This is a genomic window from Pseudomonas sp. MYb60 (genome assembly GCF_002979555.1).
GTDB lineage: Bacteria > Pseudomonadota > Gammaproteobacteria > Pseudomonadales > Pseudomonadaceae > Aquipseudomonas.
Map to the genome: position 1 here is coordinate 339916 of NZ_PCOZ01000002.1, position 55606 is coordinate 395521.

The window sequence follows — 55606 nt, forward strand, 5'->3', positions numbered from 1 at the left end:
CGCCGAAGTGCGCGTGGTCATGACCCGCGGCGGCAGTGAGTTCATCACCCCGCTGACCATGCAGGCCCTGTCCGGCCACCCGGTTCACCTGGACCTGCTGGACCCGGCAGCCGAAGCCGCCATGGGCCATATCGAGCTGGCCAAATGGGCCGACCTGGTGCTGATCGCTCCGGCCACCGCCGACCTGATCGCCCGCCTGGCCCAAGGCCTCGCCGATGACCTGCTGACCACCCTGGTGCTGGCCACCGACGCCACGGTCGCCATCGCACCGGCCATGAACCAGGCCATGTGGCGCGACCCGGCCACTCAGGCCAACACCGAGCTGCTGCAAAGTCGCGGCCTCAAAGTGTTCGGCCCGGCGTCCGGCAGCCAGGCCTGCGGCGACGTCGGCCTGGGCCGCATGCTCGAAGCCACCGACCTGGCACTGTGCGCCGCCGAGTGTTTCCAGCACCTGGCCCTCACCGGCAAGCACGTGCTGATCACCGCCGGCCCGACCCAGGAAAACATCGATCCGGTGCGCTACATCACCAACCATAGCTCAGGAAAAATGGGCTTTGCGCTGGCCGAAGCGGCGGTCGAGGCAGGTGCGCGGGTCACCCTGATCACCGGCCCGGTGCATTTGCCGACGCCGGATCGGGTCACGCGAATCGACGTAGTCAGCGCCCGCGACATGCTTGCAGCCTGTGAAGCGGCCATTCCCTGCGACCTGTTTATCGCCTCGGCAGCGGTTGCGGACTACCGCCCCGAAGTAGTCGCCCCGCAAAAGCTCAAGAAAGACCCTACAAGCGGTGACGGCCTGCTCCTGCAAATGGTGCGCAACCCGGATATTTTGGCCACCATCGCCACCCGGGCGGACCGTCCGTTCAGCGTCGGTTTCGCTGCCGAGACCGAACATTTGCTCGACTACGCCGCACGCAAATTGAAAGACAAAAACCTCGACCTGATCGTTGCCAACGATGTCGCCAACCCGAGCATCGGCTTCAACAGTGAGGAAAATGCCATCAGCGTGATCGACCGCGAGTTGCACGCCACCGTTTTCGCCCAGACCAGCAAGGGCAAGATTGCCCGCCAACTGATCTCTTTTATCGCCCAACGGCTGAACCAGGTTTAATTTACATGCACGCTTTGCAAGCCAAGATTCTCGACCCACGCCTCGGCACCGATTTCCCGCTGCCGGCCTATGCCACCCCGGGCTCCGCCGGCCTGGATCTGCGGGCCATGCTCAAGGAAGACACTGTCCTTGAGCCCGGCCAGACGATCCTGATCCCTACCGGCCTGTCGATCTACGTGGGCGACCCTGGCCTGGCGGCGCTGATCCTGCCGCGCTCGGGCCTGGGCCACAAACACGGCATCGTGCTGGGCAACCTGGTCGGCCTGATCGACTCGGACTACCAGGGCGAGCTGATGGTGTCGTGCTGGAACCGCGGCCAGACCGCGTTCAACATCGCCATCGGCGAGCGTATCGCCCAACTGGTGCTGGTACCAGTGGTGCAGGCGCACTTCGAACTGGTCCAGGAATTTGATGAAACACAACGCGGCGCAGGTGGCTTTGGCCATTCCGGCAGCCACTGACTACGCTGAATCAGGCCGGGCACCCCAAGCCCGGCCAGACGCCACCGCATGGCTTTTCAGGATGAAGAATGCGCGGACTTGATCAGCGAGATTTCCCCAGTGGAATCAACGTATTACGCAGAAGAAAGCAGAAAGCCACTGCGCCGATGGCACTTTTGCACTACGAACTCTACGCCGAAAACGCCGTCATACCCTTCAGTTTGAGCCTGCCGGTCAGCCGCTTTACGGCCAGCCTTGCCCCTTTCAGATGGAGTTTCCCCCGCGATGAGTAACGCAGCCCGCGTAGCCCCGACCTTCCCCGACAGCATCTTTCGCGCCTATGACATTCGTGGCGTGGTGCCCAAGACCCTGACCGCCGAAACCGCCTACTGGATCGGCCGCGCCATCGGCGCCCAGAGCCTGGCCCAGGAAGAACCGAACGTCTCGGTCGGCCGTGACGGTCGCCTGTCCGGTCCCGAGTTGGTCGAGCAGTTGATCCAGGGCCTGGCCGACAGCGGCTGCCATGTCAGCGACGTCGGCCTGGTGCCAACCCCGGCGCTGTACTACGCGGCCAACGTACTGGCCGGCAAGTCCGGGGTAATGCTCACCGGCAGCCACAACCCGTCGGACTACAACGGTTTCAAAATCGTCATCGCTGGCGATACCCTGGCCAACGAACAGATCCAGGCCCTGCACACCCGCCTCAAGACCAATGACCTGACCAGCGGCCAGGGCAGCATCACCAAGGTCGATATCCTGCAGCGCTACGCCGACGAAATCACCCGTGACGTGAAGCTCGCGCGCCGCCTCAAAGTGGTAGTGGATTGCGGCAACGGTGCAGCTGGCGTGATCGCCCCGCAACTGCTCGAAGCGCTGAATTGCGAAGTGGTCCCGCTGTTCTGCGACGTCGACGGCAACTTCCCCAACCACCACCCGGACCCGGGCAAGCCTGAGAACCTGGTGGACCTGATTGCCAAGGTCAAGGAAACCGGCGCCGACGTGGGCCTGGCCTTCGACGGCGATGGCGACCGAGTGGGCGTGGTGACCAACACCGGCAGCAACGTGTTCGCCGACCGCCTGCTGATGCTGTTCGCCCGTGACGTGGTTGCACGCAACCCCAACGCCGAGATCATCTTCGACGTGAAGTGCACCCGCCGCCTCACGCCACTGATCAAGGAATATGGCGGTCGCCCACTAATGTGGAAGACCGGTCACTCGTTGATCAAAAAGAAAATGAAGGAAACCGGTGCGCTGTTGGCCGGCGAAATGAGCGGCCACGTGTTCTTCAAGGAGCGCTGGTTCGGCTTTGATGACGGTATTTACAGCGCCGCTCGCCTGCTGGAGATCCTCAGCAAGGAAAAATCCTCGGCCGAAGAGCTGTTTCAGACCTTCCCGAACGATATTTCTACGCCAGAGATCAATATCCATGTGACCGAGGAGAGCAAATTCAGCATCATTGACGCACTGCACGATGCGCAATGGGGCGAAGGCGCCAACCTGACCACCATCGATGGTGTGCGTGTCGATTACGCCAAAGGCTGGGGCCTGGTGCGCGCGTCCAACACCACACCGGTGCTGGTGCTGCGCTTCGAGGCGGATACCGAGGCTGAGTTGCAGCGCATCAAGGACGTGTTCCACGCCCAGTTGAAACGTGTTGCCCCTGATCTCCAATTACCGTTCTGATTTTTTACCGGAGCCCTGAATGACCCTCGAACGCGAAGCCGCTGCCAATACCGCCAAGGTCCTTTCCGAAGCGTTGCCTTACATTCGACGCTACGTCGGTAAGACGCTGGTGATCAAGTACGGCGGCAATGCCATGGAAAGCGAAGAGCTGAAAACCGGCTTTGCCCGAGACATCGTGTTGATGAAAGCCGTGGGGATCAACCCCGTGGTGGTGCACGGCGGCGGCCCGCAAATCGGCGACCTGCTCAAGCGCTTGTCGATCGAGAGTCACTTCATCGATGGCATGCGCGTCACTGACGCGCAGACCATGGACGTGGTGGAGATGGTCCTCGGCGGCCAGGTCAACAAAGATATCGTCAACCTGATCAACCGCCACGGCGGCAGCGCCATTGGCCTGACCGGCAAGGACGCCGAGCTGATCCGCGCGAAAAAACTGACGGTGACACGTCAGACGCCGGAAATGACCCAGCCGGAAATCATCGATATCGGCCAGGTGGGTGAAGTGATCGGTATCAACACCGATTTGCTCAACCTGCTGGTGAAAGGCGATTTCATCCCGGTGATCGCGCCCATCGGCGTGGGCGCCAACGGTGAGTCCTACAACATCAACGCCGACCTGGTGGCAGGCAAAGTGGCCGAGGCATTGAAGGCTGAAAAGCTGATGCTGCTGACCAACATCGCGGGCCTGATGGACAAGGAAGGCAAGGTGTTGACCGGCTTGACCACTCAACAAGTGGACGACCTGATTGCCGATGGCACCATCTACGGCGGCATGCTGCCGAAGATCCGTTGCGCGCTGGAAGCCGTGCAAGGTGGCGTGGGCAGCTCGCTGATCCTTGACGGCCGGGTGCCAAACGCAATCCTGCTGGAAATCTTCACGGATACCGGTGTAGGTACGCTGATCAGTAACCGCAAGCGTCCTTAAGCAGCACAAAACAAAATGTGGGAGGGGGCTTGCCCCCTCCCACATTTGCTTGCGCCTGCAATACGTCCGATATCAGACGCCGAACTGCTCGCGGTACGCCTGCACCGCCGGCAGGTGTTGCTTGAGCTGCGGGTCGTCTTCCAGGAACTGCAGCACCTGGTTCAGCGACACAATGCTCACCACCGGAATGCCGAAGTCACGCTCGACTTCCTGGATGGCCGACAATTCTCCATTGCCACGCTCCTGACGGTTCAGCGCGATCAGCACGCCGGCGGCCTTGGCGCCGTCCTGGGAAGCGATGATCTGCATCACTTCACGGATCGCAGTACCGGCAGTGATCACGTCGTCGATGATCAGCACATCGCCCTTGAGCGGGGCACCGACCAGGCTGCCACCTTCACCGTGGGCCTTGGCCTCTTTACGGTTGAAACACCACGGCAGATCCTGCCCATGGTGTTCGGCCAACGCCACGGCCGTCGCGGCCGCCAGGGGAATGCCCTTGTAGGCCGGGCCAAACAGCACGTCGAAGGAAATACCGCTCTCAACGATGGCTGCCGCGTAGAAACGACCCAGCTGGGCCAGGGCGGAACCGGTGTTGAACAAGCCAGCATTGAAGAAGTACGGACTGGTGCGTCCGGACTTCAAAGTGAACTCACCGAAGCGCAAAACGCCGCGATCGATGGCAAAACGAATGAAATCGCGTTGATACGCCTGCATGAAAAAAGCCTCAGATACCACGGATTTAGCTAATTAGGTGGACGGCGTGTATCATACACGCACGCGATTTTTGGGGCCATTTATGCGGATCATCAGTGTGAACGTTAATGGTATTCAGGCTGCAGTCGAGCGTGGTTTGCTCAGTTGGCTGCAAGCCCAGAATGCCGACGTCATCTGCCTGCAGGATACCCGTGCCTCCGCCTTTGAACTGGACGACCCAGCCTTCCAACTGGATGGCTACTTCCTTTATGCCTGCGATGCCGAAGTGCCCACCCAAGGTGGCGTGGCTTTGTATTCGCGGTTGCAACCCAAGGCGGTCATCAGCGGCCTCGGCTTCGAGACAGCCGACCGCTACGGGCGCTACCTGCAAGCCGATTTCGATAAGGTCAGCATCGCGACCTTGCTGCTCCCTTCGGGGCAGAACGGCGATGAAGACTTGAACCAGAAGTTCAAGCTAATGGACGACTTCGCCCGTTATTTGGATAAACAGCGACGCAAACGTCGCGAGTACATTTATTGTGGCTCGCTGTATGTGGCGCAACAGAAGCTGGATATCAAGAACTGGCGCGACAGCCAGCAATCCCCGGGCTTCCTGGCGCCGGAACGGGCCTGGATGGACGAGATTGTCGGCAACATGGGCTATGTGGATGCCCTGCGCGAAGTCAGCCGCGAAGGCGACCAGTACAGCTGGTGGCCGGACAACGAACAGGCTGAAATGCTCAACCTGGGCTGGCGTTTCGACTACCAGTTGCTGACCCCGGGTCTGCGCCGGTTCGTTCGCAGCGCACGCTTGCCGCGTCAGCCTCGCTTCTCGCAACACGCGCCGCTGATCGTGGACTACGACTGGACACTGACCATCTAAGGTCTTTTTCCAGGTACAAAAAAACCGACATCGCTGTCGGTTTTTTTTGTGGGCGATCATTATTTGACCAGACGCCAGGTCAACGGGTAGCGGTACGCGATGCCCTTGTTGGCCTTGATGCTGCCAATGATCGTCAGCACCACCGTCGCCACCGCCAGCGCGATCATCAGGAAAAAGCCGATCACCGCGAACGCCAGCACCATGCAGACGATCCAGGCGATGGCCACTGTGATCTGGAAGTTCAAGGCTTCCTTGCCCTGATCATCGATGAAACCATCCTTTTCGCGCTTCAACTGCCACAGGATCAACGGCCCCACGACGCTGCCGAACGGAAAGACAAACCCCAGGAACGCCGCGAGATGACACAACATCGCACTCTGACGCGCCTCGTAGGAAGGCGTTGGCACGGGTACCTGGCTGTCACTCATGGCGTGTCTCCCGGAAGCGGTCTCAGTCAGCCAGTGCGGCGTTCTGCAGTTCGAAGATCTCGGTCATGCCTTTCTGGGCCAGGGCCAGCATGGCGTTCAGCTCGGCTGGCTGGAATGGCGCGCCTTCGGCGGTGCCCTGCACTTCGATGAAACCACCGGTGCTGGTCATGACCACATTCAGGTCGGTCTCGGCAGCCGAGTCTTCCAGGTAGTCCAGGTCCAGCACAGGTTCGCCCTGGTACATGCCGACCGATACGGCAGCGATCATCTGCTTGAGCGGGTCACCGCCCTTCAGGCCGCCACGCTTCTTGATCACTTTGAGTGCGTCGACCAAGGCCACCATGGCGCCGGTGATGGACGCGGTGCGGGTGCCGCCGTCGGCCTGGATCACGTCGCAGTCGACGTACAGGGTCACGTCGCCCAACTTGGACATGTCCAGCGCAGCGCGCAGGGAACGGCCGATGAGGCGCTGGATTTCCAGGGTGCGGCCGCCTTGCTTGCCACGGCTGGCTTCACGCTGGTTACGCTCGCCAGTCGCGCGCGGCAGCATGCCGTACTCGGCGGTCAGCCAACCCTGGCCCTGGCCCTTGAGGAAACGCGGCACGCCGTTTTCGACGCTGACGGTGCAGATCACCTTGGTATCGCCAAACTCGACCAGTACAGAACCCTCGGCGTGTTTGGTGTAGTTGCGGGTGATGCGGATCGAGCGGAGCTGATCGGCAGCGCGACCACTTGGACGTTTCATAGGGGATACCTGTACTGAGGACGAAAAACTGCCGAGCATTATAGAGCCGCGAGCCGATTCGGGGCACTGCTAAAAAATCCGGTTACGAATGCTCGGGTTTGGGCGCGCTCGCCCCACTGCGCTACAATCCTGCGCCTTCTTAATCATCAGCCCGTGTTTGCGGGCTGCAACGCGAGGTACCTCCATGGTGCACAGCATGACCGCCTTCGCCCGCGTCGAAAAAGCCGGCGTCCAGGGCACCCTGAGCTGGGAACTGCGCTCGGTCAACAGCCGCTACCTGGAGCCGCACCTGCGCCTGCCGGAATCATTCCGCGACCTCGAAGGGGCCGTGCGTGAAGCGCTGCGCCAGGGCATTTCCCGCGGCAAGCTGGAATGCACCCTGCGCTTCACCGAAGAAACCACCGGCAAGCCGCTGCAGGTTGATCGCGACCGCGCCGCGCAACTGGTGGCTGCCGCCGAGACCATCGCTGGCCTGATCAAGCAACCCGCGGCCCTCAACCCGCTGGAAGTGCTGGCCTGGCCCGGCGTGCTGGTGGCCGACGCCACCGACCCGCAAGCCCTCAACGCCGAAGCCCTCGCACTGTTCACCCAGGGTTTGAAGGAACTCAAGGCCGGCCGCGAGCGCGAAGGCGCCGAACTGGCGCGCCTGATCAACGACCGCCTGACCGCCATCGAAGAAGACGTGGTGACCCTGCGCGAGCTGGTCCCGCAGATGCTCGCCACCCAGCGCCAGAAGGTCCTCGACCGCTTCGCCGACATGAAGGCCGATCTCGACCCGACCCGCCTTGAGCAGGAAATGGTCCTGCTGGCACAGAAAAGCGACGTCGCCGAAGAATTGGATCGCCTGAGCACCCACATCCTCGAAGTGCGCCGCGTGCTCAAATCCGCCGGTGCCGCCGGTCGGCGCCTGGACTTCCTGATGCAGGAACTCAACCGCGAAGCCAATACACTGGGCTCCAAGGCGTTCGATCCGCGCAGCACCCAGGCTGCGGTCAACCTCAAGGTGTTGATCGAGCAGATGCGCGAACAAGTACAGAATATTGAGTAAGGCAACCTCCATGACCCACAGCACCGGCACCCTCTACATCATTTCCGCCCCTTCGGGCGCGGGCAAAAGCAGCCTGGTCAAGGCCCTGACCGACGCTGACGAGCAGATCCGCATCTCCGTCTCCCACACCACCCGCGCCATGCGCCCGGGCGAGGAGAACGGCGTGCACTATCACTTCGTCGAGCGCACCGAGTTCGTCAAGATGATCGAGCACGGCGACTTCCTGGAGCGCGCCGAAGTGTTCGGCAACCTCTACGGCACCTCGCAAAGCCACCTGCAGCAGACCCTGGACGAAGGCCACGACCTGATCCTGGAAATCGACTGGCAGGGCGCCGAGCAAGTGCGCAAGCTGATGCCGCAGGCCCGCTCGATCTTCATCCTGCCGCCGTCCCTGGAAGCCTTGCACCAGCGCCTGACCAACCGTGGCCAGGACAGCGACGAAATCATCGAAGGCCGCATGCGTGAAGCCGTGAGTGAAATGAGCCACTACGTCGACTACGACTACCTGATCATCAACGACGACTTTTCCCACGCACTGGAGGATTTGAAGGCGATTTTCCGCACCAATCAGCTCCAGCAAAAGCGTCAACAGCAGCGTTTCGGCAAATTGCTCGCCGAACTGCTCGGCTGATTGGCTCTTCCCAAAACGGCTGCAAGGGCTTTACATTGGTGCTTGCAGCGGTTTTACGATGGCTCGCGAAAAATCAGCGCTTCCCTAAACGCTGGTGATTTTTTAAACTGCTCAGTCCGCTCGCCCAACCGGGCAGCGCGCATCTTGCATTCGCTCCGAGGAATACCATGGCCCGCGTAACCGTTGAAGACTGCCTAGAACACGTGGATAACCGCTTTGAGCTGGTCATGCTCTCTACCAAGCGTGCCCGTCAACTGGCCACTGGCGGCAAAGAGCCCCTGGTCCAGTGGGAAAACGACAAGCCTACCGTTGTCGCCCTGCGCGAAATCGCTGAAGGCCTGATGAGCTACGAGTTCATCGCCGAACAGGAAATCGTTCAAGACGAACCGCTGTTTGCAGCGTTCGAGGACGAGTCCAACGAGGCCGTCTAAGCCTATGCCTGGTCGACGTAGCACGGCGCGGGGTCACAGCCATCGGCAGGAGTTAACACTTTGCCGAGCATAGACGCCCTCGCCGATCGCTTATCGGCCTACCTCGGCCCAGACCAGGTCAACCTGGTCCGCCGAGCGTATTTCTACGCCGAACAAGCCCACGACGGCCAACGCCGCCGCAGTGGCGAGGCGTACGTCACCCATCCTCTTGCGGTGGCCAATATTCTTGCCGACATGCACATGGACCATCAGAGCCTGATGGCCGCGATGCTGCATGACGTGATCGAAGACACCGGCATCGCCAAGGAAGCGCTCAGCGCCCAATTTGGCGAAACCGTCGCCGAACTGGTCGACGGGGTCAGCAAACTGACCCAGATGAACTTCGAGACCAAGGCCGAAGCCCAGGCGGAAAACTTCCAGAAGATGGCCATGGCCATGGCCCGGGATATCCGGGTGATCCTGGTCAAGCTGGCCGACCGGCTGCACAACATGCGCACGCTGGAAGTGCTGTCCGGCGAAAAACGCCGGCGCATCGCCAAGGAAACCCTGGAAATCTACGCGCCCATCGCCAACCGGCTGGGCATGCATGCCATTCGTATCGAATTCGAAGACCTCGGTTTCAAGGCCATGCACCCGATGCGTTCGGCGCGCATCTACCAGGCGGTCAAGCGCGCCCGCGGCAACCGCAAGGAAATCGTCAACAAGATCGAAGAGTCCCTGAGCCATTGCCTGGCGATCGACGAGATCGAAGGCGAGGTCAGTGGCCGGCAGAAACACATCTACGGCATCTATAAAAAGATGCGCGGCAAGCGCCGGGCCTTCAACGAGATCATGGACGTCTACGCGTTCCGCATCATCGTGGACAAGGTCGACACCTGCTACCGCGTGCTGGGCGCTGTTCATAATTTGTACAAACCACTGCCAGGCCGGTTCAAGGACTACATCGCGATTCCCAAGGCCAACGGCTACCAGTCGTTGCACACCACGCTGTTTGGTATGCATGGCGTTCCAATCGAGATTCAGATCCGCACCCGCGAAATGGAAGAGATGGCCAACAACGGCATCGCCGCCCACTGGCTGTACAAGTCCAGCGGCGACGAGCAGCCCAAAGGCACTCACGCCCGTGCGCGCCAGTGGGTCAAAGGCGTGCTGGAAATGCAGCAACGCGCCGGCAACTCCCTCGAATTCATTGAAAGCGTGAAAATCGACCTGTTCCCGGACGAGGTCTACGTGTTCACGCCCAAAGGCCGGATCATGGAGCTGCCAAAAGGCTCCACGGCGGTCGACTTTGCCTACGCCGTGCACACCGACGTGGGCAACAGCTGCATCGCCTGTCGGATCAACCGTCGTCTCGCACCGCTGTCCGAACCGCTGCAAAGCGGCTCCACGGTGGAGATCGTCAGCGCGCCCGGCGCCCGTCCGAACCCGGCGTGGCTCAACTTCGTGGTCACTGGCAAGGCGCGCACACACATCCGTCACGCCCTGAAGCTGCAGCGTCGCTCCGAGTCCATCAGCCTGGGCGAGCGCCTGCTGAACAAGGTGCTCAACGGTTTCGACAGCGCCCTCGACAAGATCCCGCAAGAGCGCGTGCAAGCCATGCTTCACGAGTATCGCCAGGAAACCATCGAGGACCTGCTGGAAGACATCGGCCTGGGCAACCGCATGGCCTATGTGGTCGCCCGCCGCCTGCTCGGCGAAGGCGAACAGCTGCCAAGCCCGGAAGGCCCGCTGGCGATTCGCGGCACCGAGGGCCTGGTGCTCAGCTACGCCAAGTGCTGCACGCCGATCCCGGGCGACCCGATTGTCGGCCATTTGTCGGCGGGCAAAGGCATGGTCGTGCACCTGGACAACTGCCGCAACATCACCGAAATCCGCCACAACCCGGAAAAATGCATCCAGCTCTCGTGGGCCAAGGATGTCACCGGCGAATTCAACGTCGAGCTGCGCGTGGAGCTGGAACACCAGCGCGGCCTGATTGCCCTGCTGGCCAGCAGCGTCAACGCGGCCGACGGCAACATCGAGAAGATCAGCATGGACGAACGCGATGGTCGCATCAGCGTGGTCCAACTGGTCGTCAGCGTGCACGACCGTGTGCACCTGGCCCGCGTGATCAAGAAACTGCGCGCCTTGACCGGTGTGATCCGCATCACCCGCATGCGTGCATAGCCGATCCATTACAAGGAGTCATTCATGACCAAGACCGTTATCACCAGCGACAAGGCCCCGGCCGCCATCGGCACCTACTCCCAGGCCATCAAGGCGGGCAATACCGTCTACATGTCCGGCCAGATCCCGCTGGACCCGAAGACCATGGAGCTGGTGGAAGGCTTCGAAGCCCAGACCGTCCAGGTCTTCGAGAACCTCAAGTCGGTGGCCGAAGCGGCTGGCGGTTCCTTCAAGGACATCGTCAAGCTGAACATCTTCCTGACCGACTTGAGCCACTTCGCCAAGGTCAACGAGATCATGGGCAAGTACTTCGAACAGCCGTACCCAGCCCGCGCCGCCATCGGCGTTGCCGCCCTGCCAAAGGGCGCGCAGGTTGAAATGGACGCGATCCTGGTCATCGAGTAAAACACCCGGCGCAGCCTCCCCCAGGCTGCGCCGACTTTGTTTCAGAAGGATTTCGTCATGCGCAAAGCGCTCCTGGCCACATCATTGCTCACCCTGCTGCTCGGCGGCTGCGCCAGCAACCCCGCGGACCTGGATGTGAGCGGCACCTGGATCAACCAGGTCGCCATCGATGCGGCTGCCAAAGGCGGCCCTTTGCGTGAAGCCCTGCAAAGCTTCGGCCCGACCCTCGAATGGGAGGTCAACACCAAAGCTGCGCAGGCGCGCTACTACAACGGCTTTGAAGTCGCAGAAGGCAAGCTGCTCGGCGAAAAATCCGGCGCCTGGAGCGTGGACTTCTACGGCAGCTCCGCCACCGAACTCAAGCGCAAAGGCAAGCAACTACAGCAAGTGGCCAACGACAATGAGCCTGAGCAACTGTTCGCCCGTCCCAAAGAGCCCGCACCGGACGGCGCGCCCTTGGGCGCCAACTTCGAGCGTGCGCTGTATGCCGCCTATATGGGCGGTGACTGGAAAATCCTCGACGGCTTCGGCAGCGGCGCCATCGTCCAATTCCAGGCCAACGGCAAAGTGGCCGGCCTGCCCAATGTTGATCAGTACTCGCTATGCCTGGCGGGCGATTGCGCGTCCATGAGCGGTGGCTATGACAGCATCTGGCTGCAGCTGAATGGCCAGGGCAACCCCTGGATTTTCGTCCGCAAGGACAAGCAACTGGAAATCTTCCAGGCCGTGAACACCGCACAGGCGGACGAGGTACCCCAGTTCACCCCCGGCCCCCGCCAATGGCTGCTGGAAAAACAGTGATACAGAACAAAGGAGCCGAAAGGCTCCTTTTTCTTTAGCCTGCGCGTGGTTGGAAACTGCCTCAGGACAGCCTCATGCTCAAACTGCTCGCCCTCGGATTATCGTTACTGATTAGCCACGCCCAGGCAGCCCCCGATATCAACGGTATCTGGGTCAACCGAGCCTTGATCGATGCCGCGGCTCAAGGCGGCCCATTGAATACCGCAGGCGCGCACCTCGAATGGGAGATCGACACCCGCAACGCCATGGCGCGCGTCAGCAATGGCTTCGAAACCGGCGAAGGCCAGTTGCGGCAGACCAGCCCCGATACCTGGACCGTCGATTACGACGGCCACAGCATCAACACGCTGCGCCTGGAAGGCGAGCAACTGATTCAACTGGCCCAGGCGCATACCCCCCAACAGACATTTCATCGGCCGATCGAAGTGCCCACCGCGGGAGCGAAATGGGGGAGCACCTTCCGAAAAGCCCTGAACACGGCCTATCTGGGCGGCCAGTGGCGCATTACGCAGGGCCCAGGCACAGGTGATGCCCTCGTTTTCACAGCGGATGGGCGCGTTTCAGGGCTGCCTGACACCGTCAGCTATGAACTCTGCCTCGACGGTGACTGCGCCTCCCAAGGGGCAGGCCATGACACGATGTATCTGAGCACTGAAGCCCAAGGTGATACCTGGATTTTCGTCCGCAAGGGCAAGCAGCTGGAAATCTTCCAGGCCGTGAACACCGCACAGGCGGACGAGGTGCCTCAGCTCACCCCCGGCCCCCGCCAATGGCTGCTGGAAAAACAGTAAACCGCCTCACGAAAATGAAGGTGGGACCGAACTCAGCCTTTGAGTATTGCCGCGTAACCTTCACGGTAGGTCGGGTAGGTCGGCGTCCACCCCAGCGCCTTGGCTCGCGCGTTGCTGCACTGCTTACTCCCCGCACGCCGCACGCTGGCGTCATCCGCCCACTCGGTCACACCCAGATACTCCCGCAACCAGCCCACCACCTCGGCCAGCGGCGCCGGCGCATCGTCGACGCCGATGTAAACCTTGTCCAGCGAACCGCCCTTCTCCACATGGTGCAGCAAAAACGCCAGCAACCCGGCGGCATCTTCCGCGTGAATACGGTTGCCATATAAAGGAGGGTCGATGGCCACGCGATAGCCTTGCCGCACCTGGGTCAGCAGCCATTCGCGACCCGGGCCATAAATGCCGGTCAACCGCACCACACTGGCGGGAATGCCGCTGTTGAGCGCGACCTGCTCGGCTTCCAGCATCACCTGCCCGGAATACCCCAGGGCCTGGGTGTCGGATGTTTCGTCGACCCATTCACCATTCTGCTGCCCATACACACTGCTGCTGGAGACAAACAGCAGGTGTTTCGGTGCCTGGCCGTAGTCATCCAGCCACTCCAGCACATGTTTCAAACCTTCAACGTAAGCGGCGCGATACCCGGCCTCATCGTGGTCCGTCGCAGCCGCGCAGTACACCAGGTAATCCACCCCGCCAATCGGCCAGGTGTCCGGGCACTCCTTGTTGAAGAGGTCTCCGGCAATGCCAATCACGCCTTCGGGAAGGCGCGAAACATCACGCCGCAGGCCGTGAACCTCCCATTCCGAGGCAAGCAATTGCCTAGCCAACCGACTACCCACGTCACCGCATCCGGCAATCACAACAGAAGGCGCAGACATCACAAAACTCCGTACTGAAAGGTCTAGGTTAGCCCTCGCAGCAGACCGGCGGCCAGAAAAAGCACAAATAAAGTTACTGTATTACTTCTGTTAACAAGAATTACTTGCAATAATAACCGCCCATTTGTCCTCGACCCCTTTGGGTTTGGAAGGACGATCACTCATTTTTTCTCTCAGGTCCGGCCAGCATGACACGTAATACAACCCCCGCTTCGCCTACCACATCCCGCGCCTGGCGCGCGATTGCAGCGCTGGTGTTCAGCGTATTGCTGGCACCGACCGCTGCATTCGCTGATGCCACCGCCCCTGCCACCCCGGCGGCGGCTGAGCAATCCACTGCGGCTCCAGCGGCCACCGACCCGGCCCTGGCTGCCGACCCGGCGGGCGCCGATGAAACCGGTGTGGTCCTAGAAGAAGACAACACCCTGGGCATGGCACACGACCTGTCCCCATGGGGCATGTATCAGAACGCTGACGTGGTGGTGAAAGCCGTGATGATCGGCCTGGCTATCGCCTCGATCATCACCTGGACCATCTGGATCGCCAAAGGCTTCGAACTGCTGGGCGCCAAGCGTCGCCTGCGCACCGAGATCGTCCACCTCAAAAAGGCCACCACCCTCAAGGAAGCCAGCGAAAGCGCGACCAAGAAGGGCACCCTGGCCAACACACTGGTGCACGACGCGCTGGAAGAAATGCGCCTGTCGGCCAACACCCGCGAAAAAGAAGGCATCAAGGAACGTGTGGCTTTCCGCCTCGAGCGCCTGGTTGCCGCCTGCGGCCGTAACATGAGCAGCGGCACCGGCGTGCTGGCGACCATCGGTTCCACCGCGCCGTTCGTCGGCCTGTTCGGTACCGTGTGGGGCATCATGAACAGCTTCATCGGCATCGCCAAAACCCAGACCACCAACCTCGCCGTCGTTGCCCCTGGTATCGCCGAAGCCCTGCTGGCCACCGCCCTGGGCCTGGTTGCCGCGATTCCTGCGGTAGTGATCTACAACGTCTTCGCCCGTTCGATTGCCGGCTACAAGGCCCAGGTATCGGACGCGTCGGCGGAAGTCCTGCTGCTGGTCAGCCGCGACCTCGATCACCTGCCTACCGAGCGCAGCTCGCAACCGCACATGGTGAAAGTGGGGTAATCGGCCATGGGCCTGCATTTGAATCAAGGCGACGACGAACTCGTCGAGAACCACGAAATCAACGTTACGCCGTTCATCGACGTGATGCTGGTGCTGCTGATCATCTTCATGGTGGCGGCACCCTTGGCCACCGTGGACATCAAGGTTGACCTGCCTGCCTCCAGCGCCAAGCCGGCGCCGCGACCGGAGAAGCCGGTATTCCTCAGCGTCAAGGCAGACCAGCGTCTGTTCCTGGGCGAAGAAGAAGTCAAGGCTGAAACCCTGGGGCCGGTGCTCGACGCCAAGACCCAAGGCAAGAAGGACACGACGATCTTCTTCCAGGCTGACAAAGGCGTGGACTACGGCGACCTGATGAGCGTGATGGATGCCCTGCGGGCAGCCGGTTACCTCAAGGTAGGCCTGGTCGGACTTGAGACGGCAGCCAAAAAATGATCACGACGCGCCACAAACTGACGCGTTATGGCACCAGCCTCGCCGTCGTGCTGGGCGTGCATGCCGTCGCGATTGCCATCGCGCTTCACTGGTCGGCGCCGCATACGGTGCAGTTGCCACCGGCTGCCATGGTCATCGACCTGGCACCGATGCCAGCCCCACCGCCGCCGGCACCGCCCAAGGTGGTAACGCCGCCGCAACCGCCTGCGCCGGTCGAGGAGCTGCCGCTGCCGAAACTGGCCGAGGCGCCCAAGCCGACGATCCAGGTGCCAAAGCCGGTCAAGCCAAAACCCAAGCCGCAACCGCCAAAACCGGTAGAGAAGAAGGTCGAGCCGCCCAAGGAGAAGCCCTCCGAGGACCCGCCGAGCGACGCTCCGCCGACTCAGGCACCGGCTGAAAAATCTGCCCAGCCCGTACCCGGCCCGTCTCCGCAGCAAATCGCAGCGAAGGCCTCCTGGGAAGGCTCCCTGCTGGCGCACTTGCAGAAGTACAAGAAGTACCCGCCCGGCGCCCAGGCCCGTGGCAAGGAAGGCCTGAACCGCCTGAAGTTCGTGGTCGATGCAGACGGCAACGTGCTGTCCTACGAGTTGGTGGGCCGCTCCGGCAACGCCGACCTGGACCGCGCGACCCTGGACATGATTCGTCGTGCCCAGCCGCTGCCGAAACCGCCGGCGGACATGCTCAAGGGTGGCAGTATCGAGATCGTTGCACCGTTCGTGTACAACATCGAGAAACGTCGCCGGTAAAGGCAAGCAGGGACCAATGCGGGAGGGGGCAAGCCTCCCTCCCACATTTGGTTTCACCGGCCCGGAAAAACTTCGCACATTCCTCGCTCAATCCCCAACAAAGTTCTGATAACGTGCGTCTATCGATTGCAGCCGGTATGCTTGGCCCGCAACCTCATGGACGCTCGCTATGACTCTCACAGAATTACGCTACATCGTTACCCTCGCCCAAGAGCAGCACTTTGGCCACGCGGCTGAGCGTTGCCACGTCAGCCAGCCGACGCTGTCGGTGGGTGTGAAAAAGCTTGAAGACGAACTCGGTGTGCTGATTTTCGAGCGCAGCAAGAGCGCCGTGCGCCTAACTCCGGTGGGCGAAGGCATCGTGGCCCAGGCCCAGAAGGTGCTGGAACAGGCCCAAAGCATTCGCGAACTGGCGCAGGCCGGCAAGAACCAGCTGACCGCCCCGCTGAAAGTCGGCGCCATCTATACCGTCGGCCCCTACCTGTTTCCGCATCTGATCCCGCAACTGCACCGCGTTGCGCCACAGATGCCGCTCTACATCGAAGAAAACTTCACCCACGTACTGCGCGACAAACTGCGCAACGGCGAGCTGGACGCGATCATCATCGCCCTGCCGTTCAACGAGGCCGACGTACTCACCCTGCCGCTCTACGATGAGCCGTTCCAGGTGCTGATGCCCGCCGACCACCCGTGGACCAAAAAGGACACCATCGACGCCGCCCTGCTCAACGACAAGAGCCTGCTGCTGCTCGGCGAAGGCCACTGCTTCCGCGATCAAGTGCTTGAAGCCTGCCCGACCCTCACCAAGGGCAACGACGGCGCCAAGCACACCACGGTGGAATCCAGCTCCCTGGAAACCATTCGGCACATGGTCGCGTCCGGCCTGGGCATCTCGATCCTGCCGCTGTCGGCCGTAGACAGCCATCACTACGCCCCCGGCGTGATCGAAGTACGCCCGCTCACCCCGCCGGTGCCCTTCCGTACCGTGGCGATTGCCTGGCGTGCCAGCTTCCCTCGGCCGAAAGCCATTGAGATCCTCGCCGACTCGATCCGTTTGTGCTCGGTGGCCAAGCCGCCTGCTGCGAGCTAAGTACCGGTATGACTGAGCTGTCGCAGGTGTCGGTGACGGCACTCAAGGGTGTCGGTGAAGCCATGGCCGAGAAGTTGGCCAAGGTCGGCCTGGAGAATCTCCAGGACGTATTGTTTCACCTGCCCCTGCGTTATCAGGACCGCACCCGCGTGGTGCCCATCGGCCAATTGCGGCCAGGACAGGACGCGGTGGTCGAAGGCACCGTCAGCGGCGCCGACGTGGTGATGGGCAAGCGCCGCAGCCTGGTGGTGCGCCTGCAGGACGGCACTGGCGGCCTGAGCTTGCGTTTCTACCATTTCAGCAATGCGCAAAAGGACGGCCTCAAGCGTGGCACCCGCGTGCGGTGCTACGGCGAAGCACGCCCCGGTGCCTCCGGCCTGGAGATCTACCACCCGGAATACCGCGCCATCACCGGCGACGAGCCGCCGCCGGTGGACACCACCCTCACGCCGATCTACCCGCTCACCGAAGGCCTGACCCAACAGCGCCTGCGCCAGCTGTGCACCCAGACCCTGACAATGCTCGGCCCGCAAAGCCTGCCCGACTGGCTGCCCCTGGAGCTGGCCCGCGATTACCAACTGGCGCCGCTGGACGATGCGATCCGCTACCTGCATCACCCGCCGGCCGATGCCGATGTGGACGAACTGGCGCTGGGTCATCACTGGGCCCAGCACCGCCTGGCCTTTGAAGAACTGCTGACCCACCAACTGTCCCAGCAGCGCCTGCGCGAAAGCATGCGTTCTCTGCGCGCACCGGCGATGCCCAAGGCCACCCAGCTGCCGGCGCAATACCTGGCCAACCTCGGCTTCGCGCCGACCGGTGCCCAGCAGCGCGTCGGCAACGAAATTGCCTACGACCTCAGTCAGCAAGAGCCGATGTTGCGCCTGATCCAGGGCGACGTGGGCGCGGGCAAGACCGTGGTCGCCGCCCTTGCTGCCCTGCAGGCACTGGAAGCCGGATACCAGGTGGCGCTGATGGCGCCCACCGAGATCCTCGCCGAGCAACACTTCATCACCTTCAAGCGCTGGCTCGAACCCCTGGGCCTTGAAGTGGCGTGGCTGGCAGGCAAGCTCAAGGGCAAGAACCGCATTTCGGCGCTGGAGCAGATTGCCGGCGGCGCACCGATGGTGGTGGGCACCCACGCGCTGTTCCAGGACGAAGTGAAGTTCAAGAATCTCGCGCTGGTGATCATCGACGAACAACATCGCTTCGGCGTGCAACAACGCCTGGCCCTGCGTCAGAAAGGTGTGGGCGGGCGCATGAACCCGCACCAGTTGATCATGACTGCCACACCGATCCCGCGCACCCTGGCGATGAGCGCCTATGCCGACCTCGACACCTCGATCCTCGACGAACTGCCGCCCGGCCGCACCCCGGTCAATACGGTGTTGGTCACCGACACCCGGCGTGTCGAAGTGATCGAGCGGGTACGCGGTGCCTGCGCCGAAGGCCGCCAGGCGTACTGGGTGTGCACGCTGATCGAAGAATCCGAAGAGCTGACCTGCCAGGCCGCCGAAACCACGTATGAAGACCTCACCAGCGCCCTCGGCGAGCTCAAGGTCGGGCTGATCCACGGGCGCATGAAACCGGTGGAAAAAGCTGCGGTGATGGCCGAGTTCAAGGCCGGCAACCTGCAACTGCTGGTGGCTACGACGGTGATCGAAGTCGGCGTGGACGTTCCCAACGCCAGCCTGATGATCATCGAAAACCCCGAGCGCCTGGGCCTGGCCCAATTGCACCAACTGCGCGGCCGCGTAGGACGGGGCAGTGCCGCCAGCCATTGCGTGCTGCTGTACCACCCGCCACTGTCCCAGATCGGTCGCCAGCGCCTGGGCATCATGCGCGAAACCAACGACGGTTTTGTCATCGCCGAAAAGGACCTGGAACTGCGCGGCCCCGGCGAAATGCTCGGCACCCGCCAGACCGGCTTGCTGCAATTCAAGGTCGCCGACCTGATGCGCGACGCCGACCTGCTCCCCGCCGTGCGCGATGCCGCGCAGGCCCTGCTCGAGCGCTGGCCGGACCACGTCAGCCCGCTCCTCGACCGCTGGCTGCGCCACGGCCAGCAATACGGCCAGGTCTGACCCTTGGAGGGTTTGTCGCCAACCACGTCACAAACCACAGTTAGGCGACCAACATAGGTATCAAGCTGGTTATACTTCGTGGACTGTAAGAAATTGGATCCGGCCATGTCAGAAGTAGCCCTCGCCACAGCCCCAATCACCGCGCCGCCGGTGATTCGGGCTCTGCTCGCCAAGCTCGCCATCAACTACAAGGAAGTCGCCGACCAACCTGGCCTGAACCCTGCGCAAAAGGTTCAGGCGGTGTTGCTGGAAGATGCCGTGGGCGCGCTGATGGTGCTGTTCCCGCAGAACCACCTGCTGGATCTCAACCGCCTCGCCGAACTCACTGGCCGGCGTCTCACCGCGGTGTCGCCGGACCGTGTCGAGCGCATGTTGAGCAAACACGACCTGAAGCTGCTGCCAGGCCTGCCGCCACTCACGTCCTCGCCGTGCCTGTACGAAGGCCGCCTGCTCGACGAACCGAGCCTGCTGGTGCATTCGGGCGAAGCCGGGCTGCTGCTGGAAATTTCCAGCGCCGAGTTCAAGGCCCTGCTCAACAAGGCCAGCGCCGCTCAGTTCGGCGAGCCGCTGAGCAATATCCGCCCCAACCTCGACCGCCCGAATGATGACCGCGAGGAAATCACCCAGGCGATGCAGGCGTTCACCGCCCGCCGTATCCAACAGCGCCTGGAAGCGACCATCGAGATCCCGCCGCTGGCCGACACCGCGCAGAAGATCATCAAGCTGCGCGTCGACCCCAACGCCACCATCGATGACATCACCGGCGTAGTGGAAACCGACCCGGCCCTGGCTGCGCAAGTGGTCAGTTGGGCGGCGTCGCCGTATTACGCGTCGCCGGGCAAGATTCGCTCCGTGGAAGACGCCATCGTGCGTGTGCTGGGCTTCGACCTGGTGATCAACCTGGCGTTGGGCCTCGCCCTGGGCAAGACCTTGAGCCTGCCCAAGGACCACCCGCACCAGGCCACGCCGTACTGGCACCAGTCGATCTACACCGCTGCCGTCATCGAAGGCCTGACCCGCGCCATGCCCCGTGCCCAGCGCCCGGAAGCCGGCTTGACCTACCTGGCCGGCCTGCTGCACAACTTCGGCTACCTGCTGCTGGCCCACGTGTTTCCGCCGCACTTCTCGCTGATCTGCCGCCACCTGGAGGTCAACCCGCACCTGTGCCACAGCTATGTGGAACAGCACCTGCTGGGTATCAGCCGCGAGCAGATTGGCGCGTGGCTGATGCGCTATTGGGACATGCCGGACGAACTGTCCACGGCCCTGCGCTTCCAGCACGACCCGACCTACGACGGCCAGTACGCCGAATACCCGAACCTGGTGTGCCTGGCCGTGCGCTTGCTGCGCAGCCGTGGCATCGGCTCCGGGCCGGATGAAGCGATCCCGGATGCGCTGATCGAACGTTTGGGGTTGAGTCGCGACAAGGCCGAGGACGTGGTCAGCAAGGTACTGGATGCCGAGGTGCTGTTGCGCGAACTGGCGTCCCAGTTCAGTCAGAACTGAGTGTGTAGACCTTTGGATGGCTATCGGGGGCAAGCCCCCTCCCACATTTGACTGTGTTCACACATCACACCGTGGGAGGGGGCTTGCCCCCGATGAATCCACCTCGGTCGACCTGAAAACCCTACTTCTTTTTCTTCGGCTTCAAATACTTGGTCAGCCCCTGGAACCAGATCACCAGCGCCGGGTTGCCCTTGATCTGGATCGACTTGTCCTGAATCCCCGTCATGAACGCCAGTTGCTTGTTCTTCGCCTGCATCGTGGCGAAGCCGTAGGCGGCATCCTTGAACGCAATCGCAAACGCCGGGGACGGATGGACACCCGAACGGCTGGTGATGCGCTGGTCTTTGACGATGAAGTGACGAGCAACCTTGCCGTCGAGGGTCTGCAACTGGAAGGCCAGGTCTTTATCGCCTAGCTGTTGCTGAAAGGCAGGATTGGTGCGGCTGGCTTTGCCCATCATCAGGCCCAGCACCCACAGGAGGAGACGAAATTTCATGCACACGGCCTCGTGTAATTATTGAGTGGCCGGCGCAGTGTAACGATTTGCCAAAAGAACGCCATCGATCTTGCGCATTAGCGGAAGATCGGCTGGCGTTTGACACTTATAGCAGCATGTTGCTTGGACTTCGGGCGAGGTCAACCTGGCGCAGCACGCCGCCTTTCAATCGACGACGACGCGTTTGTGCCCACTGCCGGAAAATGCATTGGGTGCGAACATGAGCTTGAGCCTGGCAAAGCGTTTCAACCTGGATGAAACCGCCCAGCGCTGCTGGGTCACGCCGTTTCATGTCGCACAAAAAATGGGCACCCGACCCAGTCGGCGTGCCCATTTTTCCTACCACCCCGCCCCTTCGAGGCGGTACGACCGATTATGCGTTGACGGTGTCTTTGAGCGACTTGCCCGGCTTGAACGCAACGGTGTTGCTCGCCTTGATTTTCACCGGCTCGCCGGTTTGCGGGTTTTTACCGGTGCGGGCGCCGCGATGGCGTTGCAGGAAGGTGCCGAAGCCAACCAGGGTGACGCTGTCCTTGCGGTGCAGCGCGCCGGTGATTTCTTCGAGAACGGCGTTGAGGACGCGGTTGGCCTGTTCTTTGGTGAGATCCGCTTTTTCAGCGATGGCGGCTGCGAGTTCTGGTTTACGCATGAGTGAAGCCTCTTTGACGGTTTTTTGTTGTTATGTCCGTGCTGCTCTCTGACGGAGCAGCGCCCAAAGCGCCGCAGGCTCTACTCTGCGGCAGACGGGAGTGAGGATGGCATGCCCACGCACGCTCCGCCAGTCTCGCGGAGGCCTTTCTGCGGGCAAGAACGTGCTTATTCCGACAGAACGACCGGTATTTACGCCAGCAACGGCGGAAGTTCTTTGTTAAGGGCGAGTTTTTCCATCACCGCAGTCCCGGTCAGTGCGTAACCCAGCAGGCGCCCGCTACTGTCGCGGCACAGGGCCTTGATATCAGCGCCCTGCCCTTCAACGCTCCACACCCCTTCGGTGCCCCTGGGCGGTGGCGATACCACCAGCGGGCAGACCGGGGTCTTCACGGTAACGGGCATCGGCCCGTAACTGACGGCCGTGGCGTTGCCGGCCAGGGTCTGGGCCAGGGCGCGCGCGCAACTCATCAGCGGCATGACGTAGAGCAGGTTCAAGCCATCGACCTCGGCGCAGTCGCCCAGGGCGTAGATGTTGGCGTGAGAGGTCTTGAGGTGGCGGTCTACCATCACGCCACGGTTGGTCTGCAGGCCGGCGGCGGCAGCCAGGTCGACACGCGGGCGCAGGCCGATGGCCGAGACCACCAGGTCGCACGGGATCACTTCACCGTCCGACAGGTGCGCCTCCAGGCCATCAGCCGTGCGCTGCAGGCGATTGAGCACCGGGCCCAGGTGGAACCGCGCGCCCAGGCCCTCAAGCCCGGCCTGCACCGCCGCGGCGGCGGCCGGGTGCAACAGGGTTGGCATGACTTGTTCGCACGGCGCCACCAGGTCGATTTCGTAGCCGCCCAGGATCAGGTCGTTGGCAAATTCACATCCGATCAATCCAGCGCCGAGCAGCAACACCCGGCGCTTGCCGGCCGCAGCGGTGCGAAAGCGCGCGTAGTCTTCCAGGTCGTTGATCGGGAAAATCAGTTCGGCAGCGTCGCCCTCCACCGGCACACGCACGGTTTCTGCGCCCCAGGCCAGGATCAAGTCGCGGTAGGCCACCGCTTCCTCGCCGATCCACAGGCGCTTGTGGCCAGGGTCGATGCCGCTGACGCGGGTGTGGGTGCGCACTTCGGCCTTGAGCTGCTCGGCCATGGCGCCGGGTTCAGCCATGCTCAGGCCATCGGCTTCCTTGTTCTTGCCAAAGCCGGTGGAGAGCATGGGCTTGGAGTAGGAGCGTCCGTCATCCGCAGTGATCAGCAGCAATGGGGTTTCGCTGTCGAGCTTGCGAAACTCTCGGGCCACGTTGTAACCGGCCAGCCCTGTGCCGATGATCACGACAGGTGCGTTCATTCCTTTCTCCTTGTAGTACGTTTCTTAAATGTTCAGATCAGCCGATTTCGATCATTTCGAAATCCATCTTGCCGACGCCGCAGTCCGGGCACAGCCAGTCTTCCGGGACGTCTTCCCAACGGGTGCCGGGCAGAATTCCGTCATCCGGCCAGCCGTCTGCTTCGTTGTAGATAAGGCCACAGACGATACATTGCCACTTCTTCATTACGTGCTTCCTCAGGGTCCAGGCATCTCGGCCGACGGTCGATTGATCCAGCGTTGCCGTCCGGCTCAGGGCGTTTTGTACTGATCGAAGCCGGCAGATGCAAGCATGATCGGTGCAAACGGCCGGTTCGACCCGGCAAAAGCCCGGGCCCCCATGGTAAGCTCGCCGCCTATTTTGCTGCCAAAACTGACGCACCGTGCCGCACTCAATCGCCCCTTCCGATGCTTGCCAGTGGCTGACCCAGAGCCTCCTGGCCCCTGTGCCCGCGCCCCTGACCCTTGACTGGCTGTTCGACGAAGGCTCGCTGACGCGGCGCCTGACGTGGCTGTCGGACGACGGGTTCAGCGTAACGCCGCTGTTCGAAGGCTGGCAGCCGTTGCGCGACGACGAATGCGCCGCCCTTGGGCTGGCCCCGGCCACCGTCGGCTGGGTGCGCGAAGTGTATTTGCGCGGCCAGGGTCAGCCCTGGGTATTCGCCCGCAGCGTCGCGGCCCGCAGTGCCTTGCAGGGCGATGGCTTGCACATGGACGAGCTGGGCAGCCGCTCGCTCGGCGAACTGTTGTTCTGTGACCACGCCTTCGCCCGCCAGGCCATCGAAGTGTGCCATTACCCACCGCAATGGCTGCCCACGGCAGACCAGGTCGACAACCTGTGGGCCCGCCGCTCGCGCTTTGATCGCGGGGCGCTGAGCATATTGGTGGCGGAAGTCTTCCTGCCCAGATTCTGGCACGCACTGCATGCCCACCCGGAGAACTGCTGATGTACCAGCGTCTGCTCAAGTCCTTGAACCGCCTGAATCCCCGGGCCTGGGATTTCATTCAGTTGACCCGCATGGACAAGCCCATCGGCATCTACCTGCTGTTATGGCCGACATTGTGGGCGCTGTGGATTGCCGGCGAGGGCGCGCCGTCCCTGCTCAATATCGTGATTTTCGTGCTGGGCGTGGTGCTGACCCGTGCCGGCGGCTGCGTGATCAATGACTGGGCCGACCGCAAAGTCGACGGCCATGTGAAACGCACCGAGCAGCGCCCGCTGGTGAGCGGCAAGATCACCTCGAAAGAAGCATTGGTGTTCTTTGCGCTGCTGATGGGGGTGAGTTTCCTGCTGGTACTGCTGACCAACGCCACCACCATCCTGCTGTCCCTCGGCGGCCTGGCCCTGGCGGCGAGCTACCCGTTCATGAAGCGCTACACCTATTACCCGCAGGTGGTGCTGGGCGCAGCGTTCTCCTGGGGCATGCCGATGGCGTTCACGGCCGAGACCGGCAACCTGCCGGCGGCGGCGTGGCTGCTGTACATCGCCAACCTGCTGTGGACGGTGGGTTACGACACCTATTACGCGATGACCGACCGTGACGACGACTTGAAGATCGGCGTGAAATCCACCGCCATCCTGTTTGGCGAGGCTGATCGGGTGATCATCCTGACCCTGCAAGGGCTGGCGCTGGGCTGCCTGTTGCTGGCGGGTTCGCGGTTTGAGCTGGGGGGCTGGTTCCACCTCGGGTTGCTGGCGGCGGCGGGGTGTTTTGCGTGGGAGTTCTGGTACACGCGGGACAGAGACCGGTTGAAGTGCTTCAAGGCGTTTTTGCACAACCACTGGGCAGGGCTGGCGATTTTCGCGGGGATTGTGGCGGATTACGCGTTGCACTGAGGATTTGATGGTGGCTGTACCGGCGCCATCGAGGGCAAGCGCCCTCCCACAGCGGTGCGCATTCCAACTGTGGGAGGGCGCTTGCCCCCGATGCTTTCAGCGGCGCCGCAGGTTCAGGGCTTGATGACGTGCCACGCGCCACCCTTGCCATCACCGGTTTTGTCACCGGCCTTGTGGTCATCCTTGTAGGTGTACACCGGCTTGCCTTTGTAGGCCCACTGGCTGGTCTGGTCATCGCGAGTGATCACGGTCCAGTCGCCCGTCGGTTTGTCGGTGGACTCGGCCTTCAGCGGCGGCCAGTTGGTCGCGCACTGGTCCTTGCACACGGATTTGCCGCCAGCGTCCTTGTCGAAGGTGTAGAGGGTCAGGCCCTTGTGATCCACCAGCAAGCCATCATGGGTCATCGCCGGTTCCGCCGCGAACGCCAGGGTCGGTAGCGTCAACGCTGCCGTTACCAGCAGGGCTTTCCAGGAAACAGTGCTGTAAGTCATCGGAACCTTCCTATTTTGGTTGTCAGGATTCGGACCCACAGCGTAGTCCAGAGTGCCGCGAATTGCCCAAGCGACTAAATTACTGTCACACGACTGCAATAATTCCGTTATCTAATGCGGCGCAAGACAGTTAAATGACAAGAGGATTTTTGAGCATGGTAGGCAGGAGCATTCTGATCGTTGACGACGAAGCGCCCATCCGCGAGATGATCGCCGTCGCGTTGGAAATGGCCGGCTATGACTGCCTGGAGGCGGAAAACTCCCAGCAGGCCCATGCCATTATCGTCGACCGCAAGCCCGACCTGATCCTGTTGGACTGGATGCTGCCCGGCACCTCTGGCATCGAGTTGGCTCGCCGCCTCAAGCGTGACGAGCTGACCGGGGATATCCCGATCATCATGCTCACCGCCAAGGGCGAAGAGGACAACAAGATCCAGGGCCTGGAAGTCGGCGCCGATGACTACATCACCAAGCCCTTTTCCCCACGGGAGCTGGTCGCGCGTCTGAAGGCCGTATTGCGCCGCGCCGGCCCGACCGATGGCGAAGCGCCAATTGAAGTGGGCGGCCTGATCCTCGACCCGATCAGCCACCGCGTGACCATCGACGGCACACCCGCCGAGATGGGCCCCACCGAATACCGCCTGCTGCAATTCTTCATGACCCACCAGGAACGCGCCTACACCCGCGGCCAGTTGCTCGACCAGGTCTGGGGCGGCAATGTGTATGTGGAAGAGCGCACCGTGGACGTGCATATCCGTCGCCTGCGCAAAGCCTTGGGCGATGCCTACGAGAATCTGGTACAAACCGTGCGTGGCACGGGTTACCGGTTTTCCACCAAGGGCTGAACCCGCCGCCTCTTGACTTAAACAGCTGACAAGGACGCATGTTCAAGTGAACCAAAACTGGCATGGCACGCTGATCCGCCACATGCTTTTGCTGATCACCGGCTGCCTGTTGGTGGGGTTGGTCAGTGGCTATTACGGCTGGAGCCTGGCCATCGGCATTGGCCTGTACCTGGGGTGGACCCTCAAGCAACTGCTACGCCTTCATGAATGGCTGCGCCAGCACAAACCCGATGAAGCCCCTCCCGACGGCTACGGCCTGTGGGGCGAGGTGTTCGACAGCATCTACCACCTGCAACGCCGCGACCAGCGGGTGCGCGGGCGCCTGCAAGCGGTGATCGACCGGGTGCAGGAGTCCACCGCCGCGCTGAAAGACGCGGTGATCATGCTCGACAGCGACGGCAACCTGGAATGGTGGAACCGCGCTGCCGAGACCCTGCTAGGCCTCAAGACGCCCCAAGACAGCGGCCAACCGGTGACCAACCTGGTGCGGCATCCGCGCTTCAAGGAATACTTCGAGCAGGACAACTACGAAGAAGCCCTGGAAATCCCCTCGCCCACCAACGACCGCATCCGCATCCAGTTGTACCTCACGCGCTATGGCAACAATGAGCACCTGATGCTGGTGCGCGACGTCACCCGAATCCACCAGTTGGAACAGATGCGCAAAGACTTCGTTGCCAACGTCTCCCACGAACTGCGCACGCCGTTGACGGTGATTTGCGGTTACCTGGAGACGCTGCTGGACAACGTCGACGAGATCAACCCGCGCTGGAGCCGTGCCCTGCAACAGATGCAGCAGCAAGGCTCGCGCATGCAGACCTTGCTCAACGACCTGCTGCTGCTGGCCAAGCTGGAAGCCACGGACTACCCGTCGGACAATCACCCGGTGGCTGTCCAGAGCCTGCTGCAGACCATCAAGAACGACGCCCAGGCCCTCTCCGGCCAGCGCGGCCAGCAGATCACCCTGGAGGCCGACCCGAGCGTGTTGCTCAAGGGCAGCGAGGGCGAGTTGCGCAGCGCGTTTTCCAACCTGGTGTTCAACGCCGTGAAGTACACCCAGGACAAGGGCACCATCCGTATTCGCTGGTGGGCCGACGAGCAAGGCGCACACCTGAGCGTGCAGGACTCCGGCATCGGCATCGATGCCAAGCACCTGCCGCGCCTGACCGAGCGTTTCTACCGCGTCGACTCCAGCCGCAACTCCAACACCGGCGGCACAGGCCTGGGCCTGGCGATCGTCAAGCATGTGCTGCTGCGCCATCGGGCCCGCCTGGAAATCAGCAGTGTGCTGGGCCATGGCAGTACGTTTACCTGCCATTTCCCGCCGGCCCAAGTGGCCCGCGCACAGGCGCTCGGCACCGACGAATGACCCGAAAACACCACAGCTGTTAACTGTGGGAGGGGGCTTGCCCCCGATGGCGGTGAGTCAGGTATGAATGTGTTGACTGACACGCTGCCATCGGGGGCAAGCCCCCTCCCACATTGAATTGCGTGGTTGTAGAGCGAGTATTCCACGCCCCACCCGGCAGCGGGCACTAGGCAAGCGCCCCATCAGCCGCTACATTGGCCGACTTGCGCCTGCGATTGCGGCCTGTCTGCCACCCCTTATCGAACACACGGAACCTGCAAAACCCCATCATGGACCCTTCCCCTGGCATCACCCTCGCGACACTCTTCGCCGACTTCGGCATGATTCTTTTTGCACTGGTCCTGGTACTGCTCAACGGTTTCTTCGTTGCGGCGGAATTCGCCATGGTCAAACTGCGCTCCACCCGGGTCGAGGCCATTGCCGACACCAACGGCTGGCGCGGGCAGATCCTGCGCACCGTGCACAGCCAGCTCGACGCCTACCTGTCGGCCTGCCAGCTGGGTATCACCCTCGCCTCCCTGGGCCTGGGCTGGGTCGGCGAACCGGCCTTCGCGCACATCCTCGAGCCGCTGCTGGGCGCCGCGGGCGTCGAGTCGCCGGAAGTGATCAAGGGCGTGTCGTTCTTCGCCGCGTTCTTCGTGATTTCCTACCTGCACATCGTGGTCGGCGAGCTGGCGCCCAAGTCCTGGGCGATCCGCAAACCCGAGCTGCTGTCGCTGTGGACGGCGGTGCCGCTGTACCTGTTCTACTGGGCGATGTACCCGGCGATCTACCTGCTCAACGCCAGCGCCAACGCGATCCTGCGCATCGCCGGCCAAGGCGAGCCCGGCCCGCACCACGAGCACCATTACAGCCGCGAAGAACTCAAGCTGATCCTGCACTCCAGCCGTGGCCAGGACCCAAGCGACCAAGGCATGCGCGTCCTGGCTTCCGCCGTGGAAATGGGCGAGCTGGAAGTGGTGGACTGGGCCAACTCCCGTGAAGACCTGGTGACCCTGGACTTCAACGCCCCGCTCAAGGAAATCCTCGCGCTGTTCCGCCGCCACAAATTCAGCCGTTACCCGGTGTACGACGCGGTGCGCAACGAGTTCGTCGGCCTGCTGCACATCAAGGATCTGCTGCTGGAACTGGCGGCCCTGGACCACATCCCCGAGTCGTTCAACCTGGCCGAGCTGACCCGCCCACTGGAGCGCGTGTCGCGGCACATGCCGCTGTCGCAGTTGCTGGAGCAGTTCCGCAAGGGCGGCGCGCACTTTGCCCTGGTGGAAGAGGCCGACGGCAAGATCATCGGCTACCTCACCATGGAAGACGTGCTGGAAGTACTGGTGGGCGACATCCAGGACGAACACCGCAAGGCCGAGCGCGGCATCCTGGCCTACCAGCCGGGCAAGCTGCTGGTGCGCGGCGACACGCCGTTGTTCAAGGTTGAACGCCTGCTGGGCATCGACCTGGACCACATCGAAGCCGAAACCCTCGCCGGCCTGATCTACGAGACCCTCAAGCGAGTGCCGGAAGAGGAAGAAGTGCTGGAAGTGGAAGGCTTGCGCATCATCATCAAGAAGATGAAAGGGCCGAAGATCGTGCTGGCCAAGGTTCTACTACTCGACTAACAGCAAGGCATCTTTTGTGGCGAGGGAGCTTGCTCCCTCGCCACAGAGTCTGTGCCTACGCACCCGGCACAAAATGCTTCTGCGCGGTGCCGCGGGCGATCAGGCGGGAGATGTAGTCCATTTTCTGCGCGTCCTGGTCGATAAACCGGAAGGTCAGTTGCAACCAGTCGCTGTCCGGGCGGGGCTCGTGGGCGACGATGGCGTGCAGGTAGCCGTTGAGGCGTGCCACTTCGGCGTTGTCGCCTTGCTCGAGGTCGAGAACGGCGCTTTCCAGTACCTGAGGCAGCACTTCACCCCGACGCACGACCAGCAGCGCTTCCTTGATGCTCAGCGCCTTGATCACGCATTGCTGGTTGCCGCTGGACAGGCGCAACTGGCCTTGGCCACGACCGCCCGCCGGCGCCGCTGCTGGTGCCTTGACCGGCGGGCTGTTGAGCAGCCCTTTGCTCGGCGCGGGTGCTGCCGCCGCTGCCGGGGCCGCACGCACGGCTTCGGGTTTGCCGCCGGTGAGGGCGCTGAGAGAATCGTTGCCAAAGGCCGAGTTCATCTTGGTGGGCGCGCTGGCCACCAGCGCGTCGAGGCGGCCTACCTTGTGCAGGGCCTGCTTGACCTTGTTCAGCAGCTGTTCGTTGGTGAACGGCTTGCTGACATAGCCGGAAACCCCGGCCTGGATCGCCTGGACCACGTTTTCCTTGTCGCCCCGGCTGGTCACCATCACGAACGGCATGGCCTTGAGGTGAGGTTGCTCGCGGCACCAGGTCAGCAGTTCAAGCCCGGACATCTCCGGCATTTCCCAGTCACACAGCACCAGGTCGAACGTCTCGCGCATCAGGATGGCCTGGGCCTTTTTGCCGTTCACCGCGTCTTCCAGCTTGATCCCGGGGAAGTAGTTGCGCAGGCACTTCTTCACCAGATCGCGGATAAACGAGGCGTCATCCACCACCAATACACTGACTTTACTCATCGACCCTTCATCCTATAAAAACGCTGGCACGCAAGACGCCCGACTGATGGCATTTTGCCAAAACCCTGCAGTCACGTTGAGACTTTATTTCGCCCCACGCGCTATAAATTCGGTTGCCGCAAACGAAAACGCCCGACCAGAGGCCGGGCGTTAATTTCTCGGGCAACCTTACTTATCGTCAGTTTCGCCCGGAACATTAGGGGTTTGATCGGCGGAACCTTCAACTTCGGCCTTCATGCGCTTGAGGCCCATGTGCCGCACATCGGTGCCGCGTACCAGGTAGATCACCAGCTCCGAGATGTTTCGCGCGTGGTCGCCGATACGCTCCAGCGAACGCAGCACCCAGATGATGCTCAAGACCCGCGAGATCGAGCGCGGGTCTTCCATCATGTAGGTGGCCAGCTCGCGCAGGGCGGTCTTGTATTCGCGGTCGATGACCTTGTCGTATTGGGCCACCGACAGGGCCAGGTCGGCGTCGAAACGGGCGAACGCGTCCAACGCATCGCGCACCATGTTGCGCACCTGGTCGCCAATGTGGCGCACTTCCACGTAGCCGCGCGGCGCTTCGCCTTCTTCACACAGCTGGATGGCGCGACGGGCGATCTTGGTGGCCTCGTCGCCGATACGCTCGAGGTCGATCACCGACTTGGAGATGCTGATGATCAAACGCAGGTCGGAGGCCGCCGGCTGGCGACGGGCCAGGATGCGCAGGCATTCTTCGTCGATGTTGCGTTCCATCTGGTTGATCTGGTCGTCGATCTCACGCACTTGCTGGGCCAGGCCCGAGTCGGCCTCGATCAGCGCAGTGACGGCGTCGTTGACTTGTTTCTCCACCAGCCCGCCCATCGCCAGGAGGTGGCTGCGCACTTCCTCGAGCTCGGCGTTGAACTGCGCGGAGATGTGATGGGTAAGGCCTTCTTTGCTGATCATGTTGGCGTCCTTGGAGCGTCCGGTAAGGTGCGGAGAACCGCAGCGTCAGTGCGAGGAAAACCCCGGCATCCTAGCCGTAGCGACCGGTGATGTAGTCTTCGGTCTGCTTCTTCGCCGGATTGGTGAACAGGGTGTCGGTGTCGCCGAACTCCACCAGTTTGCCCATGTACATGAACGCGGTGTAGTCGGAAACCCGGGCCGCCTGTTGCATGTTGTGGGTCACGATGACGATGGTGAACTTGGACTTGAGCTCGTAGATCAGTTCTTCGACTTTCAGCGTGGAGATTGGGTCGAGTGCCGAGCAGGGTTCGTCGAGCAGCAGTACTTCCGGCTCAACGGCGATGGTGCGGGCAATGACCAAACGCTGTTGCTGACCGCCGGACAGGCCGAGGGCCGACTCGTGCAGACGGTCCTTCACTTCGTCCCACAGCGCCGCGCCTTTCAACGCCCATTCAACCGCTTCGTCGAGCACACGCTTCTTGTTGATGCCCTGGATGCGCAGGCCGTAGACCACGTTTTCATAGATGGTCTTGGGGAACGGGTTGGGCTTCTGGAACACCATGCCCACGCGACGACGCAGTTCGGCCACGTCTTCGCCCTTGCGGTAGATGTTGGTGCCGTAGAGGTTGATGGCACCGTCAACACGGCAACCGTCCACCAGGTCGTTCATGCGGTTGAAGGTGCGCAGCAGCGTGGACTTGCCGCAGCCGGACGGGCCGATGAAGGCCGTAACGCGCTGCTTGGGGATGTTCATGCTGACGTCGAACAGTGCCTGCTTTTCACCGTAGTACAGGCTCAGGCCCGGGACTTCGATGGCCACGGTTTCCTGGGCCAGGCTCAGGCTCTGCTTGTCGCGACCCAGGGCAGACATGTTGATGCCGTGGGTGTGGGTGTCTTGTTGCATGGGATGCTCCCTGTGCTACCAATTCATTGCGTGGGAGGGGGCTTGCCCCTCCCACATTGAGTCCAAGTTCAGATCAGCTATCCAACGCTTTGTATTTTTCGCGCAGGTGGTTACGAATCCACACCGCCGACAGGTTGAGCGTGGCAATCACCACCACCAGCAGCAACGCGGTGGCGTACACCAGCGGTCGTGCGGCTTCGACGTTGGGGCTCTGGAAGCCGACGTCATAAATATGGAAGCCCAGGTGCATGATCTTCTGGTCCAGGTGCAAGTACGGGTAGTTGCCGTCCAGCGGCAGCGACGGCGCCAGTTTCACCACGCCCACCAGCATCAGCGGCGCCACTTCACCCGCGGCCCGGGCCACGGCGAGGATCATGCCGGTCATCATCGCCGGGCTGGCCATCGGCAGCACGATTTTCCACAGCGTTTCCGCCTTGGTTGCGCCGAGGGCCAGGGAGCCTTCACGCACGGTGCGGGGAATCCGCGCCAGGCCTTCCTCAGTGGCCACGATCACCACCGGCACCGCCAGCAGCGCCAGGGTCAGCGAGGCCCACAGCAGGCCCGGCGTACCGAAGGTCGGCGCCGGCAGGGCTTCGGCGAAGAACAGGCGGTCAACCGACCCCCCCAGCACATAAACGAAGAAGCCCAGGCCGAATACGCCGTAGACGATGGCCGGTACGCCGGCCAGGTTATTCACGGCGATACGGATGATGCGCGTCAGGGTGTTCTGCTTGGCGTATTCACGCAGGTACACCGCCGCCAGCACGCCGAACGGGGTCACGATCATCGCCATGATCAGGGTCATCATCACGGTGCCGAAAATGGCCGGGAAAATCCCGCCTTCGGTGTTGGCTTCCCGTGGGTCGTCGCTGAGGAATTCCCAGACTTTGCTGAAATAGAAACCGATCTTGGTGAGCGTGCCCATGCCATTCGGCTGGTAGGCATGCACCACTTTGCCGATGCCGATTTCGACTTCCTTGCCGTTACCATCACGGGCCGTCAGCGCGTCGCGGTTGAACTGGGTGTGCAGATCGGCCAGGCGCGCCTCGATGTCCTGGTAGCGGGCGTTCAGCTCGGCGCGGTCGGCGTCCATGTCGGCCTGGGCAGCAGCGTCAAGCTTGCCTTCCAGCTCCAGTTTGCGACCGTGCAGGCGGATGCGCTCCAGCCCGGCATTGATCGCGCCGATATCGGATTTTTCCAGGCTCTTGAGCTGGGCGGCGAGTTTGTTGACGCGCTCGACACGGGCTTGCAGCTCCGGCCACGCGGCCTCGCCCTCGGCAATCACCTTGCCATCCTGCTTGACGTTGACCAAGGTGCCGTAGAAGTTGCCCCACTCACGGCGTTCGATGGCCATGAGGTTGACGGGCTTGGTCTGGTCCTTGAGCCACTCGCCGACGATCCAGGTGAAGTCGTTGCCGTTGAGGTCGCGGTTACCGACCTTGATCAGCTCGCGGGTCATGAATTCCGGACCCTGGTCCGGCACCGGCAAGCCCGCGCTTTTGAGGCGCTCGCGCGGCACTTCTTCCTTCTGCACCACTTCGCCGATGACGACATGGTTTGCCTGGCCGGGCACGCTGTAGTTGGCCTGGATCAGGTCGGCTGGCCAGAAGTGGCCCAAGCCGCGCACCGCAATCACAGCCAGCAGTCCAATGGTCATGATGACCGCGATGGCGACCGCGCCACCGCTGATCCAGACGCCCGGTGCGCCGCTCTTGAACCATCCATTCAGGGAGTTCTGTTTCACAGACTTCTACCTTTCTTAAAGCGACGAGTATTTCTTGCGCAGACGCTGACGGATCAGCTCGGCGAGGGTGTTCATGATGAACGTGAACAGCAGCAGCACCAGCGCCGAGAGGAACAGCACGCGGTAGTGACTGCCGCCCACTTCCGACTCGGGCATCTCCACCGCGACGTTGGCCGCCAGGGTGCGCAGGCCTTCGAACAGGTTCATCTCCATCACCGGGGTGTTGCCGGTGGCCATCAGCACGATCATGGTCTCGCCGACGGCGCGGCCCATGCCGATCATCAACGCCGAGAAAATCCCCGGGCTGGCGGTGAGCAGCACGACGCGCGTCATGGTCTGCCACGGCGTCGCGCCCAGGGCCAGGGAGCCCAGGGTCAGGCCACGCGGCACGCTGAACACGGCGTCTTCGGCGATGGAGTAGATGTTCGGGATCACCGCGAAACCCATGGCCAGGCCGACCACCAGGGCGTTGCGCTGGTCGTAGGTGATGCCCAGGTCGTGGGAGATCCACATGCGCATGTCGCCGCCGAAGAACCAGGTTTCCAGGTACGGGCTCATGTACAGCGAGAGCCAGCCCACGAACAGGATCACCGGGATCAGGATCGCGCTTTCCCAGCCATCCGGTACGCGCAGGCGCAGGGATTCAGGCAAGCGACTGAAGGCAAAGCCAGCCACCAGGATGCCAATCGGCAACAGCATCAGCAGGCTGAAGATGCCCGGCAGGTGCCCTTCCACATACGGCGCCAGGAACAGGCCGGCGAAGAAGCCGAGGATCACCGTCGGCATCGCTTCCATCAGTTCGATCACCGGCTTGACCTTGCGGCGCAGGCTCGGGGCCATGAAGTAAGCGGTGTAGATGGCAGCGGCAACGGCCAGCGGCGCGGCCAGCAACATGGCGTAGAACGCGGCCTTCAGGGTGCCGAAGGTCAGCGGCGCCAGGCTCATTTTCGGTTCGAAGTCGGTGTTGGCCGCGGTGGATTGCCAGACGTACTTGGGTTCGTCGTAGTTTTCGTACCAGACCTTGCTCCACAGCGCGCCCCACGAGACTTCCGGGTGCGGATTGTCCAGCAGCAGCGGTTGCAGCTTGCCGCCAGCTTCGACAATCACGTGGTTGGCCCGCGGCGACAGGCCGAACACGCCCTGGCCATCCACCACCGGGTCCACCAGCAGCGTGCGGTGGGCGGTGCTGTGGAACACGCCGAACTGGCCGGCGGCGTCGAGGGCAGTGAAGCCCTTGCGACGCTGCTCGGCGGTGATTTCAACGATAGGCGCGGTGCCCATCTGGAACGTGCGAATCTGCTTGAGGTGCTGCTCGCCATCCGGGTCGCGGGCCATGAACCATTGGGCCAGGCCGCCCTTGGAGTTACCGACGATCAGCGAAATGCCGCCCACCAATTGGGTGCTGGCGGTGATTTCGGCGTTGCCGTCTTCGAGCAGTTTGTAGCGCCCGTTGAGGCTGTTGTCGCGCAGGTTGAACACATCGGCCAGGGCACGGCCGTTGATCACATACAGCCACTGCTGGCGAGGGTCGACGAAGATCGCCTTCACCGGTTCGGTCATTTGCGGCAGCTCGATGCGCTTCTGCTCGCTGGTGACTTCGCCGGTCATCATGTTTTCTTCGCGGCTCAGGGACAGCACGTTCAGGTGCGAACCGGCGGAACCGGCGACGATCAAGGTCGAGTCGGTGGCGTTGAGAGAAACGTGCTCCAGCGGACGACCGGCTTCATCGAGCACGATCGGCGTTTCGCCGTAGGGGTATTCAATGGCTGGCGAAATGGTCTTCTTGCCGTCCGGGTACGACACTTTATAGGTGTGGCGGAACACCAGGGACTGGCCGTTCGACAAGCCGAGGATCACCAACGGGGTGCCCGGCTGGTCCTGACCAATGGACACCACGGTTGCGCCGGCCGGCAGCGGCAGGTCGACGCGCTTGAGTTCGGCACCGGTATCGACGGCGAAGAACAGCGCCTGGCCCTTGTCGGAAACCCGCATCGCGACCTGGTTTTGCTCTTCGAGCGAGATCATCAGCGGCTTGCCGGCGTCCTGGATCCAGGCCGGCGTCAACGCGTCAGCCTTGGTCAGCGAAGCACCCTGGAACAGGGGCGCGACGACATAGGCGAGGAAGAAGAAGATCAGGGTGATCGCGCCGAGGACAGCGAGGCCGCCAACGAGGACGTACCAGCGGGTCAGGCGGTCCTTGAGCGCGCGTATGCGGCGCTTGCGTTGCAGCTCAGGCGTATTGAAATCAATGCGCTTGGGGGGGGAAGTCGTCGTCATGGTGGAATTGGCCAGATCATTCATGCGCACACCCTAGCGATCCTGTATGACAGAAAGATGACAGTGCAGTGACGCAACAAAGCCGCCGCGAAGCAGAGCTGGCAGCGGAGCGAAAAACTTGAGAGGCGAGGCCGATTTACCGGCCCCGCGCAGGCAGCTTAGTTGCCTTCTTTCAGACCCAGGTCAGCCAGGGCCTTGGCGGACACCTTGGCTGGCAGCGGGATGTAACCGTCTTTGACGACAACTTCCTGGCCCTGCTTGGACAGCACCAGCTTCACGAACTCGGCTTCCAGCGGCGCCAGAGGCTTGTTCGGGGCTTTGTTGACGTACACGTAGAGGAAACGCGACAGCGGGTATTTGCCGTTCAGGGCGTTTTCTTCGCTGTCTTCGATGAAGTCAGTGCTGCCTTTCTTGGCCAGGGCCACGGTCTTCACGCTGGCGGTCTTGTAGCCGATGCCCGAGTAACCGATGCCGTTCAGCGAGGAGCTGATCGACTGCACGACCGAAGCCGAGCCAGGCTGTTCGTTCACGTTGGGCTTGTAGTCGCCTTTGCACAGGGCTTCTTCCTTGAAGTAGCCGTAGGTGCCAGACACCGAGTTACGACCGAACAGTTGCACCGGCTTGTTGGCCAGGTCGCCGGTCACGCCCAGGTCGCCCCAGGTTTTCACGTCAGCTTTGCCACCGCACAGGCGAGTCGAGGAGAACACCGCGTCGACTTGCTCCATGGTCAGGTGCTGGATCGGGTTGTCCTTGTGCACAAACACGGCCAGGGCATCCACGGCAACCGGAATAGCGGTTGGCTTGTAGCCGTACTTCTGCTCGAAGGCCGCCAGTTCGGTGTCCTTCATCTTGCGGCTCATCGGGCCCAGGTTGGAGGTGCCTTCGGTCAGCGCAGGAGGTGCAGTGGCAGAGCCGGCAGCCTGGATCTGGATGTTGACGTTCGGGTATTCCTTTTTATAGGCCTCGGCCCACAGGGTCATCAGGTTGGCCAGGGTGTCGGAACCAACGCTGGACAAGTTGCCCGAGACACCGGTGGTCTTGGTGTAGCTCGGGATAGCCGGGTCAACAGCGGCCACTGCGTTAGCAGTCGCAACGCCAGCGGCGACAAAAGTCATGGCCGCCATCAAACGCTTCAGTTTCATGCCTTGCTCCTAGCAGATAGGGATAATTGGATCGGGGCCAAGTATCGGGAGGCCGTGTGAACACTCTATGTCTGCAATGTGACAGTTAGATGAAAGGCCACTATCGGCGAAAGGCGGGGGAATGCGAGGCGTTGCCATCACTCCCGCGCAGGGCACGGGAGTGGTCCTCGTTGAAACTTAGCGGGAACGCTTCCACAGGTACCCACCCACCACCATCCCCATCACACACAGCACGGCGACGTAGTAAGCAGGGCCCATCGGGCTTTCCTTGAGCAGCAGCGACACCGCCAGCGGCGTCAGGCCGCCGAAGATGGCGTAGGCGACGTTGTAGGAGAACGACAATCCGCTGAAACGCACCACCGGTGGGAAAGCCTTCACCATTACATACGGCACTACGCCAATGGTGCCTACAAACAAACCGGTCAGGGCGTACAGCGGGAATAGCCAGTCCGGGTGGGTGATCAGGCTGTGGTAGAGCGTCCAGGAGGTCGCCAGCAGCAGCGCGCAACCGGCCACCAGCACGCGGCCAGCGCCAAAGCGGTCGGCCAATGCGCCGGACGCGATGCAACCCAGACTCAGGGTAACGATGGCCAGGCTGTTGGCCTGCAGAGCGATGGTCGCGCTGAAGTGGTAGACGGTCTGCAGCACGGTCGGGGTCATCAGGATGACCACGACGATGCCGGCCGACAGCAACCAGGTCAGCAGCATCGACAGCACGATGGCGCCACGGTGGTCGCGCAATACGGCGCGCAGCGGCAGCTCGGCGGCCAGGGTCTTGCGTTGCTGCATCTCGGCGAAGATCGGCGTTTCATGCAGCCAGCGACGCAGGTACACCGACAGCAGGCCGAACACCCCGCCCAGCAGGAACGGGATACGCCAGGCGTAGTCCGAAACTTCAACCGGTGTGTATAGCGTGTTGATGGCCGTCGCCACCAGCGAACCCAGCAGGATGCCGGCGGTAAGGCCGCTGGTCAGGGTGCCGCAGGCGTAGCCGACGTGGCGCGGTGGCACGTGTTCAGAGACGAACACCCAGGCGCCCGGTACTTCGCCGCCAATCGCCGCGCCCTGGATAATGCGCATCAGCAGCAACAACACCGGCGCCCACAGGCCGATCTGCGCGTAGGTCGGCAGCAGGCCCATTATCAGCGTCGGCACGGCCATCATGAAGATGCTCAGGGTGAACATCTTCTTGCGGCCCAGCAGGTCGCCGAAGTGCGCCATGATGATGCCGCCCAGCGGGCGAGCGAGGTAACCGGCGGCAAAGATGCCGAAGGTTTGCATCATGCGCAGCCATTCCGGCATGTCGACGGGGAAGAAGAGTTTTCCGACCACGGTGGCGAAAAACACGAAAATGATGAAATCATAAAATTCCAGCGCCCCGCCCAAGGCAGACAGCGACAGGGTTTTATAGTCGTTGCGGGTCAGCGGGCGCGACGGTTGCGCACTGCTTGCGGGCACGGATGACATGGCAAGGCTTCTCTTATTAGTCAGAACGGCAGATCAAGGGTGCTGGCTGCGCCAGGACGGGTTGGGCAAGATAGCAAATCGCTTGCAAAAGCACATCACAAGCACAGTTGCGGCAAAAAGCCGCGATACAGCGGCCAATTGCCGACCAAATCAGCCACAGACGGTCGTCGCGGCGCGAGGGTGTCGATATACTCGGCCCACGCACGCGCAAGAACCCGCAGTCTTGAGAGGCATCTCCGGCATGATCGAACTCGAACAAGAAGACCCTATCCCGCAAGGCGATCTCGCCCTGCAAATCACCGCGCTTCCGCGTGAAACCAACGGCTTTGGCGATATTTTCGGCGGCTGGCTGGTCGCGCAGATGGACTTGGCCGGCACCGCCATGGCCAGCAAGGTCGCAGGCGGGCGTGTTGCCACGGTAGCCATCGATCGCATGGCGTTCCTGGTGCCTGTGGCCGTGGGCGCACAGTTGTCCTTCTATACCCAGGCCCTGGAAATCGGCCGTAGCTCGATCCAGATGATGGTCGAAGTGTGGAGCGACGACCCGTTGTCCAGCGAATGGCGCAAGGTCACCGAGGCGGTATTCGTGTTCGTCGCCATCGACGGCAGCGGCCGTACGCGCTCGGTTCCATCGCGCGCACGTTAAACCTCGCCGGGTTTTGACGGTCAATTGCCCCATTGCCTGCCATGAGAGAGTGTCGTTATGCCTACGCCCCACGTTGAAACCGTGAAACTGGACGAGCTGGACTGCTGGCGCATTCGCCACGACGGCGCCGAGCTGGTGGTGGCCCGGCAGGGCGCGCATATCGTCAGTTACGGCCGCGAGGGCGAACACCCGCTGATCTGGCCGAACCCTGCGGCAGTGTTCAAGCAGGGTAAAGGTATCCGCACCGGCGTGCCGGTTTGCTGGCCGTGGTTTGGCGTGTTTGACCGCAACCCGCAGAGCGTCAAGGCCATGCGCCAAAGCGAGCAACCTGCCGGGGCCCACGGGTTTGTGCGTACCGCGCTGTGGGAATTGGCCTCAACCGAGCTTGAAGGCAACACATTGCGCGTTGATCTGGTGCTGCCTGTTCCTACCGGCGGGTTCCCCGGCTGGCCTCATCAAGTCGACCTGACCCTGAGCCTGCTGCTGGATGACCAGTTGCACATCCGCCTGACCAGCCACAACCGTGGCACCGACACGGTGACACTCAGCCAGGCGCTGCACACCTACTTCGCCGTGAGCGACGTGCGTAATGTGCAGGTCGACGGGCTGGACGGTGGGGCGTATATCGATACGGCCGATGGCTGGACCGAGAAGACACAATCGGGCCTGCTGCACTTCACCGCCGAGACCGATCGCATCTACCTCGACACGCCGTCGCACCTGAACATCGTCGACAAAGACTGGCAGCGCCGTATTCAGCTCATTGCCGAAGGGTCGAAGTCGACTGTGATCTGGAACCCATGGACCGAACGCGCCAAGGCGTTCGATGACATGGCGGATGATGGCTGGACGGGCATGCTGTGCATCGAGACGGCGAATGTGCTCGACGACGTAGTGAGCCTGACACCGGGCCAAAGCCATACCCTCGGCGTGAGCATCACCAATATCGCCCTGTAAACCCGGTCTAACTGTGTGAGGGGGCAAGCCCCCTCCCACACTGGTTTTGTACTGGGCTTTAGAGATCTGATTCCTTTACGACCCGCACTTTGCCCGCATCCAACGCATAGGCCGCATCGGCCAGGTCATTATTGACCTTCTCCACCTTCAACGTGCCCGTGACCCACAGCGGCGTGTAGATATCGTCCAACTTCAGCCCCTTGGGATACCGCACCAGCACCAACTGGTTAGGCGGCGGTGGCGGCACGTGGATGCAGGCGCCTGGGTACGGCACCAGGAAGAACAAGGTGCTGCGGCCCTTGGCGTCGGTTTCGAGTGGCACTGGATAGCCGCCAATGCGGATGGCCTTGCCGTTCATGGCCGCCACGGTCTTGGTCGAGTACATCACCGCTGGCAAGCCTTTGCTCTGCTTCAAGCCACCTTTGTCGGTGAACGTGCCTTGGGCTTCGGGGGAGTTGTGGTCGATCTCGGGCATGGCTTCGAGGGCTTTTTGATCCGACAGCGGCATCAGGTCGAGCCAGTCGGTCTCCGGCAGTTCACCGGCGTGCGCCAGGCCAGCGCCCAGAAAAAGGAAAGTCAACAGAAGACGGCGCATGAAGAAGCTCGGCAAGTACAAGTGCCGAGCATTCTAGCCCCCTGCGCCTGCGCAGCGCAGAGGACTTTGTCGGCTGATTACTTCTTTTTGATCAGGCCGTAGATCACCAGCAGCACGATGGCGCCTACCAGGGCACCGAGGAAGCCTGCGCCTTGACCCGCCTGGTAGATGCCCAGCGCCTGGCCACCGTAGGTCGCGGCGAGGGAGCCGGCGATACCCAGCAGGATGGTCATGATCCAGCCCATGCTGTCGTCGCCTGGCTTGAGGAAACGCGCGAGCAGACCGACGATCAGGCCGATGAAGATGGTTCCGATGATACCCATGGCATTTTCCTCTGATTGAATGTGAGTCATGACAAAGCCTAGACAGGCTTTGTCATCCTGCAATCAGAGAGACGGCGGCGACCAATGGTTCCCGCCGATCCCAGGGTTATTGCTCGGCGATCAGCGCTTGGACCTTGGCGATTTGCGTTTGCAGCGTCGCGCGGTCCTTGCAACGCAGGTTGGCATGGCCGACCTTGCGCCCGGCCTTGAAGGCCTTGCCGTAGTGATGCAGGTGGCAGTCGTCGATGGCGATGACTTTTTCCACTGCTGGCACCACACCGATGAAGTTGAGCATGGCGCTCTCACCGACCTTGGCCGTAGAACCCAGCGGCAAGCCCGCCACCGCCCGCAGGTGGTTTTCGAACTGGCTGCACTCGGCACCTTCGGTGGTCCAGTGCCCGGAGTTGTGCACGCGCGGGGCGATTTCGTTGGCCTTGAGGCCGCCGTCAACTTCAAAGAACTCGAACGCCATCACGCCGACGTAATCCAGCTGCTTGAGCACACGGCTGGAATAGTCTTCCGCCAGGGCCTGCAACGGGTGGTCGGTGCTGGCCACGGACAGCTTGAGGATGCCGCTGTCGTGGGTGTTGTGCACCAACGGGTAGAAGCGGGTTTCACCATCACGGGCACGCACGGCGATCAGCGAGACTTCGCCGGTGAACGGCACAAAGCCTTCCAGCAGGCAGGCGACGCTGCCCAGCTCGGCGAAAGTGCCGACCACATCGTCGGCAGTGCGCAGGACTTTCTGGCCCTTGCCGTCGTAACCCAGGGTGCGGGTTTTCAGCACGGCTGGCAGGCCGATGCTCGCGACGGCGGCATCCAGGTCCGCCTGGGACTGGATGTCGGCGAAGGCCGGGGTCGGAATGCCCAGGTCCTTGAACATGCTTTTCTCGAACCAGCGGTCGCGAGCGATGCGCAGGGCTTCGGCACTCGGGTACACCGGCACGAATTGCGACAGGAAGGCCACGGTCTCGGCCGGGACGCTTTCGAATTCGAAGGTCACCAGGTCGACTTCATCTGCCAGTTGGCGCAGGTGGTCCGGGTCGCTGTAGTCAGCGCGCAGGTGTTCACCCAGGGCGGCGGCGCAAGCGTCCGGCGCCGGGTCCAGGAAAGCGAAGTTCATCCCCAGCGGGGTTCCCGCCAAGGCCAGCATGCGACCCAGCTGGCCGCCACCGATTACACCGATCTTCATCGTCAACAACCTCAGGCGATGCGTGGGTCTGGATTGTCCAGCACGCTGTCTGTCTGCTCGGCACGGAATTTTTTCAGCACCGCGTGGAACTGCGGGTGCTTGGCGCCCAGGATACTGGCGGACAGCAGAGCGGCGTTGATCGCGCCGGCCTTGCCGATTGCCAGGGTCGCCACCGGGATGCCGGCCGGCATCTGCACGATGGACAACAGCGAATCCACGCCCGAGAGCATCGCCGACTGCACCGGCACGCCAAGCACCGGCAGGTGGGTCTTGGCTGCACACATGCCTGGCAGGTGCGCTGCACCGCCGGCACCGGCGATGATCACCTCGATGCCACGGGATTCTGCTTCATCGGCATACTGGAACAGCAAATCCGGGGTGCGGTGGGCAGAGACCACCTTCACTTCATACGGAATGCCGAGTTTTTCCAGCATATCGGCGGTGTGGCTAAGGGTGGACCAATCGGACTTGGAGCCCATGATCACGCCAACCAATGCACTCATCGTCGTGCCTCTTCTCTCTGGGCGCCCGCAGGCGCGTCAAAAAACAACAAGCCACGCGGGAAATCCGGCGTGGCTTGTTGTACGAATTAAGGCCGGTTGGACCGGCCGAAGGCCGCGCAGTATACCGTAATAATCAAGATAAACAGCCCCTTGGATGACCATCTGTCTAGCGGCGCAAAGTGGCGGTTTTATTGACTTGAGAGTCAGCCAAATCACCACAAAACCCTGTAGGAGGGGGCAAGCCCCCTCCCACCTTTTCCTGGTGTCAGGTTCAAGTATTCTGCGCCGCCCCACCCTCCAGCTTGCGCCACAACAAGCGCACGTTCGCCTTGCGCACCAACGCGCAGCGATACAGCCGAATCTCCAACGGCACGTGCCACTGCGGACCGCCGCACACCACCAATTCACCACGCGCCAATTCCGCGCGCACGCTCAGTTGCGGCACCCAGGCGATCCCCAGGCCTTCCAGCGCCATGCTTTTGAGGCTGTCTGCCATGGCGGTTTCGTAGACAGTGGTGAAGCGCAACGCGCGCTGGCGCAGCAGCAGGTGCACCGAACGACCAAGGAATGCGCCGGCGCTGTAGGCCAGGAGTGGCACGCTGCCCTCGCCTTCCAGGTCGAACAGCGGCTTGCCGTCGGCATCGGCGGCGCACACCGGGAGCATTTCGGTATTGCCCAGATGCAGCGACGGGAAGATCTCGGCGTCCATCTGCATCGCGGCGTCCGGGTCGTAGAACGCCAGCATCAGATCGCAACCGCCCTCACGCAACGCATGCACCGCATCACCGACGTTAGTGGCGACCAGCCGTGTGGCAATGTTCAACCCCTCATTGCGCAGTTGTGCGATCCAGCGCGGGAAGAACCCCAGAGCCAGGGAGTGAGCCGCTGCCACTTGCATGACTTCACCCTGCCCGCCTTCAAGGTGGTGCAAATGGCGCAGCACTTCACCGAGCTGTTCGACCACCGTGCGTGCAGTCACCAGGAACAACTGCCCCGCTGCCGTCAATTCCACTGGGGTGCGCGAACGGTTGACCAGCGTCAGGCCCAACGCCGCTTCCAGGCTGCGGATCCGTCGGCTGAACGCCGGCTGGGTCACAAAGCGCCGCTCCGCCGCCTGGGAAAAGCTGCGGGTGGCCGCCAGGGCGCTGAAGTCTTCCAGCCATTTGCTCTCAAGGTTCATCACTTCCTCCCACGAGTCCGCACCATTTTGGTACACACGCCCGCCATGATAGCCGGGTCACACCTGCATTATGCCGTTTATGCATAGGCCAGTGCTGAACAGCATTGGCCCAAAAACACACACAAGCCTAGCATTCGCAGCGTTCCGGCCAATTCCGGGTCCTAATCGAGATGATCTCCGTCATGTCCTCCGCTGCATCTTTCCGTACCGAAAAAGACCTGCTTGGCGTACTTGAAGTACCGGCTCAAGCGTACTACGGCATCCAGACCCTGCGAGCGGTGAACAACTTCCGCCTCTCGGGCGTTCCGATTTCGCATTACCCGAAATTGGTGGTCGGTCTGGCAATGGTCAAGCAAGCGGCGGCCGACGCCAACCGCGAGCTGGGTCAGCTCAGTGAAGCCAAGCACGCTGCCATCAGCGAAGCCTGTGCCCGTCTGATCCGCGGCGATTTCCACGAAGAATTCGTGGTGGACATGATTCAAGGCGGCGCCGGCACTTCAACCAACATGAATGCCAACGAAGTCATCGCCAACATCGCGCTGGAGGCCATGGGTCACCAGAAGGGCGAATACCAGTACCTGCACCCCAACAACGACGTGAACATGGCGCAGTCGACCAACGACGCCTACCCGACTGCGATCCGCCTGGGTCTGCTGCTGGGCCATGACGCGCTGCTGGCCAGCCTCGACAGCCTGATCCAGGCCTTCGCCGCCAAGGGCATCGAGTTCAGCCATGTGCTGAAAATGGGCCGCACCCAATTGCAAGACGCCGTGCCGATGACCCTCGGCCAGGAATTCCGCGCCTTCGCCACCACCCTCGGTGAAGACCTGGCCCGCCTGAAAACCCTGGCGCCGGAGCTGTTGACCGAAGTGAACCTGGGCGGCACCGCCATCGGCACCGGCATCAACGCCGACCCACGCTACCAGGCCCTGGCCGTAGAACGCCTGGCGGTGATCAGCGGCCAACCGGTCGTACCGGCTGCCGACCTGATCGAAGCCACTTCCGACATGGGCGCCTTCGTGCTGTTCTCCGGCATGCTCAAGCGTACCGCCGTGAAGCTGTCGAAAATCTGCAACGACCTGCGCCTGCTGTCCAGCGGCCCACGCACCGGCATCAACGAGATCAATCTGCCAGCGCGCCAGCCAGGCAGCTCGATCATGCCCGGCAAGGTCAACCCGGTGATCCCGGAAGCCGTCAACCAGGTCGCCTTCCAAGTGATCGGCAATGACTTGGCGCTGACCATGGCAGCCGAAGGCGGCCAACTGCAGTTGAACGTGATGGAGCCATTGATCGCCTTCAAGATCTTCGACTCGATCCGCCTGCTGCAACGCGCCATGGACATGCTCCGCGAACACTGCATCGTCGGCATCACCGCCAACGAAGCGCGCTGCCGCGAACTGGTGGAGCATTCCATCGGCCTGGTCACCGCGCTGAACCCCTACATCGGCTATGAAAACGCCACCCGCATCGCCCGTATCGCCCTCGAAAGCGGCCGTGGCGTGCTGGAACTGGTGCGTGAAGAAGGCTTGCTCGACGACGCCATGCTCGACGACATCCTGCGCCCCGAAAACATGATTGCCCCACGTTTGGTCCCGCTGAAGGCCTAAGCGTTTGTTGCACCGCTCACCAGGTTGAGGGACTAGACACCTCTCACCTTTTGAGGGCCTGAAGGCTCGATCTTCAGGCCCTTTTTTTTGCTTGTAGGCGCGAGCTTGCTCGCGAAAAACGGCAAGACACCACGTCCATCCAGGAGGTACGCATTATCGTTCACGACCTTCGCGAGCAAGCTCGCTCCTACAAACCTTTAATCACCCCGGGCAGACGGATCACGTTCGCCTAGGTATAGTGCCGCCCCTCTTCGCGTCTGCGGCCGTCGGTAACGAGGCCCGGATACAGCGCGAAACCGCATGAATAACAACCCGCAAAAGGATTGGGGTCGAACTGCCGCGCACTGCCTGGTGCCATGCGGCGTGATCGGACCGTCCTGCGTTTGCCATTAGAAAAATCAGCGAGGAACACTCCATGCTCGAAGTCATCAACGACTTCCTCTCAGGGAAAGTACTGATCGTGCTCATTGTCGGGCTCGGCGGTTATTTCACGATTCGCTCGCGTTTCGTACAGTTGCGCCATTTTTTCCACATGTTCTCGGTGTTCAAAGACAGCCTCAAGAGCAGCTCCGGCCAACTCAGCTCGTTCCAGGCGCTGATGCTCAGCCTGGCCGGCCGCGTGGGTGCCGGTAACATCGCAGGCGTCGGCATCGCCGTGACCTTGGGTGGCCCGGGTGCCGTGTTCTGGATGTGGGTCACCGCACTGGTGGGCATGTCGTCGAGCTTCATCGAGTGCTCCCTCGGCCAGTTGTACAAGCGCACCGACGTGGAAGGCACCTACCGTGGCGGCCCGGCCTATTACATCCAGCACGGCTTGCAGAAGCGCTGGCTGGGCATGCTCATGGCGTTCCTGCTGCTGGTGACCTTCGGCTTCGCCTTCAACGGCCTGCAAGCCCACGCCGTGACCCACTCGCTGAACAACGCCTTCGGCCTCGACACCACCTACACCGGCCTCGCGCTGGCGGTGCTGCTGGGCCTGGTGTTCATCGGCGGGATCAAGCGCATCGCCTCGATCGCCGACCTGCTGGTACCGGTCAAGACCCTGGTCTACATCGCCGTGACCCTGTACGTGATCGTGCTGCAATTCGACCACGTACCGGCCATGCTCGCGACCATCGTCAAGAGCGCTTTCGGCCTCGACCAGGCCTTCGGTGGCCTGGTGGGCAGCGCGATCATCATGGGTGTGAAACGCGGCGTGTTCGCCAACGAAGCCGGCCTGGGCAGTGCGCCCAACGTAGCAGCCGTGGCTTCCGTAGAGCACCCGATCGCCCAGGGCGTGGTCCAGGCGTTCAGCGTGTTCCTCGACACCTTCGTGATCTGCACCTGCACCGCGCTGCTGATCCTGCTCTCCGGCTTCTACACCCCAGGCTTCGAAGGCGACGGCATTGCCCTGACCCAGAACTCGCTGGCCGCTGTAGTCGGTGATTGGGGCCGCATGTTCATCTCCGTGGCCCTGGCGTTGTTCGTGTTCACCTCGATCATGTACAACTACTACCTCGGCGAGAGCAACCTGCGCTTCCTGGTGGGCAACAACCGCAAGGTGCTGATGGGCTACCGTGCCCTGGTGCTGGTGCTGATCTTCTGGGGTTCCATCGAGAACCTCGGCACCGTGTTCGCCTTTGCCGACATCACCATGACGATGCTGGCCTTCGTCAACCTGTTCGCCCTGGCGTTCCTGTTCAAGATTGCCATGCGCATCCTGAACGACTACGACAACCAGCGCGCCGCCGGCATCAAGACCCCGGTGTTCGATTCCAGCCAGTTCCCCGACCTGGACCTGGACCGCAGCGCCTGGCCGGCCAACCCGGTAAAATCCGAGGCCGCTCCATCGGCTGAACTGCACGCTCAAGCCCAGCGCTAAGCGTCGACAGATGACACGCCGCACGACCTTGGGCATGCTCGGGGCCGTGCGGCGTTTTTCGTTCAGGAGAATTTTCGATGCCCCTCTCTCGCTCTCAAGCAGCTAACAACGTCATGGTGCTCTACACCGGTGGCACCATTGGCATGCAGGCCAGCGCCAACGGGCTGGCCCCGGCGTCCGGCTTCGAAGCGCGCATGCGCGAACAGCTCGACGGTAGCGCATTGCCCACGTGGCGCTTCCAGGAAATGGCCCCGCTGATCGACAGCGCCAACATGAACCCGGCCTACTGGCAGCGTCTGCGTGCCGCTGTAATTGAAGCAGTGGATGGCGGTTGTGACGGCGTGCTGATCCTGCACGGCACCGACACCCTGGCCTACAGCGCGGCCGCGATGAGCTTCCAATTGCTGGGCCTGCCGGCGCCCGTGGTGTTCACCGGCTCGATGTTGCCGGCCGGCGTGCCGGACAGCGATGCCTGGGAAAACGTCAGCGGCGCGCTGCAAGCCTTGGGCGCTGGCCTGCCAGCGGGTGTGCACCTGCACTTCCACGGCGCATTGATGGCGCCCACCGCCTGCGCGAAGATTCGCAGCTTCGGCCGCAACCCGTTCGCCGCCTTGAATCGCCAGGGTGGCGTGGCCCGTGCCGAGTCCATCCCCGCAGCGTTGGACTATCGCCAGCCCAAAGCCCAGGCCAACGTCGGCGTGCTGCCGCTGGTACCGGGTATCGACGCTGCGCTGTTGGACGCCATGATCGACAGCGGCCTACAGGCGCTGATCCTCGAATGCTTCGGCAGCGGCACCGGCCCCAGCGACAACCCCGCGTTCCTCGCCAGCCTTGAGCGTGCTCAGGCCCAAGGCGTGGTCGTGGTGGCAATCACCCAATGCCATGAAGGCGGCGTGGAGCTGGATGTCTATGAAGCCGGCAGCCGCCTGCGTGGCGTGGGCGTATTGTCGGGCGGCGGCATGACCCGTGAAGCGGCGTTCGGCAAGCTCAATGCCCTGCTCGGTGCAGGGCTGGGCAATGCCGAGGTGCGTCGCCTGGTAGAAACCAATCTGTGCGGTGAACTGGGCTAAGCCTGTTACCCGCTCCTTCGCCAGGAGCGGGTCACCTATCTATTTACCGTCTGCAACGCGCTTTGCCTGACTACTTTGCGGTTTACCAGCCTGTCGCAGTTCGACCGGGCTGACCCATGCAAAGGAACTGAAAGTGCCCAGCGATGCCACCGATCCAACCCTCCTCAACAATCACTCTTCCACCGCCTACGGGTTGCTGACGCAGTTGACCACCGGACCGTCCAGCCGAGAGGTTGCCGCGGTCATGTTGCGCGCAGCACTGCTTGAACAGTTCCCGACGCTTAACCTCAACCCGGACCTGGCGATGGTCGTCACCCCGCACTGGCAAGTGAGCAAGGACGCCATTGAACCCGATGAACCGCGGGTCGAATCCCTCACCAGTATCCTGGCGCGACAGGCCCTGGCACCCGGGCTCTTGATCTTCGTGGAGGGCGAGCACTACCTCACGCTCCAGCCGAACGCCAACCCTGCGCTGCATTTGCCGGTCAAAATCGATGTCATAGCGCGGTTGATCAACGAACTGTCATCCCTGCTGTACACCGCATTCCAGGAACAACAACTGGACTACTGGAACGCCTCCTACAACAGCACTGGCCTGCGCTGGAAAGCATTCGCCAGCGCACTGCGCAAGGCCTGGGACGTCACCACGGTTGACGGCTGGGACCAAGATGACTGCGCGCTGGCTCGCACGCTTTACCACAACCCGGTGCTGTCCGAGCGTGCAGCCAAGGACCCCTACAAGAGTCATGCTTACCTGATTGATGTCGACATCGTGCTTGCGGATCGCCAAGAACATATGGGGCTGATGGACATTGCCGTGTTGGTCGGCACCCACAAGGCCCGGCAAATCATCTTGGCCTACTCGTTGATTGGCGGTTATGAACGCTTCGATTCCATGGAGCAACTGGGCGCGGCACTGCCCGGCAAGCTCAATCACCTGAGCCCGGACACCGAGATGCATTGGCGGCTTTACGAGCGCGCCAACAACTATTTCGACAGCCTGGCCTGCACACTAGTCGGCCTGCAGATCGAGGCCATCGGCGCCTTGGGTGATGAAGTCACCGAAAACCCGCGAGCGCTGACATTGCGGCGCTCGAACGCTGCCAGGATCCTGCCCAGCATTGAAGACCTGAGCGCTCATCGCCTGTCGACCATCCGCGAAGTCCATCTGCACCTGCCGCCTTGGCTGACGGCCGCCTCGGACCTTGAAATCGCAGCCTACAGCCGGTGCATGATCGACCTCGCCCAACTGCACACGCATTACCACGGTCGCACCTTTGACGAAGGTATCCCCGCCATCCGCGACTACGCACGCACGCAACTGGCCAGCCAGATCAAGGCTCACCCCAAAGGGGCGAACCTGAACCTGGACAAAGTCGAAGTGGTCATCCAGACCCCGGTTATCTGGGGCACCTTTGTGGTTCCGGGCGCCGTGGACATTACCCGCCGCAACCTCATCGACCTGGCCCTGGAAAACCTCACCGGGTTGCCAAGCGGCGTTGCAAGCGTGACCGCCAACGGTGACGACGCGCCTGAGTGGCTGACGTATGACTACCTCAAAAGCGTGATCGAACGCCTGGATATCGGCGCGCACTACCCCGTCCTGATCAAGCAAACACTGCTGGATGACCCGCTGGAGTCTGTACGCCGCCGCACGCTGTACACCTCGCACCTGCGCGTGCAATTGCCCTTGCTGGCGCTGCAATTGAAGATGCAGCAACGCCATGGGCTGGATGAACGCGGCTTTCTCTACGTGGCGGCCGCGATGCAGATCGAAGCGCATGAGCGTCACGTGGACGGCCAACCCGCAGTGATCCGGCCCCTGGCATTCATGCCCACCCTGCGCCCAGGCCATAGCCGGGACGTGGTCACCAATATGTTCGTGATCGGCCCCCTGGATCACACCGCCGGCCCCTGCGTGTTGTACTGCCCGATGATGCGGCCGATGCTGCTGCAGTTTCCTTCACGACAAAACCTGCTGTACGCCATCAAGCAGGACCCCGCACTGCGCGAGGCGGTGTTGGCCTGGTTGCCCGAAGACGTGCGCTTCAACTATGGCCAATACGTTTTCCCGGATACCTTGCCCTCGCCATGGACCGCGGTACGGGTGCTGATCGAACCCGCTACCGTGCTGTACATGAGCGGTCCGGTCGAGCTGAGCGATGAACCCCTGGTCGGTGAGGTCCTGGATGCGCTGTTCAAGGCCAATGCCGATGCCCTGATCGAACTCGCTACGCGGCAGTCGGTGTCGAATGCGCAAAAGCGCTGGGACACATTGCGCCGCACCGGTTGGCAGATATTCAACGCGGTGTTGCCGTTCCTGGGGCGTACCGTCGGCATCGCCGCCTGGATCTGGCAAATCATGGACGACTTGCAGGAAGCCGAAAACGTTGTAGACCAACCCCAGGCCCTGGCCCCCTGGACGGCCCTCGTAGATATGTTCCTCAACCTGGGAATGGCCCTGGCCCTGCACGTCGCACTGCGCCATCCGCCCGAAGAAGTGCGGGTCGAAGCCCTCATGCCTATGAGCGAAGACGCCCTTGATGTGCTGGAGCAATTGCCGAAAAAGCCCGCAGCCGAGCCCAGCCCCATCACGGTAAGAAAATTGCCGGACATCACCGACACCCAGTTGCCGCCCCTGCATCAGGGCCCGTTGCACGTCAGCGGCGCCTTGAACCGGTCACCGGCCGGCCTGGGCACCGTGCTGGACAGCTTCGCCGTGACCAAGCCGGCGAAGCTGGGCGAGCAGAGCAAAGAAACCGGCGTGCACCTGCACCTCTATCCGCTGGGCAAAAAATGGTACGCCCCGGTCGCCAAGCGTTGGTTCGAAGTCACGCTGGATCTCAACGACAGTGTGATGATCGTCGACCCCGATACTGCGTCCCGGACCGGCCCACTGCTGATAAACAACCTGGCAGGACAGTGGTTCATCGACACACGCCTGCGCCTTAGAGGCGGCGGATTTCGCAACCGTCGTCGTTTGGCCAATGCGCTCAAGCCTTCACGGATCCAGACCCTGCGTGACGAACTCAACGCCTTTGACGCCGCCGAGAGCGACGCTCAGGCACAACTGTCTTCGGCATCGGCAGAAATTGGCTCGCAGCCGGGCCCTTCCACCGTCTTGCGCCGCGAAGCCTTCATCACCCAAGTGGATGAGCGTCTTGAAGCCTATGACGTGCCCATTCGCCAGCTCCGGGCCTTGAGCATCATCGCCAACGTTCCCAACTATCAAAGCGTGATGATCGGATACTTGAGCAAACAATTGCTGCTGACCCGGACGGCCGTCGAAGAACGTATCGGCCCTTTCCGCGACTTGCTGTTGACCACAGTGGACGCACTGGAATCCGAGGTACCTGTCGAACCCCAGGCCCAGGCCGACTATGCGCAGAGAATGTCGACCATGAACGTGGAGATGATCAAGCGCATGGAATACGTCGAGTCACGCTTTCGCGAGCTCGACGGGCTGGGCGAAGCGGGCGCGCTCGTCATCCAGAGCACCATGAAGGCCTTGCCGCACATTCGGGTGACCGACCTCAAGGCGCTGCAAATCACCATTGCTCGGTACCTGTGCAGCGCCACCAGCGAAGGCGAGGCGCAAAACGATGCTCGCACGAGGCTGAACGTTATCCTCGACGCCGTAGACCTCAGTGTGCAGAGTTTTATCGAGGTGATGGACAAGGTCGACGAGAGCCCTCTGGAGGAGCGCATCGAACTGTTGAACAGCCAGGTCGAACAACTCACCCTTGGCGATCAGCGTCTTCTGGACTTGCATGCAGATTACCCCGAACACCTGCTGCGCGAGCCGCTGGAAAAGCTGCGCCGGCATATCGAAGAATTCAATCAGCGCGCCACGCAAAACCTGGTGCAGTTGCTACGCGAACGAAAGGCTCTGGAGCCCAAGCCAGGTCCTTCCGCCCCCCCATCGACGCTCCAGCGCAAAGTCATCAAGACGCGCTCTCAAGGGATGGTGGTGGGAGAAACCCGAACCTCCGACAGCAGCCTGGTAGACGTCAAGGCACCCATGACGGGCAAGATCATTGCCACGTTCCACGAAAAAACACCCGGGGTCTGGGTCGAGCGCGTCAAGCCGAGCCTACCCGCGCCCACCGTCAAGAAAATCGACCTGGATATCAGCGTAAACGCCGGCCAGGCCCTGTTGGATGAAGAGCCAGCCTTGACCCGTCGCGTGCTTGCCCACTCACGCAAGGCCGGGCGCATCCCGACGGAAATCCAGGAGATGCTCCAACAGCAGGCAGCGCGGCTGGAGCACGCCGCGAACAACGTCGACGCCGCACTGACCCAGCGCAATCTCACCGCAGTCGATCGTCCGAGGGCTGCGGCCCTCAACAAAAAACTCACGGACGCCGCCACGCGACTCACCGAGCTCGGCAATAGCACGCGTATCAGCATGACCAAGCAACAACCGCCCACCGCCGCACGGCTGGAGTGGCTACGCAATGAGGGACACGTGACGATAAAGAAAGTCGGCGCCCGCCGGCGACTCAAAGGTCCCGGCAAGGACTACCTGGATGAATACGAAATTCGCGACACCGAGAACAAAGCGGTGCTGTGGTACGCGCATTTTCACTACCCTTCACTCTTGGCCGCGGTTGAAGAGTTCAGCGCCGCGCACCTGAAGACCCGCGACCAGCAGAAATTGGGCGGGGCGTTTGAACGTAAAAGTACCAATGACCGAGAGCAGATAGCGATCTATCGCAGCGAAATCAGCTCAACACTGGCCAAATCATTGTTTTTCGACAGTGGAGCCCCGCCAGGCGACGCGTAAGCGCTTGAGTGCCACGGCGATATCGGCCTCGGGCACGGCGGCGAAACCCAGCACCAGGCCGGCGCGCTGATCCACCGGCGTGCTGGAGTTCGTCAGCCAGTAGCTGCTCAACCCATTGACCTCCACGCCCACGGTACGGGCCTGTTCGAGCAATTGCTGCTCCCGGGCCAGGCTGTGCACCCGCACGGTGAGGTGCAGGCCTGCCGCGACATTGGGCAGTTCGGCCACGCCTTGCAGGCCATGCGGCCAATCGGCAAGCAAGGCATTGCGCCGACTCAACGCTGCCCGCCGCATGCGCCGGATATGCCGCTGGAAATGCCCGGCTGCCATGAATTCGGCCATCACCGCCTGGGTGCTGATCTCTGAGTGACGCACGTCCACGGCGCGCCGGCGAGAAAAGGCATCCACCAGGCCCGGCGGCAACACCAGGTAGCCGAGGCGCAAGGCGGGAAACGCGACTTTGCCGAACGTGCCGACGTAGAGCACGCGCCCGCCCCGGTCCAGAGCCGCCAAGGGCGACAACGGTGCGCCGCTGTAGCGGTATTCACCGTCGTAGTCGTCTTCGATGATCCAGCCTCCGCTGCGCTCAGCCCAGGCCAGCAGCTCCAGACGCCGCGCCAGGCTCATCACCACACCCAACGGGTATTGATGCGACGGGGTGACGTACGCCACACGGCAGTCATTCAACGCAGCGAGCACCTGGCAATCGATGCCTTCGCTGTCCACCGGCACGCCGTGCAATTTCCCGCCCGCCAGCGCAAACGCATGCCCGGCTGCGCGATAGCCCGGGTTTTCCACGGCCACCCCGTCTCCGGGCTCCACCAGCAGCTGTGCACAAAGGCTGATCGCCTGCTGCGCCCCACTGGTGATCACAATTTGTTCAGCGCTGCATTGCAGGCCTCGAGAGCTGCGCAGGTAGGCCGCGATCAAACTCCGCAGGCGCGCATCGCCCGCCGGGTCGCCATAGCAGAGTTGCTCGAGGTCCGGTTTACGCCAGAAAGCCCCGTTCAGCTTGGCCCACACCTCGAAGGGGAATAGATCGAATGCCGGGACACCCACGCGAAACGCCTTGGGTGGTCCTGCCGGAGGTTGAGGCAAATAGTTGTTTTCCACGCGCTCCAACGCAGCGCTGTGGATAACTTCGCCGGAGGAATTGACCGGTAAATCCAGCCAGTTTGTGGATAAGGTTGGGGATAAGCCTGTTGGTAACCCTGTGGATACATTTGTGGATAGTTTTTTCGGCGTCGGGAGTGATGCTACATAAGTGCCGTCACCGACCCGGCCCTCGATAAACCCCTCGGCGTACAACTGATCGTAGGCCCTCACCACGCTGTTGCGCGAAATCGACAACGCACCCGCCAGGTCGCGGCTTGCGGGCAAGCGTGTGCCGCCGGCGAGCCGCCCGTCCAAGACGCGCTGACGCAGGGCTTCGTAGAGCTGGCGAGTGAGGCCCTGGCGGCGGTCCAACTCGATACCTGCGGGGTTGAACGACAGCGGCGGCGTGATCGACGGCATATTGGACCTATGAAATTGGCCATAGATGGCCCTTACAACGAACCATTAGCCTGCCTAGGATGCAGGTATTCGCCAAGGAAAATTTGCATGTACACACCCCGAGCTTTTGCCCTCGATGACGTGCCCGAACTTCATCACCTGATCCAGCACACCCGCCTGGCACAGTTGGTGACCGTTGGCGAGCAAGGCCTGCTGGCCAGCCACCTGCCGTTGCTGCTCAACCCCG

The 55606-nt window shown here is 62.2% G+C and carries 52 protein-coding genes and 1 pseudogene (2 of these 53 running past the window's edge); 31 read left to right on the top strand and 22 right to left on the bottom strand.

Annotated features, from left to right (window positions below):
* The 5 genes and pseudogenes from coaBC to argB form a co-directional block, all read left to right on the top strand.
* A protein-coding gene (gene coaBC, locus CQ041_RS04370; RefSeq protein WP_105521263.1) for a bifunctional phosphopantothenoylcysteine decarboxylase/phosphopantothenate--cysteine ligase CoaBC crosses the window boundary here: on the top strand, positions 1-1111 show its 3' portion. The gene continues 98 nt to the left of window position 1, outside the view; only the last 1111 of its 1209 coding nucleotides appear in the window; the start codon falls outside the window, past its left edge; it ends in the stop codon at positions 1109-1111.
* 5 nt (positions 1112-1116) lie between these two features.
* Positions 1117-1572, top strand: coding sequence for a dUTP diphosphatase (gene dut, locus CQ041_RS04375; RefSeq protein ID WP_105521264.1), 456 nt, complete (start codon positions 1117-1119; stop codon positions 1570-1572).
* Positions 1573-1640: 68 nt separating this feature from the next.
* Positions 1641-1844, top strand: a complete 204-nt coding sequence (locus CQ041_RS04380; protein WP_105521265.1) for a hypothetical protein — start codon at positions 1641-1643, stop codon at positions 1842-1844.
* Positions 1828-3234: pseudogene (locus tag CQ041_RS04385) on the top strand (phosphomannomutase/phosphoglucomutase); the annotation flags it as partial. The gene CQ041_RS04380 and the pseudogene CQ041_RS04385, both read left to right, overlap by 17 nt.
* Before the next feature lie 19 nt (positions 3235-3253).
* The gene (argB, locus tag CQ041_RS04390) at positions 3254-4159 is read left to right on the top strand and encodes an acetylglutamate kinase (RefSeq protein ID WP_105521267.1); all 906 of its coding nucleotides are present in this window, start codon (positions 3254-3256) and stop codon (positions 4157-4159) included.
* Between the two features lie 72 nt (positions 4160-4231).
* Here the strand turns inward: argB and pyrE are convergent, their stop codons facing one another.
* Positions 4232-4876, bottom strand: coding sequence for an orotate phosphoribosyltransferase (gene pyrE / locus CQ041_RS04395; RefSeq protein ID WP_105521268.1), 645 nt, complete (start codon positions 4874-4876; stop codon positions 4232-4234).
* Between the two features lie 82 nt (positions 4877-4958).
* Here pyrE and CQ041_RS04400 point away from each other — a divergent pair, with 82 nt between their 5' ends.
* Complete coding sequence (locus tag CQ041_RS04400; RefSeq protein ID WP_003195493.1) at positions 4959-5738, top strand: exodeoxyribonuclease III; 780 nt, start codon at positions 4959-4961, stop codon at positions 5736-5738.
* Between the two features lie 59 nt (positions 5739-5797).
* Here the strand turns inward: CQ041_RS04400 and CQ041_RS04405 are convergent, their stop codons facing one another.
* Complete coding sequence (locus CQ041_RS04405) at positions 5798-6166, bottom strand: DUF4870 domain-containing protein (protein ID WP_105521269.1); 369 nt, start codon at positions 6164-6166, stop codon at positions 5798-5800.
* 22 nt (positions 6167-6188) lie between these two features.
* Positions 6189-6911, bottom strand: a complete 723-nt coding sequence (gene rph, locus CQ041_RS04410; RefSeq protein ID WP_016975928.1) for a ribonuclease PH — start codon at positions 6909-6911, stop codon at positions 6189-6191.
* Between the two features lie 184 nt (positions 6912-7095).
* On the opposite strand from rph, the gene CQ041_RS04415 reads away from it, so the two are divergent.
* The 7 genes from CQ041_RS04415 (at position 7096) to CQ041_RS04445 (ending at position 13184) form a co-directional block, all read left to right on the top strand.
* Positions 7096-7959, top strand: coding sequence for a YicC/YloC family endoribonuclease (locus CQ041_RS04415; protein ID WP_105521270.1), 864 nt, complete (start codon positions 7096-7098; stop codon positions 7957-7959).
* Positions 7960-7969: 10 nt separating this feature from the next.
* A complete protein-coding gene (gene gmk, locus CQ041_RS04420) occupies positions 7970-8590 on the top strand; it encodes a guanylate kinase (RefSeq protein WP_105521271.1) in 621 nt (206 codons plus the stop codon).
* Between the two features lie 167 nt (positions 8591-8757).
* Entirely contained in the window at positions 8758-9021 is a 264-nt protein-coding gene (gene rpoZ, locus CQ041_RS04425; protein WP_060753671.1) for a DNA-directed RNA polymerase subunit omega, read from the top strand.
* A 60-nt stretch (positions 9022-9081) separates the two neighbouring features.
* Positions 9082-11187: a bifunctional GTP diphosphokinase/guanosine-3',5'-bis pyrophosphate 3'-pyrophosphohydrolase gene (spoT, locus tag CQ041_RS04430; protein WP_058424246.1), complete on the top strand. Its 2106-nt coding sequence runs from the start codon at positions 9082-9084 to the stop codon at positions 11185-11187.
* Positions 11188-11211: 24 nt separating this feature from the next.
* A complete protein-coding gene (locus CQ041_RS04435) occupies positions 11212-11592 on the top strand; it encodes a RidA family protein (RefSeq protein ID WP_003176922.1) in 381 nt (126 codons plus the stop codon).
* Positions 11593-11649: 57 nt separating this feature from the next.
* Positions 11650-12393 carry a hypothetical protein gene (locus CQ041_RS04440; protein ID WP_105521272.1) on the top strand — a complete coding sequence of 248 codons (744 nt, stop codon included), beginning with the start codon at positions 11650-11652 and terminating at the stop codon, positions 12391-12393.
* Between the two features lie 74 nt (positions 12394-12467).
* Positions 12468-13184, top strand: coding sequence for a hypothetical protein (locus tag CQ041_RS04445; RefSeq protein ID WP_105521273.1), 717 nt, complete (start codon positions 12468-12470; stop codon positions 13182-13184).
* A 32-nt stretch (positions 13185-13216) separates the two neighbouring features.
* Here the strand turns inward: CQ041_RS04445 and CQ041_RS04450 are convergent, their stop codons facing one another.
* On the bottom strand, positions 13217-14068 hold the full coding sequence (locus CQ041_RS04450) for an SDR family oxidoreductase (RefSeq protein ID WP_105521274.1): 852 nt from the start codon (positions 14066-14068) through the stop codon (positions 13217-13219).
* A gap of 188 nt (positions 14069-14256) precedes the next feature.
* On the opposite strand from CQ041_RS04450, the gene exbB reads away from it, so the two are divergent.
* From exbB to CQ041_RS04480, 6 genes are all read left to right on the top strand, one after another.
* The gene (gene exbB, locus CQ041_RS04455) at positions 14257-15204 is read left to right on the top strand and encodes a tonB-system energizer ExbB (protein ID WP_105521275.1); all 948 of its coding nucleotides are present in this window, start codon (positions 14257-14259) and stop codon (positions 15202-15204) included.
* A gap of 6 nt (positions 15205-15210) precedes the next feature.
* Positions 15211-15636: a TonB system transport protein ExbD gene (exbD, locus tag CQ041_RS04460; protein WP_105521276.1), complete on the top strand. Its 426-nt coding sequence runs from the start codon at positions 15211-15213 to the stop codon at positions 15634-15636.
* Positions 15633-16382, top strand: coding sequence for an energy transducer TonB (locus CQ041_RS04465; RefSeq protein ID WP_105521277.1), 750 nt, complete (start codon positions 15633-15635; stop codon positions 16380-16382). The genes exbD and CQ041_RS04465 overlap by 4 nt, the downstream gene beginning before the upstream one ends.
* A gap of 169 nt (positions 16383-16551) precedes the next feature.
* A complete protein-coding gene (locus CQ041_RS04470) occupies positions 16552-17472 on the top strand; it encodes a hydrogen peroxide-inducible genes activator (RefSeq protein ID WP_105521278.1) in 921 nt (306 codons plus the stop codon).
* Positions 17473-17480: 8 nt separating this feature from the next.
* Positions 17481-19556, top strand: coding sequence for an ATP-dependent DNA helicase RecG (gene recG, locus CQ041_RS04475; RefSeq protein ID WP_105521279.1), 2076 nt, complete (start codon positions 17481-17483; stop codon positions 19554-19556).
* A gap of 105 nt (positions 19557-19661) precedes the next feature.
* Positions 19662-21062, top strand: a complete 1401-nt coding sequence (locus CQ041_RS04480; RefSeq protein WP_105521280.1) for an aminoacyl-tRNA deacylase and HDOD domain-containing protein — start codon at positions 19662-19664, stop codon at positions 21060-21062.
* Positions 21063-21183: 121 nt separating this feature from the next.
* On the opposite strand, the gene CQ041_RS04485 is transcribed toward CQ041_RS04480, so the two are convergent.
* The 4 genes from CQ041_RS04485 to CQ041_RS04500 form a co-directional block, all read right to left on the bottom strand.
* Positions 21184-21558, bottom strand: a complete 375-nt coding sequence (locus tag CQ041_RS04485; protein WP_010207528.1) for a hypothetical protein — start codon at positions 21556-21558, stop codon at positions 21184-21186.
* 373 nt (positions 21559-21931) lie between these two features.
* Entirely contained in the window at positions 21932-22207 is a 276-nt protein-coding gene (locus CQ041_RS04490) for an HU family DNA-binding protein (RefSeq protein ID WP_003176958.1), read from the bottom strand.
* Positions 22208-22398: 191 nt separating this feature from the next.
* Positions 22399-23547 carry an NAD(P)/FAD-dependent oxidoreductase gene (locus CQ041_RS04495; RefSeq protein WP_105521281.1) on the bottom strand — a complete coding sequence of 383 codons (1149 nt, stop codon included), beginning with the start codon at positions 23545-23547 and terminating at the stop codon, positions 22399-22401.
* 37 nt (positions 23548-23584) lie between these two features.
* Positions 23585-23752, bottom strand: coding sequence for a rubredoxin (locus CQ041_RS04500; RefSeq protein ID WP_105521282.1), 168 nt, complete (start codon positions 23750-23752; stop codon positions 23585-23587).
* Positions 23753-23948: 196 nt separating this feature from the next.
* On the opposite strand from CQ041_RS04500, the gene CQ041_RS04505 reads away from it, so the two are divergent.
* Entirely contained in the window at positions 23949-24512 is a 564-nt protein-coding gene (locus CQ041_RS04505; protein ID WP_105521283.1) for a chorismate lyase, read from the top strand.
* Positions 24512-25402, top strand: coding sequence for a 4-hydroxybenzoate octaprenyltransferase (gene ubiA / locus CQ041_RS04510; protein ID WP_105521284.1), 891 nt, complete (start codon positions 24512-24514; stop codon positions 25400-25402). The genes CQ041_RS04505 and ubiA overlap by 1 nt, the downstream gene beginning before the upstream one ends.
* A gap of 113 nt (positions 25403-25515) precedes the next feature.
* On the opposite strand, the gene CQ041_RS04515 is transcribed toward ubiA, so the two are convergent.
* Positions 25516-25893 carry a hypothetical protein gene (locus CQ041_RS04515; RefSeq protein ID WP_105521285.1) on the bottom strand — a complete coding sequence of 126 codons (378 nt, stop codon included), beginning with the start codon at positions 25891-25893 and terminating at the stop codon, positions 25516-25518.
* A 155-nt stretch (positions 25894-26048) separates the two neighbouring features.
* On the opposite strand from CQ041_RS04515, the gene phoB reads away from it, so the two are divergent.
* The 3 genes from phoB (at position 26049) to CQ041_RS04530 (ending at position 29717) form a co-directional block, all read left to right on the top strand.
* On the top strand, positions 26049-26738 hold the full coding sequence (phoB, locus tag CQ041_RS04520; protein WP_003231714.1) for a phosphate regulon transcriptional regulator PhoB: 690 nt from the start codon (positions 26049-26051) through the stop codon (positions 26736-26738).
* 82 nt (positions 26739-26820) lie between these two features.
* Positions 26821-28107 carry a phosphate regulon sensor histidine kinase PhoR gene (phoR, locus tag CQ041_RS04525; RefSeq protein ID WP_231501149.1) on the top strand — a complete coding sequence of 429 codons (1287 nt, stop codon included), beginning with the start codon at positions 26821-26823 and terminating at the stop codon, positions 28105-28107.
* A gap of 269 nt (positions 28108-28376) precedes the next feature.
* Positions 28377-29717 (top strand): hemolysin family protein, encoded by a 1341-nt coding sequence (locus CQ041_RS04530; protein WP_105521287.1) that lies wholly within the window; start codon positions 28377-28379, stop codon positions 29715-29717.
* Between the two features lie 55 nt (positions 29718-29772).
* On the opposite strand, the gene CQ041_RS04535 is transcribed toward CQ041_RS04530, so the two are convergent.
* The 7 genes from CQ041_RS04535 to CQ041_RS04565 all read right to left on the bottom strand — a co-directional run bounded on the left by CQ041_RS04535 (position 29773) and on the right by CQ041_RS04565 (position 39145).
* Positions 29773-30681: a response regulator gene (locus CQ041_RS04535; RefSeq protein WP_105521288.1), complete on the bottom strand. Its 909-nt coding sequence runs from the start codon at positions 30679-30681 to the stop codon at positions 29773-29775.
* Between the two features lie 168 nt (positions 30682-30849).
* On the bottom strand, positions 30850-31611 hold the full coding sequence (gene phoU / locus CQ041_RS04540; RefSeq protein ID WP_105521289.1) for a phosphate signaling complex protein PhoU: 762 nt from the start codon (positions 31609-31611) through the stop codon (positions 30850-30852).
* Between the two features lie 70 nt (positions 31612-31681).
* A complete protein-coding gene (gene pstB, locus CQ041_RS04545; RefSeq protein WP_105521290.1) occupies positions 31682-32515 on the bottom strand; it encodes a phosphate ABC transporter ATP-binding protein PstB in 834 nt (277 codons plus the stop codon).
* 73 nt (positions 32516-32588) lie between these two features.
* Positions 32589-34259 (bottom strand): phosphate ABC transporter permease PstA, encoded by a 1671-nt coding sequence (pstA, locus tag CQ041_RS04550; RefSeq protein ID WP_105521291.1) that lies wholly within the window; start codon positions 34257-34259, stop codon positions 32589-32591.
* A 15-nt stretch (positions 34260-34274) separates the two neighbouring features.
* Positions 34275-36308, bottom strand: a complete 2034-nt coding sequence (locus tag CQ041_RS04555) for an ABC transporter permease subunit (protein WP_177429355.1) — start codon at positions 36306-36308, stop codon at positions 34275-34277.
* A gap of 386 nt (positions 36309-36694) precedes the next feature.
* On the bottom strand, positions 36695-37678 hold the full coding sequence (locus CQ041_RS04560; RefSeq protein ID WP_105521293.1) for a phosphate ABC transporter substrate-binding protein PstS: 984 nt from the start codon (positions 37676-37678) through the stop codon (positions 36695-36697).
* Between the two features lie 177 nt (positions 37679-37855).
* Entirely contained in the window at positions 37856-39145 is a 1290-nt protein-coding gene (locus CQ041_RS04565; protein WP_105521294.1) for an MFS transporter, read from the bottom strand.
* 241 nt (positions 39146-39386) lie between these two features.
* On the opposite strand from CQ041_RS04565, the gene CQ041_RS04570 reads away from it, so the two are divergent.
* Both CQ041_RS04570 and CQ041_RS04575 read left to right on the top strand, forming a co-directional pair.
* The gene (locus CQ041_RS04570) at positions 39387-39791 is read left to right on the top strand and encodes an acyl-CoA thioesterase (protein WP_003176975.1); all 405 of its coding nucleotides are present in this window, start codon (positions 39387-39389) and stop codon (positions 39789-39791) included.
* Positions 39792-39848: 57 nt separating this feature from the next.
* Positions 39849-40748: a D-hexose-6-phosphate mutarotase gene (locus CQ041_RS04575; RefSeq protein WP_105521295.1), complete on the top strand. Its 900-nt coding sequence runs from the start codon at positions 39849-39851 to the stop codon at positions 40746-40748.
* Positions 40749-40806: 58 nt separating this feature from the next.
* Here CQ041_RS04575 and CQ041_RS04580 read toward each other — a convergent pair whose 3' ends face one another.
* From CQ041_RS04580 to CQ041_RS04600, 5 genes are all read right to left on the bottom strand, one after another.
* Positions 40807-41343, bottom strand: coding sequence for a DUF3299 domain-containing protein (locus tag CQ041_RS04580; protein WP_105521472.1), 537 nt, complete (start codon positions 41341-41343; stop codon positions 40807-40809).
* Between the two features lie 77 nt (positions 41344-41420).
* Positions 41421-41666, bottom strand: coding sequence for a GlsB/YeaQ/YmgE family stress response membrane protein (locus CQ041_RS04585; protein WP_105521296.1), 246 nt, complete (start codon positions 41664-41666; stop codon positions 41421-41423).
* Positions 41667-41772: 106 nt separating this feature from the next.
* Positions 41773-42858 (bottom strand): 5-(carboxyamino)imidazole ribonucleotide synthase, encoded by a 1086-nt coding sequence (locus tag CQ041_RS04590; protein ID WP_105521297.1) that lies wholly within the window; start codon positions 42856-42858, stop codon positions 41773-41775.
* Between the two features lie 11 nt (positions 42859-42869).
* Positions 42870-43361 (bottom strand): 5-(carboxyamino)imidazole ribonucleotide mutase, encoded by a 492-nt coding sequence (gene purE / locus CQ041_RS04595; RefSeq protein WP_003176980.1) that lies wholly within the window; start codon positions 43359-43361, stop codon positions 42870-42872.
* Positions 43362-43632: 271 nt separating this feature from the next.
* Positions 43633-44541 carry a LysR substrate-binding domain-containing protein gene (locus tag CQ041_RS04600; protein ID WP_010566930.1) on the bottom strand — a complete coding sequence of 303 codons (909 nt, stop codon included), beginning with the start codon at positions 44539-44541 and terminating at the stop codon, positions 43633-43635.
* Between the two features lie 182 nt (positions 44542-44723).
* Between CQ041_RS04600 and aspA the strand changes: the two genes are divergently transcribed.
* The 4 genes from aspA to CQ041_RS04620 all read left to right on the top strand — a co-directional run bounded on the left by aspA (position 44724) and on the right by CQ041_RS04620 (position 53865).
* Positions 44724-46148, top strand: a complete 1425-nt coding sequence (gene aspA / locus CQ041_RS04605; protein ID WP_105521298.1) for an aspartate ammonia-lyase — start codon at positions 44724-44726, stop codon at positions 46146-46148.
* Between the two features lie 415 nt (positions 46149-46563).
* On the top strand, positions 46564-48009 hold the full coding sequence (locus CQ041_RS04610) for a sodium:alanine symporter family protein (RefSeq protein ID WP_105521299.1): 1446 nt from the start codon (positions 46564-46566) through the stop codon (positions 48007-48009).
* A gap of 113 nt (positions 48010-48122) precedes the next feature.
* Positions 48123-49079, top strand: a complete 957-nt coding sequence (locus CQ041_RS04615; RefSeq protein ID WP_105521300.1) for an asparaginase — start codon at positions 48123-48125, stop codon at positions 49077-49079.
* Positions 49080-49212: 133 nt separating this feature from the next.
* The gene (locus tag CQ041_RS04620; protein WP_105521301.1) at positions 49213-53865 is read left to right on the top strand and encodes a dermonecrotic toxin domain-containing protein; all 4653 of its coding nucleotides are present in this window, start codon (positions 49213-49215) and stop codon (positions 53863-53865) included.
* On the opposite strand, the gene CQ041_RS04625 is transcribed toward CQ041_RS04620, so the two are convergent.
* Entirely contained in the window at positions 53824-55380 is a 1557-nt protein-coding gene (locus CQ041_RS04625; protein WP_105521302.1) for a PLP-dependent aminotransferase family protein, read from the bottom strand. The two genes, CQ041_RS04620 and CQ041_RS04625, sit on opposite strands and share 42 nt — an antisense overlap.
* Positions 55381-55467: 87 nt before the next feature.
* Between CQ041_RS04625 and CQ041_RS04630 the strand changes: the two genes are divergently transcribed.
* Positions 55468-55606, top strand: partial view of an FMN-binding negative transcriptional regulator gene (locus CQ041_RS04630; protein ID WP_105521303.1) — the start only. Its footprint extends 500 nt past the window's final position; only the first 139 of its 639 coding nucleotides appear in the window; its start codon is at positions 55468-55470; the stop codon falls past the right edge of the window.

What these genes read in the sequence shown, in the direction of transcription:
- dut (WP_105521264.1), top strand. Translation starts at nt 1,117, where the DNA reads ATGCACGCTTTGCAAGCCAAGATTCTCGACCCACGCCTCGGCACCGAT.
- CQ041_RS04380 (WP_105521265.1), top strand. Translation starts at nt 1,641, where the DNA reads ATGCGCGGACTTGATCAGCGAGATTTCCCCAGTGGAATCAACGTATTA.
- argB (WP_105521267.1), top strand. Translation starts at nt 3,254, where the DNA reads ATGACCCTCGAACGCGAAGCCGCTGCCAATACCGCCAAGGTCCTTTCC.
- pyrE (WP_105521268.1), bottom strand. Translation starts at nt 4,876, where the DNA reads ATGCAGGCGTATCAACGCGATTTCATTCGTTTTGCCATCGATCGCGGC.
- CQ041_RS04400 (WP_003195493.1), top strand. Translation starts at nt 4,959, where the DNA reads ATGCGGATCATCAGTGTGAACGTTAATGGTATTCAGGCTGCAGTCGAG.
- CQ041_RS04405 (WP_105521269.1), bottom strand. Translation starts at nt 6,166, where the DNA reads ATGAGTGACAGCCAGGTACCCGTGCCAACGCCTTCCTACGAGGCGCGT.
- rph (WP_016975928.1), bottom strand. Translation starts at nt 6,911, where the DNA reads ATGAAACGTCCAAGTGGTCGCGCTGCCGATCAGCTCCGCTCGATCCGC.
- CQ041_RS04415 (WP_105521270.1), top strand. Translation starts at nt 7,096, where the DNA reads ATGGTGCACAGCATGACCGCCTTCGCCCGCGTCGAAAAAGCCGGCGTC.
- gmk (WP_105521271.1), top strand. Translation starts at nt 7,970, where the DNA reads ATGACCCACAGCACCGGCACCCTCTACATCATTTCCGCCCCTTCGGGC.
- rpoZ (WP_060753671.1), top strand. Translation starts at nt 8,758, where the DNA reads ATGGCCCGCGTAACCGTTGAAGACTGCCTAGAACACGTGGATAACCGC.
- CQ041_RS04435 (WP_003176922.1), top strand. Translation starts at nt 11,212, where the DNA reads ATGACCAAGACCGTTATCACCAGCGACAAGGCCCCGGCCGCCATCGGC.
- CQ041_RS04440 (WP_105521272.1), top strand. Translation starts at nt 11,650, where the DNA reads ATGCGCAAAGCGCTCCTGGCCACATCATTGCTCACCCTGCTGCTCGGC.
- CQ041_RS04445 (WP_105521273.1), top strand. Translation starts at nt 12,468, where the DNA reads ATGCTCAAACTGCTCGCCCTCGGATTATCGTTACTGATTAGCCACGCC.
- CQ041_RS04450 (WP_105521274.1), bottom strand. Translation starts at nt 14,068, where the DNA reads ATGTCTGCGCCTTCTGTTGTGATTGCCGGATGCGGTGACGTGGGTAGT.
- exbB (WP_105521275.1), top strand. Translation starts at nt 14,257, where the DNA reads ATGACACGTAATACAACCCCCGCTTCGCCTACCACATCCCGCGCCTGG.
- exbD (WP_105521276.1), top strand. Translation starts at nt 15,211, where the DNA reads ATGGGCCTGCATTTGAATCAAGGCGACGACGAACTCGTCGAGAACCAC.
- CQ041_RS04465 (WP_105521277.1), top strand. Translation starts at nt 15,633, where the DNA reads ATGATCACGACGCGCCACAAACTGACGCGTTATGGCACCAGCCTCGCC.
- CQ041_RS04470 (WP_105521278.1), top strand. Translation starts at nt 16,552, where the DNA reads ATGACTCTCACAGAATTACGCTACATCGTTACCCTCGCCCAAGAGCAG.
- recG (WP_105521279.1), top strand. Translation starts at nt 17,481, where the DNA reads ATGACTGAGCTGTCGCAGGTGTCGGTGACGGCACTCAAGGGTGTCGGT.
- CQ041_RS04480 (WP_105521280.1), top strand. Translation starts at nt 19,662, where the DNA reads ATGTCAGAAGTAGCCCTCGCCACAGCCCCAATCACCGCGCCGCCGGTG.
- CQ041_RS04485 (WP_010207528.1), bottom strand. Translation starts at nt 21,558, where the DNA reads ATGAAATTTCGTCTCCTCCTGTGGGTGCTGGGCCTGATGATGGGCAAA.
- CQ041_RS04490 (WP_003176958.1), bottom strand. Translation starts at nt 22,207, where the DNA reads ATGCGTAAACCAGAACTCGCAGCCGCCATCGCTGAAAAAGCGGATCTC.
- CQ041_RS04495 (WP_105521281.1), bottom strand. Translation starts at nt 23,547, where the DNA reads ATGAACGCACCTGTCGTGATCATCGGCACAGGGCTGGCCGGTTACAAC.
- CQ041_RS04500 (WP_105521282.1), bottom strand. Translation starts at nt 23,752, where the DNA reads ATGAAGAAGTGGCAATGTATCGTCTGTGGCCTTATCTACAACGAAGCA.
- ubiA (WP_105521284.1), top strand. Translation starts at nt 24,512, where the DNA reads ATGTACCAGCGTCTGCTCAAGTCCTTGAACCGCCTGAATCCCCGGGCC.
- CQ041_RS04515 (WP_105521285.1), bottom strand. Translation starts at nt 25,893, where the DNA reads ATGACTTACAGCACTGTTTCCTGGAAAGCCCTGCTGGTAACGGCAGCG.
- phoB (WP_003231714.1), top strand. Translation starts at nt 26,049, where the DNA reads ATGGTAGGCAGGAGCATTCTGATCGTTGACGACGAAGCGCCCATCCGC.
- phoR (WP_231501149.1), top strand. Translation starts at nt 26,821, where the DNA reads ATGCTTTTGCTGATCACCGGCTGCCTGTTGGTGGGGTTGGTCAGTGGC.
- CQ041_RS04530 (WP_105521287.1), top strand. Translation starts at nt 28,377, where the DNA reads ATGGACCCTTCCCCTGGCATCACCCTCGCGACACTCTTCGCCGACTTC.
- CQ041_RS04535 (WP_105521288.1), bottom strand. Translation starts at nt 30,681, where the DNA reads ATGAGTAAAGTCAGTGTATTGGTGGTGGATGACGCCTCGTTTATCCGC.
- phoU (WP_105521289.1), bottom strand. Translation starts at nt 31,611, where the DNA reads ATGATCAGCAAAGAAGGCCTTACCCATCACATCTCCGCGCAGTTCAAC.
- pstB (WP_105521290.1), bottom strand. Translation starts at nt 32,515, where the DNA reads ATGCAACAAGACACCCACACCCACGGCATCAACATGTCTGCCCTGGGT.
- CQ041_RS04560 (WP_105521293.1), bottom strand. Translation starts at nt 37,678, where the DNA reads ATGAAACTGAAGCGTTTGATGGCGGCCATGACTTTTGTCGCCGCTGGC.
- CQ041_RS04565 (WP_105521294.1), bottom strand. Translation starts at nt 39,145, where the DNA reads ATGTCATCCGTGCCCGCAAGCAGTGCGCAACCGTCGCGCCCGCTGACC.
- CQ041_RS04570 (WP_003176975.1), top strand. Translation starts at nt 39,387, where the DNA reads ATGATCGAACTCGAACAAGAAGACCCTATCCCGCAAGGCGATCTCGCC.
- CQ041_RS04575 (WP_105521295.1), top strand. Translation starts at nt 39,849, where the DNA reads ATGCCTACGCCCCACGTTGAAACCGTGAAACTGGACGAGCTGGACTGC.
- CQ041_RS04580 (WP_105521472.1), bottom strand. Translation starts at nt 41,343, where the DNA reads ATGCGCCGTCTTCTGTTGACTTTCCTTTTTCTGGGCGCTGGCCTGGCG.
- CQ041_RS04585 (WP_105521296.1), bottom strand. Translation starts at nt 41,666, where the DNA reads ATGGGTATCATCGGAACCATCTTCATCGGCCTGATCGTCGGTCTGCTC.
- CQ041_RS04590 (WP_105521297.1), bottom strand. Translation starts at nt 42,858, where the DNA reads ATGAAGATCGGTGTAATCGGTGGCGGCCAGCTGGGTCGCATGCTGGCC.
- purE (WP_003176980.1), bottom strand. Translation starts at nt 43,361, where the DNA reads ATGAGTGCATTGGTTGGCGTGATCATGGGCTCCAAGTCCGATTGGTCC.
- CQ041_RS04600 (WP_010566930.1), bottom strand. Translation starts at nt 44,541, where the DNA reads ATGAACCTTGAGAGCAAATGGCTGGAAGACTTCAGCGCCCTGGCGGCC.
- aspA (WP_105521298.1), top strand. Translation starts at nt 44,724, where the DNA reads ATGTCCTCCGCTGCATCTTTCCGTACCGAAAAAGACCTGCTTGGCGTA.
- CQ041_RS04610 (WP_105521299.1), top strand. Translation starts at nt 46,564, where the DNA reads ATGCTCGAAGTCATCAACGACTTCCTCTCAGGGAAAGTACTGATCGTG.
- CQ041_RS04615 (WP_105521300.1), top strand. Translation starts at nt 48,123, where the DNA reads ATGGTGCTCTACACCGGTGGCACCATTGGCATGCAGGCCAGCGCCAAC.
- CQ041_RS04625 (WP_105521302.1), bottom strand. Translation starts at nt 55,380, where the DNA reads ATGCCGTCGATCACGCCGCCGCTGTCGTTCAACCCCGCAGGTATCGAG.